The sequence below is a fragment of the Pseudomonas sp. GM49 genome (genome assembly GCF_000282355.1).
Taxonomy (GTDB): domain Bacteria; phylum Pseudomonadota; class Gammaproteobacteria; order Pseudomonadales; family Pseudomonadaceae; genus Aquipseudomonas.
Genome location: NZ_AKJL01000235.1, coordinates 1 through 57,671, shown reverse-complemented (window position 1 = coordinate 57,671; position 57,671 = coordinate 1). Strand labels below are relative to the sequence as shown.

The window sequence follows — 57,671 nt, the reverse complement described above, 5'->3', positions numbered from 1 at the left end:
GCCAGCACCTGACGCTGATCCTGGAAGCCGCCAAGGCTCACGCCGACTGATTACCAGCCGAACACTGCGCAGCTGTTGGCGGTGCTGGCCGCCGCCAGTTGTTCCGGGCTGATCGCCATCCGTTGCGCCAGTGCCCCGCAAATCGCCGGCAAGTGTGCCGGGCTGTTGCGCTGGCCTGGAAACATGGCCGGGGCCATGTCCGGCGAGTCGGTTTCCAGCACCACCGAATCCAGCGGCAGTTCGCCGAGCACGCGGTGCATGCGCAGCGCCTGCGGCCAAGTCGGGGCGCCACCAAGGCCGAGCTTGAAACCGAGCTTGATGTATTCCCGTGCCTCTTCCTTGCTACCGGCGAAGGCGTGGATGATGCCGGCCCGCTTCAGGCGAAACCGTTTGAGCGTGGCAATCACCGCCGCATGGCTACGTCGCACATGGATCAATGCCGGAAGATCGAAATCCGCCGCCAGTTTTAATTGCGCTTCGAACAATGCCTGCTGGCGGTCGCGGTCCAGAGTCTCGATGAAGTAATCCAGGCCGATCTCGCCCACCGCACACAATTGCCGATGACCGGCCAGACGAGTCAGCCAGTCACCGAGTTCGCTCAGGTGTTGCGGGCGATGATCGTCCAGGTACACCGGATGCAAACCGAAGGCGGCGTGCAGGTCGGGATCACTCTGCACCAGCTCCCAGACCCGTTGCCAATTGGCCTGACAAACCCCCAGCACCACGATCCGCCGCACCCCGAGGGCGCGGCTGTCGGCCAGCAGCGTCTGGCGGTCGTTGTCGAAGTCTGGAAAATCCAGATGGGTGTGGGTGTCGATCAGCTCCACGGTTCAATCCTGGAGAATACGTTGCTTGAACGTCCGCGCGATGGCTTGCACGCCGGGCCGGTAATCCGACTGCTCGATGGCCGCCAGGGCCAGTGCGAGGGCCTTGTCGGCGATCAACTGGTGTTGCTGGGCCATGGCGTTGACCGGTAGCGGCAGGAAGTCCAGCAACTGGGTGTCACCGAATGTGCCGAGGCGCAACGGGCGGTTTTTCAGCGGGAAGTCGTGCAGCGCATCGAACACGCCCTGAAGCAGCACGTAGGAGGTGGTCACCAGGGCATCAGGCAAATGGCCCAGACGCAGCAGCAACTCTTCCATCAGTTGTTTGCCGCATTCGCGGCTGAAGGATTCGCCTTCTTCGATCAGTACTTCGCCGTTGAACCCGGTGAGGGCCTCTTTGAAACCAGCGGCACGTTCCCGGCTGATGCTCAGCTCCGGGCGGGCGCCGATCAACGCGATCTGCCTGGGCAACGGCTCCAGCAGGCTGCGGGTCAGTTGCAGGCTGGCCTCGCGGTCGTCGCTGATCACCGAACAGAAATGCTCGGGTTCCATGACCCGGTCGATGGCGATGATCGGAATGCCCTTGGCCTGCAATTGGCGATAACTTTCGTCGCCGGCTGGCAGGCAACTGGCAACGATCAGTGCGTCGCAGCGCCGGGCGCGGAACAGTTGCAGCAATTGCCGTTCGCTGTCCGGTGCATCGTCGGAACTGGCGATCAACAACTGATAACCCCGGGCCCGCGCGCCTTGCTCCAGCAATTTGGCGATTCGCGCGTAACTGGGGTTTTCCAGATCCGGCAGAATGAACCCCAACGTGCGCGTGTGTCGGCTGCGCAAACCGGCGGCCTGTGGGTTAGGCGTGAAGCCATGTTGTTCGACGACCGCACGCACGCGTTCGACGGTGGCGCTGCTGATGCGCTGCTGTTCGGCCTTGCCATTGATGACATAGCTGGCGGTGGTGACGGACACACCGGCCAACTGGGCGATATCACTGAGTTTCAACCCGCTGTTTCCTTGTTTTTTCGAGGTTGCCTCGACATTTTCGTCAATCCTAACCGATTCAGGCAGGCGACCATTGTCGTAACGCATCCGACAAGTTGGGCTTCAAGGATGGGACATTATCGAGTAACGTGCCATTGATTCTAGATTAAACGTTTCAGCAAGCGTATTTTCTACGTTAAAGGCGCCTTTGGCCGGTTCTGCCGTGAAACCGCCAAATGCTATGACCAAGCGCCTGAGCTGATTCATTCAAAACAATACCTGGTGCCCCTAGGCGCCAAAAAGGAGAAAGCATGCTCGAGCTCACTGTAGAGCAGATTTCCATGGGCCAGTCGGCTGTGGACAAGTCCGCAGCGCTGCAATTGCTGGCCCGGCACCTTGTCGTCGACGGCCTGGTTGCCGAGGGTTATCTCGCCGGGTTGCAGGCGCGGGAAGCCCAGGGCTCGACCTTTCTCGGTCAAGGTATTGCCATCCCCCACGGTACGCCCGAAACCCGCGACCAGGTGTTCACTACCGGTGTGCGCCTGATGCAGTTCCCTGACGGCGTGGACTGGGGCGACGGTCATATCGTTTACCTGGCGATCGGTATCGCCGCCAAATCCGATGAACACCTGCGCCTGTTGCAATTGCTCACCCGCGCCCTCGGCGAGACTGACCTGGGCCAGGCCCTGCGTCGCGCCGGGTCCGCCGAAGCCTTGCTGAAGTTGCTGCAAGGCGCGCCGCAGGAACTGGCGCTGGATGCGCAGATGATAGGCCTCGGTGTGGCGGCCGAAGATTTCGAAGAGCTGGTCTGGCGCGGCGCACGTCTGTTGCGGCAGGCCGACTGCGTGAGCAACGGTTTCTCCGCCGTGCTGCAACAGGTTGAAGCGCTGCCCCTGGGCGATGGCCTGTGGTGGCTGCACAGCGAGCAGACGGTGAAGCGTCCGGGCCTGGCCTTCGTCACCCCGGACAAACCGCTGCGTTACCTCGGCCAGCCACTCAATGGCCTTTTTTGCCTGGCCAGCCTCGGTGAGGCCCATCAAGCCCTGCTCGAACGTCTGTGCGCGTTATTGATCGAAGGGCGTGGCCATGAATTGGGGCGTGCCACCAGCAGCCGCAAAGTCCTCGAAGTGCTCGGTGGTGAAGTGCCCGCCGACTGGCCCAGCGCGCGAATTGCATTGGCCAACGCCCACGGTTTGCATGCGCGCCCGGCGAAAATCCTCGCGCAACTGGCAAAAAGTTTTGAAGGCGAAATTCGTGTGCGCATTGTCGATGGCCATGACAGCGCCGTGTCGGTAAAGAGCTTGAGCAAGTTGCTCAGCCTCGGCGCCCGTCGGGGACAGGTACTGGAAATCATCGCCGAACCGGACATTGCGGCTGATGCGTTGCCGGCCTTGCTGGCCGCCATCGAAGAAGGCCTCGGTGAAGAGGTCGAACCGCTGCCGCCGGCAAGCCAGGCACGTGAAGTCGTTGCCGATATGGCCGAAGTGGTCGTCGCCCCGGTATCGGGCAGCGTGGTTCAGGCGATTGCCGCAGCTCCCGGGATCGCCATCGGGCCGGCCCATATTCAAGTGCTGCAAGCCATCGATTACCCGTTGCGCGGCGAGTCCGCCGCCATCGAGCGTGAACGTCTCAAGCATGCCCTGGCGCAGGTACGCCGTGACATCCATGGCTTGATCGAGCGCAGCAAAAGCAAAGCCATTCGCGAAATCTTCATCACCCACCAGGAGATGCTCGACGACCCGGAACTGACCGATGAGGTCGACACGCGCCTCAAGCAGGGCGAAAGCGCCGAGGCAGCGTGGATGGCCGTGATTGAAGCGGCGGCCCGGCAGCAGGAAGCGTTGCAGGATGCCTTGCTCGCCGAACGCGCAGCCGACTTGCGCGACATCGGCCGTCGGGTGTTAATGCAGCTCAGTGGCATCGAAACCCCGAGCGAACCGGACCAACCGTACATTCTGGTGATGGACGAGGTCGGCCCGTCTGACGTCGCGCGTCTCGATCCGGCTCGCGTGGCGGGGATTCTCACCGCCCGTGGTGGCGCTACGGCGCACAGTGCGATTGTCGCCCGGGCCCTGGGCATCCCGGCACTGGTCGGCGCCGGTGCCGGTGTTTTGCTGCTGGCGCCGGGTACGCCGTTGCTGCTTGATGGCCAGCGTGGTCGTCTGCATGTGGACGCTGACGCGGCGACCTTGCAACGCGCCACGGCCGAACGCGATACCCGCGAGCAACGCTTGAAGGCGGCTGCTGAACTGCGACATCAGCCGGCACTGACCACCGATGGCCACGCCGTCGAAGTGTTCGCCAACATCGGTGAAAGCGTCGGTGTGGCTGGGGCGGTGGAGCAGGGTGCCGAAGGCATTGGCCTGTTGCGCACCGAACTGATTTTCATGGCCCACCCGCAAGCGCCCGACGAGGCGACCCAGGAAGTCGAGTACCGCCGCGTCCTCGATGGTCTGGCCGGGCGGCCGCTGGTGGTGCGCACCCTCGATGTCGGTGGCGACAAACCGCTGCCGTACTGGCCGATTGCGAAGGAAGAAAACCCCTTCCTCGGGGTGCGTGGTATTCGCCTGACCTTGCAGCGCCCGCAGATCATGGAAGCGCAATTGCGCGCCTTGCTGCGGGCCGCCGACAACCGGCCCCTGCGGATCATGTTCCCGATGGTGGGTAGCGTTGACGAGTGGCGCCAGGCCCGTGACATGACCGAGCGCCTGCGCCAGGAGATCCCGGTTGCCGACCTGCAACTGGGGATCATGATCGAAGTGCCGTCGGCGGCATTGCTGGCGCCGGTGCTGGCCAAAGAGGTCGACTTTTTCAGCGTCGGTACCAACGACCTGACGCAATACACCCTGGCCATCGACCGTGGCCATCCGACGCTGTCGGCCCAGGCCGATGGCTTGCATCCGGCGGTGCTGCAACTGATCGACATCACCGTGCGCGCGGCCCATGCTCATGGCAAATGGGTCGGTGTGTGCGGTGAACTGGCGGCCGACCCGCTGGCGGTGCCGGTGCTGGTCGGCCTCGGGGTGGATGAACTCAGCGTCGGGGCGCGCAGCATTGCCGAGGTCAAGGCGCGGATTCGCGAACTGGGCTTCACTCAGACTCAAACCCTTGCCCGACAGGCCCTGGCCGTGGGCAGCGCCAATGAAGTGCGCGCACTAGTGGAGGCTCTGTAATGGCCCGGATTCTCACTCTGACCCTCAATCCGGCGCTGGACCTGACCGTCCAGTTGCCGCGCCTTGAAACCGGCCAGGTCAACCGCAGCGATGTGATGCACACCCACGCCGCCGGCAAAGGCGTGAACGTGGCACAAGTGCTGGCGGACCTCGGGCATCAGTTGACCGTCAGTGGATTTCTTGGCGAAGACAACCTGCAAGCGTTCGAAACTCTGTTCGCCAAACGCGGTTTTGTCGACGCTTTCATCCGCGTTCCCGGGGAAACCCGCAGCAACATCAAACTGGCGGAAAGCGACGGCCGCATCACCGACATCAACGGGCCTGGGCCGCAGGTCAGCGAAGCGGCGCAGCAGGCCTTGCTGGATCGACTGGAGCAGATTGCCCCGGGGCACGATGCGGTGGTGGTCGCCGGGAGCTTGCCGTTGGGCGTCAGCGCGCAGTGGTTGCAGGCGTTGATTTTGCGCTTGAAACAACTGGGTCTGAACGTCGTCCTCGACACCAGCGGCGATGCGTTACGTGCAGCGCTCAAAGCGGGGCCGTGGCTGATCAAACCCAACACTGAAGAGCTGGCCGAGGTGCTGGACTGCGAGGTCGTGTCGGTCAGTGCCCAGGCCGCAGCGGCGGAGCGATTGCACGCCCAAGGTATCGAGCATGTGGTGATCTCCCACGGTGCCGATGGCGTGAACTGGTTCAGCGTCGGCTCGGCGCTGCATGCAACGCCACCCAAAGTCAGCGTCGCCAGCACGGTGGGCGCGGGTGATTCGTTGCTGGCGGGGATGCTCCACGGTTTGCTCAGCGCCGATACGCCGGAGCAGACCTTGCGCACCGCCACGGCGATTGCCGCGATGGCAGTGACCCAGATCGGATTCGGCATTGGCGATGCGGCGCAACTGGCGCTGCTCGAACAGGGTGTGCGCGTGCGTCCCCTGACAGAACAATAAGAGGGTTTGTCATGAAGTTAGCCATCATTACGGCCTGCCCGAACGGCATGGTCACCAGTGTGCTGTGTGCCCGGCTGCTCGATGCCGCGGCCCAGCGTCAGGGCTGGAGCACCAGTGTCGAAGTCACCGATGCCGCGCATCCCGAAAAACAACTGTCGGCGACCACCCTCGAAGCGGCCGAGTGGGTACTGCTGGTGACCAGCGCGCCGGTGGACATGTCACGGTTTGTCGGCAAGCGGGTGTTCCAGAGCACTCCGGCCCAGGCCCTGCAGGACGTGGAAGCCGTGCTGCGGCGAGGAGCGCAGGACGCTCAGGTCTACGTCGCTACCGAAGCCGTCGTCGAACCTGTGGCGGTTGCCCAAAACACGCCTCGACTTGTGGCAGTCACTGCGTGCCCAACAGGCGTAGCACACACGTTCATGGCTGCCGAAGCCTTGCAGCAAGCGGCCAAGCGCCTGGGCTACGATCTGCAGGTGGAAACCCAGGGCTCGGTCGGCGCACGCAATCCATTGAGCGCGCAAGCGATCGCCGAGGCCGATGTGGTGCTGCTGGCGGCCGATATCGAAGTCGCCACCGAGCGTTTCGCCGGCAAGAAAATCTATCGTTGTGGCACCGGCATTGCCCTCAAGCAAGCCGAAGCGACCTTGAACAAAGCCTTGGCCGAAGGCCAGCAGGAAAGCGCATCGAGCGCTGCCAAAACAACGGCCAAACAGGAGAAGACGGGCGTCTATAAACACTTGCTGACCGGTGTGTCGTTCATGTTGCCGATGGTGGTCGCCGGTGGCTTGATGATCGCCTTGTCGTTCGTGTTCGGCATCACCGCATTCAAGGAAGAGGGCACGCTGGCGGCGGCGTTGATGCAGATTGGCGGCGACAGCGCATTCAAGCTGATGGTGCCGCTGCTGGCGGGCTACATCGCCTACTCCATCGCCGACCGTCCTGGCCTCGCGCCGGGGATGATCGGCGGGTTGCTGGCGAGCACCTTGGGCGCCGGTTTCATCGGCGGGATCATTGCCGGTTTCCTCGCCGGTTATACGGCCCGGGCGATCAATAAATATGCGCGTTTACCACAGAGCCTGGAGGCGCTTAAACCGATCCTGATCATCCCGTTGCTGGCGAGTCTGTTCACCGGTCTGGTAATGATTTACGTAGTGGGCAAACCGGTGGCTGGCATGCTCGCCGGCCTCACGCATTTCCTCGACAGCATGGGCACCACCAACGCGATTCTACTGGGTGTGTTGCTGGGTGGAATGATGTGCGTCGACCTCGGCGGACCGATCAACAAAGCGGCCTATGCGTTCTCTGTCGGGTTGTTGGCATCGCAGAGTTACGCGCCGATGGCGGCGACCATGGCCGCCGGCATGGTGCCGCCGATTGGCCTGGGCATCGCCACGTTCATTGCCCGACGCAAGTTCGCCCAGACCGAACGCGAAGCCGGTAAAGCAGCGCTGGTGCTGGGGCTGTGTTTCATCTCCGAAGGGGCCATTCCGTTTGCGGCGAAAGATCCGTTGCGGGTGATTCCGGCGAGCATCGCCGGCGGTGCGCTGACCGGTGCGTTGTCGATGTACTTCGGCTGCAAGTTGATGGCACCCCACGGCGGGTTATTCGTGCTGGCGATCCCGAATGCGATCAACCATGCGCTGTTGTATCTGCTGGCGATTGTCGCGGGGAGTCTGTTGACGGCAGTGGTGTATGCGCTGGTGAAACGGCCGGAGGTGGTGGAATTGGCGGTGGAACCTGTAACCGCCTGACACCTGCCCCCTTGCCCTCTGTGGGAGCGAGCTTGCTCGCGATAGCGGTCGTTCAGCCAACAAATGTATTGAGTGCGAATCCGTCATCGCGAGCAAGCTCGCTCCCACAAGGGATCTGTGGTGTTGGGAAGATTTGTGTCATGCCAGGGTCATAGGGCCATGCTTTAGTTTTCCATTTCAGGGAGAACTCCATGAGCGATTTTAACCTCGGGCGCCGTCGTGTCATGCAAGCGGTCGGCGCCGGATTGCTGCTGCCGGGGCTGGCGCCGGCGGTGATCGCTTCGGTCAAGGATCGGCCGCAACTCACCGACGGTGTGCAGTCCGGCGACCTGCTGGGCGACCGGGCGATCATCTGGAGCCGCTGCGATCGCCCCGCGCGGATGGTGGTGGAGTGGGACACCCGCAGCCTGTTTCCCAACCCCCGGCGATTCGTCTCACCCATGGTCGATACGCGTACCGATTTCACTGCCCGGGTCGAACTCACCGGGCTGCCTGCCGACCAGGCGATTTTCTATCGCGTGCAGTTTGAAGACGCCCAGAGCGGCGTCGCCAGCGAGCCCTGGTTCGGTCACTTGCGCAGCGTGCCGCAAACTCGCCGTGACATCCGTTTTGTCTGGAGCGGCGACACCGTCGGCCAGGGCTTCGGCATCAACCCGGACATTGGTGGCATGCGCATTTACGAAGCAATGCGCCTGCGTTTGCCGGACTTTTTTATCCACAGTGGCGACACCATTTACGCCGACGGCCCGATCCCGGCGCAGCTCACCACCGAAGGTGGCCGGGTGTGGCGCAACATCACCACCGAGGCCAAGAGCAAAGTCGCCGAGACCCTCGATGAGTATCGCGGTAATTACCGCTACAACCTGATGGACGAAAACATCCGTCGCTTCAACGCCGAGGTCCCGCAGATCTGGCAGTGGGACGACCACGAAGTGGTGAACAACTGGTCGCCGGGCAAGCAGCTGGATGCGCGTTACCAGGACAAAGATATCCACAGCCTGGTGGGCCGCGCACGCCAGGCCTGGCTCGAATACGCGCCGATGCGCTTGCAGAGCGGTGATGGCGGCGGGCGGATCTATCGCAAGCTGGGTTACGGGCCGCTGCTCGATGTTTTCGTGCTGGACATGCGCAGTTATCGCGCAGCCAACGATGACAATCTGGGCGCTGAAAAACCGTTCCTCGGGCGTGAGCAACTGGACTGGCTCAAGCGGGAAATGCAGGCCTCGAACGCACAGTGGAAAGTGATCGCCGCCGACATGCCCATTGGCCTCGGCGTGCCCGACGGCGAGGTCAGCCCCGGTGTCGCGCGCTGGGAAGCGGTGGCCAACGGTGACCCTGGTCCGGCCCAGGGGCGCGAACTGGAAATCGCCGAACTGCTCGGTTTTCTGCGGGCGCAGCAGGTGCGCAATTTCCTGTTCCTGACCGCGGATGTGCATTACTGCGCGGCCCATCATTACCACCCGGATCGGGCGGCGTTTCAGGATTTCGAACCGTTCTGGGAGTTCGTCGCCGGGCCATTGAATGCCGGGAGTTTCGGGCCCAATCCACTGGACAAGACCTTCGGCCCCGAAGTGGTGTTCGAAAAGGCGCCACCGGCGCAGAACGTCTCGCCGTTTGCCGGGTTTCAGTTTTTTGGCGAGGTGAATATCGATGGGCAAACGGGGGAGTTGAGCGTGGTGTTGCGCGATCTGGACGGGGTGTCTGTATTCGAACAGAAGTTGCAGCCGGTTTGATCGCTGGACTCAAAGCCCCTGTGGGAGCGAGCTTGCTCGCGATGGCGTCATCACTTTCAACCGTGATGTCACCTGACACTCCGCTATCGCGAGCAAGTCGGATCGCCGCACCGTCACTCCTACAAGGAACCTAGTGAATCAGTACACGTCGCGGCGGTAGCGGCCCTGTTCGATCAGGTGTTCCACTTCGGCGGCGCCCAGCACTTCGTTGAGCACCTGGTCCACGCCCGAAGCCATGCCTTGAAGACTGCCGCAGATGTAGATCACCGCACCGTCCGCCAGCCACTTCTTGAGCTCGGCCGCCGATTCACGCAGGCGATCCTGAACATAAATCTTTTGTTCCTGATCCCGTGAAAACGCCAGGTCCAGTCGCGCCAGATCACCATTGATCAACCATTCCTCCAGCTCCTTTCGGCACAGGTAATCGTGCTCGCGATTGCGCTCGCCAAACAGCAGCCAGTGACGTTGCTGACCGTCGGCAATCCGTGCCTTGAGCAGGCTGCGCAACCCGGCCAGCCCTGTACCATTGCCCAGCAGGATCATCGGAACCGGTCGGGCCGGCAGATGGAAACCACTGTTGCGCCGCACGCGCAGGCTGATCGAACTGCCCACAGGCGCGTGTTCGGTCAACCAGCCGGAACCGACGCCAAGGTTGCCATCGGCATGCACTTCCTGGCGCACGATCAATTCCAGCACACCATCGGCCGGGATCGATGCAATGGAATATTCGCGCATGGCCAACGGCACGAGGGCCTCTGCCAGCGCTTGGGCGTGCAGGCCGACCAGATGGGCGCGGTTCTCCGGCAACTGGCGGCTGGCCAGGGCCTGTTCGAGGGTTTCCTCCAGACCGTTGAGTTGCACCTTGGTTTCGCCGTGGATGCCCAGACCATCGAGGAAGTGCTCGATGGCCCATGGGCAATTGCGCGGCAACACTTCCACCAGGTCGCCGGCCAGCCAACTGCTGGTGGTTGGCGCGCTGAGGCCCAGCAAGTACACAGGGGATCCGCTGCTGTCCGGGTTGAGCAGTTCACGACGGGCCAGAGTCCAGTTGTCGTAGCTGGGCGCTTGCCAGGTATCGACGGGCGCGTGGCCGGTCAGCAGGCCCAGTTGCTGTTGCCAGTGGCGCAACGCGTAAGGATCGCCGCTGTCGACTTCCACTGGAGCGAACAAGGTCTTGCCGCCGTGCTCACCGAGCCAGGTGTGCAGGCGTTTGGCGAATCCGCAGAAGTGTTGATACTGCCGGTCACCAAGACCTAGGACCGCGTAGTTCAGGCGCTCCAGGCTTGGCGTGCGGCCCAGCACCTTGCGTTCGAAACCCCTGGCGCTGTCCGGCGCTTCGCCGTCACCGAAGGTGCTGACGACGAACAAGGCATTGTTCGATTCATGCAAATCCTGCTCGCTGAGGTCCGCCAACGGCTGCACTTTTACCGGCAACCCTGCGGCCTGTAATTGCCCGGCGGTTTGCCACGCCAACTGCTCGGCAAAACCACTTTGACTGGCGAAGCCGATCAACCACGCCGGCGCATCGCTGGCGGGTTGCACGAGACCTTTGCGCGCATCTTTGATCTGACGTTTCTTGCGTCGGCGATCCAGGTACAGCATCCAGCCGGTGACGAAGAATAGCGGCATGGTCAGCGCGGTGAGGGTCAGGATGATGCGCCCGACGATGCCGAAGTAACTGCCGACGTGCAGCGCATAAATGCTGGTCAGCAGTTGCGCCTTGAGGCTCTTGTCGCTGTAGCGGTCAACCCGTTTGACCACGCCGGTAGCCGGGTCGAGGGTGATCTGGTTGAGGGCGCGGTCGTGGGGCGAAGTTTTCAGCAGGAAGTAAACGGTCGCCGGTTGGCCGGCCACTGGCGGCATGCGCACGTTATAGGAACTGAGTTGTGCACCGGCCGCGCTGTAGATGCTGCTCCACATCGCCGCGTAATCGGCCGTCGGTGCCGGACCCTGCGGCGCAGGGCCACGTCCGCCACGAACGCGTTCGTTCTGCGGTGAGTCGGAGAGCAATCGGGTCAGGCCCTTGTTGTACCACTCGTAGGACCAGGACAACCCGGTCAGCGCCGCCAGGAGGTAAAACACCAGGCACCAGGTTCCGGCCACCGAGTGCAGGTCCCAGTTGAAGCTGCGGCCCTTTTTCTTCCAGTCCAGGGTCAGCCAGGCACGCCAGCTTCTCCACTGGCGAGGCCAGCGCAGGTACAGGCCGGACAGACAGAAAAACACCAGAATCAATGTGCACGCGCCGGTGATCTGCCGACCCGTGTCGCCCATGGCGAGGAAGCGGTGCAGTTGCAGCATCAGGCCGAAAAAGTCCTGGCCGGTGGCGTCGCCGAGGAATTCGGCAGTGTACGGATCGAAGTAGCGCATCTCGCCACGGCGTTCACCCGGTGGCGGGGTGAACCACACTTTGGCGGCGTTGCCACTGTCGGTTTCCACCGTGAGCATCGAGACTTTTTTGCCCGACACGGCTTCGATTCGTTCCACCAGTTCGGCGGGCGGCAGCACACCGGCGAGCTGTTTCTCGACCTGCAACACAGAAGGGTTGAGTGCGCTCAGGATTTCATCCTGAAACGATACCGTCGCCCCGGTGATGCCCATCAGGGCCAGAACCAGCCCGGCGCTGATGCCGAAAAACCAGTGCAACTGGAACAGGGTTTTCTTCAACACGTCGCTCGCCTTGTTCGTTCAAATTGATTCATCACGCCGCGCATTATGCCGTGGCGTTGTCGAGAAGCATTCTTTTTTACGCACAAAGGCCCCGTTCATGTGAATGAACGGGGCCGGGTCTGATTTCAGCTTTCACCCTCTCCTGTGGGAGCGAGCTTGCTCGCGATAGCGGTGTGTCGGCCAACATAAATGTTGAATGTGGCGACGTCATCGCGAGCAAGCTCGCTCCCACAGGGATTGCAGTGTGAGTGGCAATCAGAAGTGGAAGTTGGTGCTCAGCAAGGCGGTACGACCGGCCGCCTGGTTGGCGAAGTGAGTCGAGAATGCCTTGTCGTAGTAGGTTTCGTCGGTCAGGTTCTGCACGTTCAGTTGCAGGTCGACGTTTTTGCTCAGCTTGTAGGCCGCCATCGCGTCGTAACGAACGTAGGAATCAACCATGGTGGTGTTGGCGGCACTGCCGAACACGTCATCGACATAGAACGCTCCGCCACCGATGGTCAGCTTCGGCGTGACCTGATAGGTCGTCCACAGGCTGGCGCTGTTTTTCGGCGTGTTAGGCAGTTCGTTGCCGTTGTTGGCTTTGTTTGCCGGCAGGTCACCGCCGTCGACTTGTTCGCTGTCCATGTAGGCGTAACCGGCGAACACTTGCCATTTGTCGGTGAGCTTGCCGCTGGCCGACAGTTCGATACCCTGAACGCGGGTTTTGCCGACGTTTTCAAACGTGATGGTGTTGGATTGCACACGAGCGTTGTCTTTCTCGGTGCGGAAGATATCGGCGGTCAGGGACAGACGATCGTTCAACAGGTCCCATTTGGTACCGATTTCGTAGTTCTTGGTGGTTTCCGGCTCCAGGTCGCTATTGAGCAGGTTGCCGTTGCGATCCGGCGTGCCAGCCAACGGATTGCCTTCCGAACCTTCGCCCAGGGAGTTGCCCGGTGGCGTGGCAGACGTCGCGTAGGACGCATAGATGCTGCCGTTTTCGGCTGGTTTGTACACCACGCCGAACTGACCGGTAACGAATTCGCTGGTGTCCTTGCCTTTGACTGCGTTGCCTTTGGTCACGACAGTGGCGCCGGAACCGTCAAAGGTGCGGTACTTGGTATCGAAATGGTCGTAGCGCAGGCCCATGTTCACCAGCCACTGCTCGGACAACGTCAGGGTGTCGAACACGTACAGCGCGTAGGTGTCGGCCTTGGTGTCGGTGCCGGCGTAGTTGCGCGAGATGGCACCGCTCCATGGATCATTCGGGGTCGGATTGGACAGCGAGGTGCAGTTGTAACCGCTTGGCGCGCCGATCAGTGCCGGCGAGCAGTTGGTGGTCACCGCTGCTGTTCCCGGGGTGGTGTCCGTGTTGACGTTGTACGAGGATTTTTCACTTTCCTCGTGGGTGTACTCGACACCCGTGGAGAAGCTGTTCTTGAACCCGGCGATGTAGACATCACCAAACAGGTCGGTCTGGTTGGTGGTCGTCTCGGTGTTGCTCACGCGGGTATTCGCGCGGCGCCAGACGCTGCCGTTGTTGACGTTGCCTTTGCTGTCGTCCGGTTGGGTCAGGATGTAATCCTGCATGCTGGTGCCGTGACGCAGGGTGTTCTTGATGGTCAGCGCGTCGCTCAGGTCGTGCTCGATGGCGAAGGTCGCGGTGTCGGTGCGCCCCTTGCGGAAGTCGCGGTCGGTCAGACCATAGAAATTGCTGCTGTTGCCGCCGTCATTCGGCTTGTCCGGGTTGGCCTTGGTACGGGCAGTCGAACCGGCGGTCGGGATGGAGTAAGGAATGCCCGAATCCGGTGTGTCGTTGTTTTCGAGGTGGTAGTAGTCGAGATTGACACGAGTGTCCGTACCCAGGCCGAAAGCCAGGGAGGGGGCGATACCCCAACGGTCGTTATCGACGCTGTCACGCCCGGCGACGTTGCTTTCGTGGCTCAGCAGGTTCAGACGGCCAGCGGCGGTGTCGGTGAACTGGTAGTTGCCATCGAAGGTGTAGCGCTGGGTCTGGTCGGAGCCCCAGGTGAAACCACCGTCGAGCGAATCGCCCAGGTGCGCTTTCTTGCTGACCAGGTTGATGCTGCCGCCGGCTGCGCCACGGCCGCCGATCGCGGAGTTCGGGCCTTTGCTGACTTCAATCGATTCAACGGCGAAGATCTCGCGGCTCTGTGAACCGGTATCGCGCACGCCGTCCAGGTAGGTGTCGCCCTGGGCGTCGAAGCCGCGGATGAACGGACGGTCGCCTTGCGGGTTACCGCCTTCACCGGCACCGAAGGTGATGCCTGGAACGGTGCGCAGCGCGTCCTGCAGGTTGAGCGAACCGGTGTCCTTCAAGACCTGTTGCGGAACAACGGTCACCGAGCGCGGCGTGTCGATCAGCGGCGCGGTGTACTTGGGCGAGGAGGCTTTTTCTACGTTGTAGGTTGTCTCGTCCTGGGCTTCGCCGGTGATGGCGGTGGCGCCCAGCGAAATCACTTTGTCCGGTGCTTTTTCGTCGGTTTTTTCCGCCGCGAAAACCATGTGGCCCGCAGAGCCGGCAGTAATTGCCATGCCAATGGCGGATGCGAGCAGACGTGGTGAACTGACCGGTACTTGTGGTTGTTGACGCGACATTTGAATTCCCCTCCCCAAGGATTTGAGGCCGCGGAATATAGGGTAAACAGGTATTTGTAACAATTGCGAAACATTACTATTCGCACTTAATTTACAATCTTTACAATTTAACCTTACGGTTTTTGCTGACTCATCCGTCAGATGTGTTTTACACAGGCAATAAGAATCAATACCATTGGCGCCCCTTTGCTTTCAGGTGTCTTTGTCATGTTGCTGCACATTCCCGGCCTGTTCGAAAAAGACGAGGTGCAGCACATTCGCGAGGCTCTGGAACACACTGATTGGGCCGACGGCAAGATCACCGCCGGCTACCAGTCGGCGAAGGCCAAGCACAATTTGCAGTTGCCGGAGGGCCACCCGCTGGCCAAGGAGATCGGCACGGCGATGCTGGAGCGGCTGTGGAAAAATCCGCTGTTCATGTCGGCTGCGCTACCGCACAAAGTCTTTCCTCCGTTGGTGAACTGTTACACCGCCGGTGGCAGTTTCGATTTTCATATCGACAATGCGGTGCGACAGCCCAAAGGCAGCATCGAGCGGGTGCGCACGGATTTGTCCGCCACGCTGTTCTTCAGCGAGCCCGAGGATTACGACGGCGGCGAGCTGGAAATCCAGGACACCTTCGGCACCCAGCGAGTGAAACTGCCCGCCGGCGACATGGTGTTGTACCCTGGCACCAGCCTGCACAAGGTCAACGCGGTGACGCGCGGAACGCGACTCGCCTCGTTTTTCTGGACTCAAAGCCTGGTGCGCGAGGACAGCCAGCGCGCCCTGTTGTTCGAGATGGACGGGGCAATCCAGCAACTGACCCGCGATGTGCCTGATCATCCATCGCTGATCCGCCTGACCGGCACCTATCACAACCTGTTGCGTCGCTGGGTCGAGGTGTAAGTGGCGGATTTTCGTTTACGCCGCGAAGAAATGCTCGACGGTGAGCGCCTGCGCTCCATGCTTGACGAAAGTCCGGCCCGCGCAGCCCAGGCCATCCTGATCGCCGCACGTGAAGGTGAAGTCGAGGCCCAGGCCTTGCTTGGGCAGATTCTGCTCGACGGCCAGGGAATCGCGCAGGACCAGCCGCTGGCGTTGCGCTGGTTCGGTATCGCTGCGCGCCAGGGACACCTGATGGCGCGCAACATGCTCGGCCGTTGTCATGAACACGGTTGGGGGTGCAAGGCTAATGCCGCCGCTGCCGCCGAACACTACCTTCAGGCCGCTGAAGCCGGTCTGGATTGGGCGATGTACAACTACGCCAATCTACTGGCGACCGGTCGTGGCGTCGCTCAGGACCCGCCGCACGCGCTGAGGCTCTATCAACGCGCCGCTGAGCTCGGCCACGCCAAATCCATGAACCTGGTGGGGCGATACCTCGAGGAAGGCCAACATTGCCCGGCGGATTACGCTGCCGCCTTTGATTGGTATCGACGCTCTGCCGAAGGTGGGGATTTTCGTGGGCAATTCAGTTTTGCTGCCGTTTTGGTCGATCAAGGGAAAATCGATGAGGCGGTCACATGGCTGCACAAGGCTCTGGCCGGCGGTAATCTCAACTTTCTGCAAGTGGCGCATCGAACCTTGAGCAGTGCCGCACATCCTGAAGTACGAAAGTTGGCCGACGCATTCTTTCAGCGAGCGGCTGAGTTGAGTAATACTGAATCAGCGGTTATTGCCTAACCCCATAATTGGGGTGTCGAATTCTTTTCTTATAAATTAACTGTCAGTGTTGTTTGACAGTGAATAAACTATTGCTTTAGCTTTTCAATGACGCGTCGATTCGTGGCGTTACTGTCGAGTTTTAGATGGATCAATAGTTTTTATTTTATAATTAATGGAATAATTATGAATAATCATCAGTTGTGGGAGGCCAGTTTAGAAGGGGCCAGTTACGAACGGATTGCAGAGCTTGCTGCTAATGCTCCGAGAGTTTTGAATGAAGCTTCAATGGGAGAGTTGGATGGGGGAACACGCGATCAGGGTTTGATATTAACCAAAAAACAGATCATCGATCTGAGGAAATATGAAGCAGCAGGATTGGCGCTTCCCCACCGACTTGATGATGTTGTCCATTACTTGAATTTTGGTACGGGGCAGGATGGTGGCGCGGGATTGAGAGCCGATGATTTTCTGCAGACGTTCGTCCAGACCCGTGAGCATGCCAAGCGCTGGTCGCCGTTGCGTGAGCGAATCATGCTCACCGGGACAGAGCTGAAGCTATTTGGTGCCACCATGGAAATTTACGGCAAAGGTATAGAAGAGATCTATAAGGAGGTCAAAGCCAGTAACTTGCTTGACAAGTATGACGTCAAAACACTTGCAGATCTAAAAAAAATCGAGCTGGAGTTGGGAGAGAAATTCCCAGGACTGGAACTTGAGTCGGATACCATTCCCGACCTGAAAGCTTATCTTGGTAGTATATTCAGTAAAGTTAACTCCAATCTGGCAATTGTTAACGGTATCAAGTTGGATCTGGATGCGTTTGACAAGGATTTGCGCCAGACGATTTTACCCGGTATCAAGTTTAAAGTTGAATTGATCAAGAGAAATCCGTATTCCGATGAAATCAAGGTGCTTGATGAGGTGATTTCTCGACGTGCAGAGCAAATTGCGGAAAAGAATAAGCAGTATCGGGCTCTTGTCGAAAAATCCCTGGGTGCCGCTGCCGGCCTGAATCTGTTTGGTCTGGGCATGGCGATTTATTATGGTGTTGAAGCGGAAAATATCAGAGCCGAGCGCAACGAGCTGACACAAGCACAAGATAGGGATATAGAAATACTCAAGAACAAGAATCAGACGCTGGGTTCTTTGAAACGTGTCGAACAGGATCTTCTGCAACTCGATTTTGTCGCCATTCAAGCGGAAGTTGCCACGAAAAATCTCGTGTTTGTCTGGAATACCGTCTATCGATATATCCAGGAGTCTGCTACGAGCGTTCAGGAAATCAATGATGCGATATCTTTACGTCAATTCCAGCGTAATTTCGAGAAAGTTGTTTCTCCCTGGAAGAAAATCCGAAGCGATGCCGATGCGCTTGTTCAGTTGTTCAAGGAGGCAGACGAGGAGTATGACAAGAGTTCAATTGGAAGATTAAGGATGATGCCGATGATGTTAAGTAGCTCCGTTTACCCCCCATTGAATAAACAGCTGCTGCAGAAATCCGAGCAGGCAATGCGGGATAAGTGTATTGCAGCTGAAGCGTTGTTCGTCAAACTTAAATATCTACCTGGCTTGTTCGATCAGTTTCAGCGGTTGGTCCAGGATGTTGACGCTTGTTCCACAACTTTGCGTTACGGCAGCCTCGATAGCCAAGTGGAGCTGGAAGCCAAGGTCTGCCAGCTGCTCGAGCTTCAGCGGGAACTGGAAGATGCCGGGACAGACCCGCAAGATATCGAAGAGATCAAGGCTGATCTGGAAGGCGCGCTCAAGAAGGGTCCTGCCAATACTCTTAAATCAGCCGCGTTTATCAGGAATCGTCTGACGAATATCAGTGGTCATTTGGATCGCGATGCAACGCTTGGATATATTTCCGGGCTTGAATTGGAACAGAAAGACGCCGAAGGTTCAAAGGAACGGCTGAATGTTAAGCTGGTTGAGCGTCAAAAGGCTTTGAAGGTGATTGCAGATGCGATCAGCTTGATAGAAAAGACAGCTGTCGAGGATCTCGGGAAAGACGTCAATCTGACCATCGACAAGTTGCAAAAGCTTGGTATGACGCCACCAGAAGTCCAGATTGTAATGTTTGCCATTGAGCAGATAAAAAAATCAATCGGAGATATTGCTTCGGGTGTGACTTTCATTCTCATGATTCATGAAAGTAAAAAACTACAGGCGGAGGTCGATAGTATCTATGCCAAGATGGCGGAAGAGGATAAAAGAATCAAAATCGCAATTGGCAAGATTGATTTCATTCAGGTCATTCATGCTGTGGAGGACCAACGCATCATATATAGCGCTGAATATAAGAATGCAAGCACGGCATTCAGTCGTTTTGTTGCTTTTACACAGCGCGAGACTGTAACGGATGTCAGTGAGCGCTGCGCTCAGTTCATAGGTGAGGCGAACGAGTTTATCGAATTTTTGACAGACGCTGCCAAGCCTTAATCGTAATATCTCTGAATAGCACGGCCAGCAGATTTTCATGTGAAAGCACTGGCCGGGCTTAGGATCAAGGGAATGATCTATGTATGAGTTTTTGCTTGAGCGGCGGCATTTCGATTATTTGAAAGACTACTTTGATTTTCTTGGCGATCTTCCAGAAGCGCTGGAAAAATTTGTGCGCTTGATCTCACTCTATGTAGGTGATGGAAATGTCATGACGACGTCTGATATTAATAAACTGAGGGCTTTGTTGTCATCGAGTCGTGATTATATTCAGAAGTTTGATGGTGATATATCAGTCTTGGATACCGGGCTTTTGGACACTTTGAGTATTTTTTCGACGTTTACTGATGAGTGCGAAGCAATTGCCAGTATTTCCCCGGAAAAGCGGTATCTACAGATAAAATATCTTGATCTTAAACAATTTTGTTTGCCTGTATCTCAAGGGTGGAAGTGCCATTTTCCCTCAGGTGCGGTATGTGCGTTGACTGATGGATTTTCCACGCGCCTATATTTATTTGGAATCAAGGTTTCAGATCTCAAATTTTCCATAAAGAAGCTTCATGAAGGCATTCATAGTATCTTTGTTCGGTTTGTTCGTTGTTTACATAGGAGGATGAGTTGCTGCAATAATTTTTCTTATCTTGAAAGATGCTATCTCTTTGGCTGGGGGGGTTTTCGTGGAGCATTTGCATTTATCCCTTACGAATCCCGGGATGCCCGTGCTGCTCAAGCAAGGCAGCACTTGCGTGAGATATCTTTGATATATACAGCCGCCAGTTCAGCCATCAATAATCTCAATGACTTTTTCTTTGCCATGCTTCGTTTTATCGAGATGGCACAGCAGGAGTTGGTCAGCATAAGAGAAACGATGAAACTGTCGCAATTGCTGTTAATACTGTCAGAGGTCTCTGACAGATTGCAGGAGGTCCATGGGATGATAAGGACGCTGCAGCAGTGGTCTCGGAAATAAAAAAAAGCCCATGATAGGTCATGGGCTTTTACTTAATCTTGCCGCTTGAAACTTGCAGCAGCCCTTATACGTAGAACGACTTCAGCGGCGGGAAACCATTGAACTCAACAGCGCTGTAGCTGGTGGTGTACGCACCGGTCGACAGCCAGTACAGGCGATCACCGATGGCCAGGTTCAGCGGCAGGCCGTACTTGTAGTTCTCGTACATGATATCGGCGCTGTCGCAGGTCGGGCCGGCGATGACCACTTCTTCCATCTCGCCCTTCTTCTCGGTCCAGATCGGGAACTTGATGGCTTCGTCCATGGTTTCGATCAGGCCGGAGAACTTGCCCACATCCGTGTACACCCAGCGCTCGACCGCGGTGCGGGATTTGCGCGCGACCAGCACCACTTCGCTGACCAGGATGCCGGCGTTGGCGATCAGTGAACGGCCTGGCTCGAGGATGATTTCCGGCAGGTCATCACCGAAGTCTTCCTTGAGGAAGCGGATGATTTCTTCCGCGTAGGTTTCCAGGCTGTTGGTGCGGGTGATGTAGTTGGCAGGGAAGCCGCCGCCCATGTTGATCAGCTTCAGGTGAATGCCGTCTTCTTCCTTCAGGCGCTCGAAGATCACTTTGACCTTGGCGATCGCCGCGTCCCAGACGCTGATGTCGCGCTGCTGCGAGCCGACGTGGAACGAGATGCCGTAAGGCACCAGGCCCAGGTCGCGGGCGAGGATCAGCAGGTCCATGGCCATGTCGGTCTGGCAGCCGAATTTGCGCGACAACGGCCAGTCGGCGGTGGTCGAGCCTTCGGTCAGGATGCGTACGTATACTTTTGCCCCTGGTGCCGCCTTGGCGATGTTGCGCAGGTCGGCTTCGGAGTCGGTGGCAAACAGGCGCACGCCTTTCTCGTAGAAGTAGCGGATGTCCTTGGACTTCTTGATGGTGTTGCCGTAGCTGATGTGGTCGGCGCTGACGCCGCGATCGAGTACTTTGTCCAGCTCATAGATCGAGGCGATGTCGAAGCTCGAGCCTTTCTCTTTGAGCAGGTCGATGATTTCGACGGCCGGGTTGGCCTTGACCGCGTAGTAGACCTTGGCGAATTCGAAACCGGCGCGCAGGTCGTCATAGGCCTGGGCGATCATCGCGGTGTCGATCACCACGAACGGGGTTTCCTGCTTGTCGGCGAACGCCTTCATTTTCTGAAAGGTTTCGCGCGCGAAATAGTCTTCGACCTGGATCGACATACCTGGGAGCTCCTAAAGGCAAACGTTGTTAATCAATGGGTGCAAATGAACGTCCTCCGTATCCCCACTTTGGTTCGCCTACTTCCCAAGGCATGTCGCCGAAAGCAAAAAGGCCATGGGAAGTGGTGCTTTCCCTTGGCCTTGCTGTCTCGTCGTCAGTACTTGAGCCGGATGGATCGTTTCCAGCATGGACGTTCGGCGCGAACTTTAGGGCGTGAGAGGCTTGAGATCAACAAAAAATGTCGCGTTTTTGCACTCTTCTGACGCGCGTTGCGGGCATCACTCTTTGTAACCGACTCAGATGACAGGCGGATGTTCCCGAAGAATTGTGCAGTGTTAAAAATACCTGCACGTTCGCTGCTTTTGTGCGCTAGATCGCTAGGAAGTGCGATAGCGTCAACATCGGCGACGTTGGCTGCGAAAAGGTAGGCTGAGAGGGGGATTGACTATTTCGGAGCGTGTTACCGGATAGATTTTACAGTCGCTACTGTTGATATTTTTTTCCGGCCTGCGAATCGCTGGAAAATAGCACAGTACCTGTGGGAGCGAGCTGGCTCGCGATGACATTTTCACAGCCGGCATCGTAGTTGCCTGAAATGGCGCCATCGCGAGCCAGCTCGCTCCCACAGGTTTTGTATTTTTACCGGGTAATGTGGGCTGTCAGGCAACCACTGCCTCGGCCGGCGACACGATGCTGGTCTTCATTCCCCGCGAACGTCCCGAACTCAGGTAGGCCGCAATCGACTCCTGCGTCACCTCACCCAAAAACACCCGCTCGGCATCCATCACCGGCAACCACGCCCGATTGAACTCGTACATGCGCGACAACAGGATGCGCAGATGTTCGTCGTACGCCGCCGTGGCGTTGAACTCGCGTTGGTACTGCGCGCAGGTGCCAGTCTGACGGTGCAGGTCGCGACGGCACACGTAACCCAGGGCTTTGTTCTCGGCACAAGTAACCACCATGTATCGACGGTCATGCTCGTCCATCAACTCCAGCGCCTCGGCCACCGGGGTTTGCGGGCTGACGGAGGGCGCGTTGTCCGCCGCGTCTTCGGCTTTCACCAGCAACAGACGCTTGAGTGTGCTGTCCTGGCCGACGAAGTTGCTGACAAACTCATCCGCCGGATGCGCTAGCAGCGTGTCCGGGTGATCGATCTGCAGCAGCTTGCCGGCGCGGAAGATCGCGATTTTGTCGCCGAGCTTGATCGCCTCGTCGATGTCATGGCTGACCATGATCACGGTCTTGTTCAGCGCCCGCTGCATCTCGAAGAATTCGTTCTGGATCATTTCGCGGTTGATCGGGTCGACCGCGCCGAACGGTTCGTCCATCAACAGCAACGGTGCATCTGCGGCCAATGCGCGGATTACGCCGATCCGCTGCTGCTGACCACCGGACAACTCCCGCGGATAGCGATGCAGGTATTGCTTGGGTTCGAGCTTGATCATGTTCATCAACTCGCGGGCGCGGTCGTGACATTTCTGTTTGTCCCAGCCGAGCAGCTTCGGCACCACCACAATGTTCTCTTCGATGGTCATGTTCGGGAACAGACCGATCTGCTGGATCACGTAGCCGATGTTGCGACGCAGGGTAACTTCGTCGAGGCCTGTGGTGTCTTCGCCGTTGATCAGGATCTTGCCCGAGGTCGGCGTGATCAGGCGGTTGATCATTTTCAACGTGGTGCTTTTGCCGCAACCCGATGGCCCGAGGAACACGCAGATTTCGCCTTCATTGACGGTCAGGCTCACCGAGTCCACGGCTTTCACATCTTTGCCGTTGCTTTGGAAGGTCTTGCTGAGGTTTTGAAGTTCGATCATTTCAGGAGTCCTTTTGGAGTCAACGAGCGTTGCAGCACTTGCAGAAAGAGGTCGGCGATGATCGCCAGTACACTGACCAGCACAGCGCCGACAATCAGCATCGACATGTCGCTGCGGCTGATGGAAGCGAGGATGAGTACGCCGAGGCCGCCGGCGCCGATGGTGGCGGCGATGGTCATGACACCGATGTTCATGACCACGGCGGTGCGCACACCGGCGAGGATCACCGGCACGGCGATGGGCAACTCGACCATGCGCAGGCGCTGGCCGAAGGTCATGCCGATGCCGCGCGCGGCTTCGCGGATGCCCGGTTCGACGCTGGTCAGGGCGAGGTAGGTGTTACGCATGATTGGCAGCAGCGAGTAGAGAAACACCGCGGTGATCGCCGGCATCGGCCCCAGGCCCTGGCCGAATGTCGAGTACACCGGCAACAACAAACCGAACAGCGCAATCGACGGGATGGTCAACAGCACCGTGGCGCTGGCTTGTAGGGGGCCGGCCAGGGTCGGGAACCGCGCCATCAGAATGCCCAGCGGCACGCCGACCAGAATCGCCAGGCTCACGGCAATGCCGACCAGGGTGATGTGTTGCCAGGTCAGGTGCAGCACTTGCGACCAGTCGAGATGGGAAAAGGCGTTGAGAAAATCCATATCGTCTCCTCCTCAGTTCAAGGGATGCTGGCGCAGGAAATCTGCGGCAACGGATGCAGGGCTTTGATGATCGACATCGACCCGGGCGTTGAGCAGGCGCATGGTTTCGTCATCGAACAGGTCAGCCAGTGGCTTGAGCAGGGCGGCCAGTTGCGGATGCGCAGCGAGGTATGCCTGGCGCACGACCGGTGCGGCGGTGTAGTCGGGGAAGTAGTGCTTGTCGTCTTCCAGCAACTTGAGTTTGAACGCGCTCAAGCGTCCGTCGGTGGTGTAGACCAGACCGGCAAACACCTGGCCGTTGCGCAGGGCGGTGTAGACCAGGCCTGCGTCCATTTGCCGGATGTTTTTGCGGGTCAGGTCCATGCCGTAGAGCTCGACCATGCCGGCCAGGCCGTCGGAGCGGTTGGCAAACTCGGTGTCCAGCGCCACCAGCGGATTGTCCTTGGCCTCGGCGCGCAATGTGCGGTCGAGGTCACTGATGGTGTGAACTTGCGGGTACTCGGCGGCGATGTTTGCCGGTAGCGCCAGCGCATAGGTGTTGCTGAATTTCGACGGCGAGAGCCAGGTCAGGCCTTTCTTCGCGTCCAGTTCAGTGACCCGTGCCAATGACTGCTGGCTGTCGAGTTTTTCCGTCACATGGTTGTAGGACACCAGGGACACGCCGGTGTATTCCCAGACCATGTCCAGTTGGCCGCTTTCCTGGGCACTGCGGGCCAGGTTGCTACCGAGGCCGCCGGTGACCTGGGCGTCATAACCTTTGCTGCGCAGGTATTGAGCAGTGATTTCCGCGAGCAGGGTCTGTTCGGTGAACACCCGGGCGCCGATGCGGATAAGCGGTTTTTCCGTAGCCTGGGCAAATCCTGCGCACAGCAGAACGCAGCCTAGTAAAAAGCTTGATGTTTTCATGACGATTCCTTTGCCGAGGCTTAAGACGGGCGCAAGCCGCGTTCGAGCCAGAGGCGACTGCTGAGTGTGACCACTCCGTCCAGCAACAAGGCCAGCAACGCGGTGCAGGCGGCACCGAGCAGCAGCTGCGGCTGATTGTTCAGGGCAATTGCGGGGAATATCAGGCTGCCAAGACTGTTCGCGCCGATCAGGAACGCCAGCGGCGCAGTCCCGACGTTGATCGCCAAAGCCACGCGCACGCCACCGATGATGATCGGCACCGCGTTGGGCAACTCGACTCTGCGCAGTACCTGGAGCGGAGTCATGCCGATGCCGACGGCGGCTTCCTTGAGCGAGCCCTGAACGTTTTTCAGGCCTTCGTAGGTGTTGCGCACGATGGGCAAGAGCGAGGCGAGGAACAGGGCGAAGATGGCCGGACCGCTGCCGATGCCGAGGATGCCGAGGGCGATGGCCAGGACGGCCAAGGGGGGAACGGTGTTGCCGATATTGAAGAACTGCATGAAGCGTTCGGCGCGGCCGACCATGGACGGGCGGCTGAGGAGGATGCCGGCAGGAATGCCCACGACAAGGGCGGCCAGCATGGAAGCGAGGACAAGAATCAGATGAGCTTGCAGGTAAAACAACAAATCGTCGCGGTAATGTTCGATCGTATTGATGCCGATCCAATGGATCAGCAGGGCCAGAAGGGCGATTACCAGCGCGCCTCCTATCAGCCCTTTGCCATAGTGGATAGCCACAGGCGGACTCCTTTTTTCAGTCGGCGAACACTGGCAATGCCTTACTTGGCTGCCGAAGAAATGTTCGCGAAAAGCAGCTCGTTCAGGCCGGCATTGCGGCGTGAAAGCGAGCCATGAGCACAGCCTCGTCAGGCTGAATTGCAGGTGTTTCAGGCCCCCGACGAGTGGTCGTAACGGGGAATGGACGTCTTCATTGTCTGAAAGGTTCCCCCAATCCAACATTATTTGGCCACCTGTCGTCGCACCTCGACTCACGTAGCAGCTGCCTCGCGGGCTTGGCAGCTGCTACGGGCGAACGGTGGTCCGGAGGTCGCGATTTGGGCTATACTCGCCGCCCTTTTTTGAATCACCTGCCAGGCGATTTCCCATGACCAAACAGGCCGCCGAAGTCGCGAAACGCCGCACTTTCGCCATTATTTCCCACCCCGATGCCGGTAAAACCACCATCACCGAGAAGCTCTTGCTGATGGGCAAGGCGATTGCGGTAGCCGGTACGGTGAAATCTCGTAAATCCGATCGCCATGCCACCTCCGACTGGATGGAAATGGAAAAGCAGCGGGGTATTTCCATTACCACGTCGGTCATGCAGTTCCCGTATCGCGAGCACATGATCAACCTGCTCGACACCCCGGGCCACGAAGACTTCTCCGAAGATACCTACCGCACCTTGACGGCGGTGGACTCGGCCCTGATGGTTCTCGACGGCGGTAAAGGTGTAGAGCCACGGACCATCGCCCTGATGGATGTCTGCCGTCTGCGTGACACGCCGATCGTCAGCTTCATCAACAAACTTGACCGTGACATCCGCGACCCGATCGAACTGCTCGACGAAATCGAAGCCGTCCTCAAGATCAAGGCTGCGCCGATCACCTGGCCGATCGGTTGCTACCGTGACTTCAAAGGCGTGTATCACCTCGCCGATGACTACATCATCGTGTACACCGCCGGTCACGGCCACGAGCGCACCGAAACCAAGATCATCGAAAAGCTCGACTCCGACGAGGCGCGTGCGCATCTGGGTGACGAGTACGAGCGTTTCCTCGAACAGCTTGAGCTGGTGCAGGGCGCCTGCCACGAGTTCAACCAGCAGGAGTTCCTCGACGGTCAACTGACCCCGGTGTTCTTCGGTACGGCGCTGGGCAACTTCGGTGTCGACCACGTCCTCGACGCCGTGGTCGATTGGGCACCGCGCCCTCTGGCGCGCGTGGCCAACGAGCGCACGGTGGAGCCGGTGGAAGAGAAGTTCTCGGGCTTCATCTTCAAGATCCAGGCAAACATGGACCCGAAACACCGCGACCGCATCGCCTTCATGCGTATCTGCTCGGGCAAGTACGAAAAAGGCATGAAGATGCGCCACGTGCGCACCGGCAAGGACGTGCGGATCGGCGACGCGCTGACCTTCTTCTCCTCCGAACGTGAGCAACTGGAAGAAGCTTTTGCCGGCGACATCATCGGCCTGCACAACCACGGCACCATCCAGATCGGCGACACCTTCAGCGAAGGCGAAGTCCTGGGCTTCACCGGCATCCCGCACTTCGCCCCGGAACTGTTCCGTCGCGTACGCCTGAAAGATCCGCTGAAGTCCAAGCAGCTGCGCCAAGGCCTGCAACAACTGGCCGAAGAAGGCGCGACCCAGGTGTTCTTCCCGGAACGCAGCAACGACATCATCCTCGGCGCCGTCGGTGTGCTGCAGTTCGATGTGGTCGCCAGCCGTTTGAAAGAGGAATACAAGGTCGAATGCTCCTACGAGCCGATCACCGTTTATTCCGCACGCTGGATCGAGTGCAGCGACAAGAAGAAGCTTGAGGAATTCTCCAACAAGGCTGTGGAAAACCTGGCACTGGATGGCGGCGGTCATCTGACTTACCTCGCACCGACCCGGGTCAACCTGGCGCTGATGGAAGAGCGCTGGCCGGATGTGAAATTCCGTGCGACGCGTGAGCATCATTAAGCGCTGAGTTGCAAAATCAAAAAGCCCCGCGCGAATGCCTCGGGGCTTTTTAATGTCTGGCAAATCTCCCTGTGGGAGCGAGCTTGCTCGCGATGATCTCAAGTGCGCCGCGTTTATTCAGAGTGCGCGTCATCGTTAACGGCCATCGCGAGCAAGCTCGCTCCTACAGGGTGCTTCGGTGTTAGTGGAATTGTGAATAACCCTTATTCAAAACCAGTCTCCAAACCCACGGCATTTTCCCCTGATCAACAGCGTCCAATCTGGAGAACCCGGCTGATCGGAACTAGATTTCACTCAGCACCAGACAGGCACTCTACGAAAGGAAGGAATCGGCTATGAACAGGTTGTTTCGCGTTTTACTGCTGTTGAAGGTGTTGGTGATGCTCTCGCTCGGAACTTCGATGGCGTGGGCCGAGTGCATCGATCATGGAGAGCAGGCTTCAAGCGGGCAAGCGGGTTACGCGGGGTTGATGCTCGCCAAATCCGAATCGGAACCGGGCGATAAGGGGCAGGGTGGTGCTGACAACGACGATGATTCGACCACCGACGAGCCGGACTCCGATGAAGAAGAAGGCGACAGCCAGACGTAAGCCGCAGACAAAAGAAAACCCCCTCTACCAGACCGATGCGCAATCGAAGTAGAAGGGGTTTGGTTAACGCGTTACCTGTGGGAGCAAGCCCGCCCCCACATTTTTATGCCGCGCCGTCGAGGAATTGCTCGGCGTAGTGGCAGGCCACCTGGCGGCCGTCGAGCAGGCGCAGGGCCGGCTCTTCAGTGCTGCAACGCTCGGTGGCGTACGGGCAGCGCTTGTGGAAGGCGCAGCCGGATGGTGGGTTCAGCGGGTTGGGCAATTCGCCGACGATCTTGATTTTCGGCTTGTCCGGATCCGGGTGGATGGCCGGCGTCGCCGACAACAGCGCCTGGGTGTAGGGGTGCAGGGGACGGGAGTAAATGTCCTCTTTCGCACCCATTTCCACCGGGCGACCGAGGTACATCACCATCACATGGTCGGCAACGTGGCGTACCACTGCCAGGTTGTGGGAGATGAACACGTAGGCGGTGTTGAACTCTTGCTGCAAATCCATGAACAGGTTGAGCACCTGCGCCTGAATCGATACGTCCAGCGCCGAGGTCGGTTCGTCCGCCACCAGCACTTTCGGTTGCAGCATCATCGCCCGGGCCAGGGCGATCCGCTGGCGCTGACCGCCGGAGAACATGTGCGGATAACGCTGGTAGTGCTCGGGACGCAAGCCCACCTGCTTCATCATCGCCTGGACTTTCTCGCGACGTTCGGCGGCGCTCAGGTTGGTGTTGATCAATAATGGCTCTGCAAGCTGATCACCGACTTTCTGTCGTGGGTTCAACGAGGCGTACGGGCTCTGGAACACCATCTGCACGTCTTTGCGCAGTTGCTTGCGCTGGGCCTTGTCGGCACCGGCGACTTCCTGGCCGGCGATTTTCAAGGAGCCGGAGGACGGCTCTTCGATCAGGGTCAGGGCACGGGCCAGGGTGGATTTGCCGCAGCCCGACTCGCCGACGACCGCGAGGGTCTTGCCGGCTTCCAGTTCGAACGACACACCGTTGAGGGCGCGCACGGTGGCGTGACCCTTGAACAGGCCTCGGGACACCTCGTAGTGACGGGTCAGGTCGCGGGCGGTAAGAACGACGGCCATTACGCCACCTCCTGGTTCAGCGGGTAGAAGCAGCGAGCGAGGCTGTTGCTTTTCTGGTCAAGGGCCGGACGTTGCTGGCGGCAGTTGTCTTTCACGTACGGGCAGCGCGGCGACAGCAGGCAGCCCTGAGGACGGTCGTAGCGACCGGGAACGATGCCAGGCAGGGTCGACAGGCGGGTGGCACCCAGGCTGTGTTCCGGAATCGCCTTGAGCAGTGCTTCGCTGTACGGGTGTGCCGGGATGTCGAACAGTTGCGGCACCTGGCCCACTTCGACCGCTTGGCCGGCGTACATCACGCACACGCGCTGGGCGGTTTCGGCCACTACGGCGAGGTCGTGGGTGATCAGCACCAGGCCCATGTTCTGCTCTTTCTGCAACGCCAGCAGCAGGTCCATGATCTGCGCCTGAATGGTCACGTCCAGCGCCGTGGTCGGTTCGTCGGCGATCAGCAGTTTCGGCTCGCCGGCAATCGCCATGGCAATCGCGACACGCTGGCTCATGCCGCCGGACAGTTGATGCGGGTAGGCGTCCATACGGCTGGCGGCACCCGGGATTTCAACTTTTTCCAGCAGTTCGATGGCGCGCTTGCGGGCAGCCTTGCCGGACATTTTCAGGTGCAGGCGCAGCACTTCTTCAATCTGGAAGCCGACGGTGTAGCTCGGGTTCAGCGCGGTCATCGGATCCTGGAAGACCATGGACAGGTCTTTACCGACGATCTGTCGACGCTGGCGATTGTTGAGCTTGAGCATGTTCTTGCCGTCGAAATTCAGGGCGTCAGCGGTGACGATCCCCGGATGCTCGATCAGGCCCATCAGCGCCATCATGGTCACGGACTTGCCGGAACCCGACTCGCCAACGATGGCCAGCACTTCGCCCTTGTCCACTGTCAGGTCGAGGCCGTCGACTACTGGCGTGGCGTTTTTGTCGCCGAAGCGAACGTTGAGATTCTTGATTTCTAGCAATGACATGGGAATCTCCTCAGGCGGCGTTCTTGAGTTTCGGGTCCAGCGCGTCGCGCAGGCCGTCACCCATCAAGTTGATTGCCAGCACGCTGAGCAAAATGGTCAAGCCAGGCAGGCTCACGACCCACCAGGCGCGTTCGATGTAGTCGCGGGCCGAAGCCAGCATGGTGCCCCACTCAGGGGTTGGCGGTTGTACGCCAAGGCCGAGGAAGCCCAGTGCGGCGGCATCGAGGATCGCCGAAGAGAAGCTCAGGGTGGCCTGAACGATCAGCGGCGCCATGCAGTTGGGCAGCACGGTAACGAACATCAGGCGCGGCAGGCCGGCACCGGCCAGGCGCGCAGCGGTCACGTAGTCGCGGTTCAGCTCGCCCATCACCGCGGCGCGGGTCAGGCGAACATAGGACGGCAGGGATACCACGGCGATGGCGATCACGGTGTTGATCAGGCCAGGGCCGAGGATGGCGACGATCGCCACGGCCAGCAGCAGGGACGGCAGGGCCAGCATGATGTCCATCAGGCGCATGATGGTCGGGCCGAGCACGCGCGGGAAGAACCCGGCGAACAGACCCATCAGGATGCCCGGAATCAGCGACATGACTACCGACGACAGGCCGATCATCAAGGACAGGCGCGAACCGTGGATCAGACGCGACAGCAGGTCGCGACCGAGTTCATCGGTCCCCAGCAGAAACTGGATTTGCCCGCTTTCCAGCCAGGCCGGCGGGGTCAGCAGGAAGTCGCGGTACTGCTCGCTCGGGTTATGCGGCGCGACCCAAGGGGCGAAGATTGCGCAGAAAATCACCAGCAGCATGAACATCAGGCCGGCGACGGCACCTTTGTTCTTGGAGAACGCTTGCCAGAATTCTTTGTACGGAGACGGGTACAGCAGGCTTTGATCGACTGCTACCGGTGGAATTGGAGTGGTCATGGTCATGATCTCAGCGCTGATGACGGATGCGTGGGTTGGCAAAGCCGTAGAGGATGTCCACTACGAAGTTGACCAGAATCACCAGGCAGGCGATTAACAGGATGCCGTTTTGCACGACGGGATAGTCCCGGGCGCCAATGGCTTCGATCAGCCATTTGCCGATGCCGGGCCACGAGAAGATGGTTTCGGTCAGGACCGCACCGGCCAGCAGGGTGCCGACTTGCAGGCCGACCACCGTCAGTACCGGGATCAGCGCGTTACGCAGGCCGTGTACGAACACCACGCGTGCCGGCGACAGGCCTTTGGCCTTGGCGGTGCGGATGTAGTCTTCACGCAACACTTCGAGCATCGACGAGCGGGTCATCCGCGCGATCACTGCCAGCGGAATGGTGCCGAGCACGATGGCCGGCAGGATCAGATGGTGCAGGGCGTCGAAGAAGGCGTCCGGCTCGTCGGCCAGCAGGGTGTCGATCAGCATGAAACCGGTGCGTGGCTCGATGTCGTAGAGCAGGTCGATACGCCCGGAAACCGGGGTCCAGCCCAGGCTCACCGAGAAGAACATGATCAGGATCAGACCCCACCAGAAGATCGGCATCGAGTATCCCGCTAGGGAGACTCCCATCACCCCATGGTCGAACAGGGACCCTCGCTTGAGTGCCGCGATCACTCCGGCCAGAAGGCCCAGGACACCGGCGAACAACAGCGCGGCCGAGGACAGTTCCAGGGTCGCGGGGAATAGAGAGGTGAATTCGGTCCAGACGCTTTCACGGGTTCGCAGTGATTCACCGAGATCGCCGTGGGCCAGTTTGCCGATGTAATCCAGGTACTGGGCATACAGGGGTTTGTTCAGACCTAGGCGTTCCATTGCCTGAGCGTGCATTTCCGGGTCGACTCTGCGTTCGCCCATCATGACTTCCACGGGGTCGCCAGGGATCATGCGAATCAACGCGAATGTCAGCAAGGTGATGCCGAAAAACGTGGGGATCAGTAACCCCAGTCGGCGGGCAATAAAACTAAACATCGTAAGGTGTACCTCATCAGCCGGTTAGGCGTGCCCGGCATGCCTGGGGTCAGGCATGCCGGGAGTTTTCTTATCTACTTCACCTGGGTGGTGGCGAAGTTATTAGTGGTGAGGGGGCTAATTTGATAGCCCTCTACGTTGTTGCGCATTGCAGTAAACATTCTAGTGTGCGCCATGCTGATCCATGGCTGGTCCTGGTTGAAAATAACCTGGGCCTGTTCGTAGAGCGCTGCACGCTCGGCCGGATCGGTTTTTTCACGGGCCTGATCGATCAGCGCCTGGAACTTGTCATTGCACCAGCGGGCGTAGTTTTCTCCGTTCTTGGCCGCTTCACAACTGAGCATAGGCGTCAGGAAGTTATCCGGGTCGCCGTTATCGCCCGCCCATCCGGCGGAAACCATGTCGTGCTCGCCGTTTTTGGCGCGTTTGAGCATTTCGCCCCATTCCATCACGCGGATGTCGATCTTGATCCCGACCTTGGCCAGGTCGGCTTGCATCATCTGCGCGCCGAGCATTGGGTTCGGGTTGGTCGGACCGCCACCGTTGCGGGTGAACAGGGTGAAGGTGGTGCCTTCCGGTACGCCAGCTTCCTTGAGCAGGGCGCGAGCCTTGTCCAGGTCATGGGCCGGGTTCTTCAGGCTGTGGTTGTAGCCCAGCAGGGTGTCCGGGTACGGGTTGACCCCGGCGGTTGCATTGCCCTTGCCGAACAACGCATTGACATACGCCTCTTTGTCGAAGGCGATGTCGATGGCTTTGCGCACCCGCACGTCACTCATGTACTTGTGCGTGGTGTTCATGGCGACGTAGGAAACGGTCATCGCGTTCAGCTCATCGACCTTCAACTTGTCGTCTTTCCTGATGCTCGGGATGTCATCCGGCTTCGGATACAGCGCGACCTGGCACTCGTTGGCCTTGAGCTTCTGCAGACGTACGTTGTTGTCGGTGGCGATGGCCAGGATCAGCGCATCAGCAGGTGGCTTGCCACGGAAGTACTCCGGGTTGGCCTTGAAGCGAACCTGGGCGTCCTTGTTGTAACGCTGGAACACGAACGGACCGGTGCCGACTGGCTTGTTGTTCAGGTCGCCGGTCTTGTTGGCCTTGAGCAACTGGTCGGCGTACTCGGCGGAGTAGATCGAAGAGAAGGCCATGGCAATGTCGGCCAGGAACGGCGCTTCGCGACGGGTCAGGGTGAACTTGACCGTGTTGTCGTCGACTTTCTCGACGCTCTTGAGCAGCTCCTTGAAGCCCATGCTTTCAAAGTACGGGAAGCCTACGCTCGATAGCTTGTGCCACGGATGATTCGGGTCCAGCTGACGCTGGAAGCTCCAGACCACGTCGTCGGCATTCAGGTCGCGGGTCGGCTTGAAGTATTCGGTGGTGTGGAACTTGACGCCTTTACGCAGATGGAACGTGTAGCTCAGGCCGTCTTCGCTGATGTCCCAGGATTCGGCCAGTGCCGGAATCACATCAGTGGTGCCGGGCTTGAAGTCTGCCAGGCGATTGAAGATGGTTTCGGCCACGGCATCGGCAGTGACTGCAGTCGTGTACTGGACCATGTCGAAGCCTTCAGGGCTGGCTTCCGTGCAAACCACCAGGGGTTTGGCCGAAACGCCGACAGCGACACTGAGCAACGCGGCCGCGATGGCCGCACGTAGGGGAAGCATTTTCATCAAGAACCCTCTGCAATCAGTTAAAGGACAAAAGCCGAACGGTCGATTCGTCATTGAATCAGCCGTTCGGCACGTGCATTACAGGATGTTGAACGGAACCGTGGTCACGAGACGGAACTCGTTGATGCTGCCGTCAGCCTGGTTTTCGCTGGCACGGTGAGCGGTGTAGGTACCGCGGATCGTGGTGGCCTTGAGCGGGCCGCTCTGCACGGCGTAGGTCGCGCCGATGCCGTATTCATAGTGGTGTTCGCCATCCTGGGACTGGATGCCGTCGTAACCCTTGCCTGCCACGCCGTCGTTGCCGGTGTAGTGAGTACCGTCGATGCCCCAGCCGCGAGCCTGGTAGATGTTGAACTTCAGGCCTGGCACGCCGTATTCGGCCATGTTCAGACCGTAGGCAACCTGGAACGATTTTTCGTTCGGGCCGTTGAAGTCCGACAGCAGGGAGTTGGCCAGGTAGATGCCGTTGGTTTCGTGCAGGTAGTCGAAGTACTCGTTACCGTTCACTTCCTGGTACGAGAAGGTCAGGGTGTGAGCCTGGTGGGTCAGACCGAACGACAGCGAGTAGGTGTCGTTGTCGATGTCGCCGATCAGGGCTTTACCGGTTTCCTTGGTTTTGTAGTAGTTCAGGCCGGTGGTCAGGCTCAGTACCTGGCTGTCGCCCAGTACGTGAGAGGCGCCGAAGTAGTACTGGTTCCAGATGTCTTCAGCCTGGGTCGCCCAGAGGCTGGTGGTCAGGCTGGCGAGCGGGTTGTAGGTGATACCGCCGGTGTAGACGTGGTCGGTTTCGACGATGCCGTTGGCGTATTCAGTGCGGAATTTGCGCTGGCTTTCTTCGGTACGCGGTGAGTTGCGGTCGAAGGTGGCCAGGTCGAAGGCCAGGTTGTTCAGCTCTTCGCTGTGGATGGCCACACCTTCGAAGCTCGAAGGCAGTGCACGGTTACCGATCACGTCGACCATCGGGCTGCTGAAGTTCATGCGGCCGGCGGTCAGGGTGGTGTTGGAGACACGGGCCTTGACGTTGGCCAGGCCCACTTTGCTCCACTGGCCTTGAGCGTCGCCGCCTTCTTTGGTCAGGGTACGGTTGTTGCCCGCGCCTGGACGAGAGCCCGGTGCGCCACCGTTGTTGGACGCCAGGTCTTTGCGGTCACGGTCCAGGGCAATGGCGTTGTAGGCGGCGACTTCAGTGCTGAAACCGACAGTGCCTTCGGTGAAGCCCGAGTTGTACTTGAGGATGGTGCCCTGGACCCAGTTGATCCGGCGATCGGTCGGGGTCGAAACGCCGTCTTTCTTGTAGGCGAACTTGGCGCCGCGTTGCAGTTGCTCGTTGGCGTACCAGTTACGAGTGGTGCCGGTGATCGACTGGCCTTCGACAAAGCCGGTGGCTTCGCTTTGGGCGCTTTTCTCGTTCACGGTAACCGGGGTGAAAGCCTGGCTTTGGGTTTCTGCGTAAGCCGTGGCGGTTACGCTGCTGATGGCCAAGGCCAATAACGCGGTGCTGCTCAGTTTCATGGGTAAAGCTCCTTACTTTCTTTTTTTATACCGGTCTTATTTTTTGATCCGGCTATTGGTTTAGAACTCGTTCACGGCGTCGCAAACGTTTGCTGTCGGCCAAATTGGCGAAAGACGGCAAAGCGTCTGCGTGAGGGCGGAAAATCCGCCCCCGGGCATTTCTGGCTAATCGGTTATTTTTCTATGCTGACACCCGAGAAAACATTGCGGCCGAACGGGCTCACCTTGAACCCTTCGATTTTGGCGCTCAGCGGCTGGTTGACCGTTGAGTGGGCGACTGGCGTGATCGGCACTTGCTGCTTGAGCAACTGCTGCGCCTGTTTGTAGAGCTGGGTGCGCTGGTTGCGGTCGGTGACGACCTTGGCCTGCTTGATCAGCTTGTCGTAAGCCGGATCACACCACATCGAGTAGTTGTTGCCGCCAATGGCGTCGCAGCTGTAGAGCGTGCCCAACCAGTTGTCCGGATCACCGTTGTCACCGGTCCAGCCGATCAGGCTGATGTCGTGCTCGCCATTCTTGGTGCGCTTGATGTACTCGCCCCACTCGTAGCTGACGATCTTGACCTTGAGGCCGATCTTCGCCCAGTCAGCCTGGAGCATCTCGGCCATCAATTTGGCGTTGGGGTTGTACGGACGCTGGACCGGCATGGCCCAGAGGGTGATTTCAGTGCCTTCCTTGACGCCGGCAGCCTTGAGCAATTCCCTGGCTTTTTCCGGGTTATAGGCGGCGTCCTTGATGGTCTCGTCGTAGGACCATTGGGTCGGCGGCATGGCGTTGACCGCCAGTTGCCCCGCGCCTTGGTAAACGGCATTGAGAATGCCTTGCTTGTTCACCGCCATGTCCAGCGCCTGGCGCACTTCGAGCTGGTCGAACGGCTTGTGGCGCACGTTGTAGGCGATGTAGCCGAGGTTGAAACCTGGCTTCTCGATCAGTTGCAGCGCGGGGTCGTTCTTCAGCGCGGTCACATCGGCAGGGCGCGGGTGCAGGGTGATCTGGCACTCGCCGGCCTTGAGTTTCTGCACCCGCACCGAGGCGTCAGTGTTGATGGCGAAAATCAGGTTGTCGAGCTTGACGCGGCTTGGGTCCCAGTAATGCTTGTTGCCGGTGTAACGGATGTTCGAGTCTTTCTGGTAGCTCTTGAACACGAACGGCCCGGTGCCGACCGGCTTCTGGTTGATGTCGCTCGGCTTGCCTTCGGCCAGCAGCTTGTCGGCGTACTCGGCCGAAAGGATGGCGGCGAAGCTCATGGCGATGTTCTGGATGAACGCGGCGTCCACGCTATTGAGCGTAAAGACCACGGTCAGCGGCCCGGTCTTTTCGACCTTGGCTATGTTCTTGTTCAGGCTCATGCCGTTGAAGTACGGAAACTCTGTCGGATAAGCCTTACGGAAAGGTTGTTGCGGATCGAGCATGCGATTGAACGTGAACAGCACGTCATCGGCGTTGAAATCGCGGGTCGGCGTGAAGTATTTGGTGGTATGAAACTCCACCCCTTCACGTAGGTGAAAGGTATATTTGAGGCCGTCCTCGGAAACATCCCAGCTCGTGGCCAGGCCCGGTACGACGTTGGTCGCGCCTTTTTCAAACTCTGCCAGTCGGTTGTACAGCGGTTCGGCGGCGTCGTTGTCGGTCGCAGTGGTGTACTGCGCCGTATCGAAACCGGCGGGGCTGCCCTCGGAGCAGAACACCAGGCTGTTGTTGGCGGCCTGGCTGATGGAGGTGGCGGCCAACAGGCCGGTGCCCAGCAATGCGGATAAAACCAAGGTATGGCGCATAACGCTCCCTTTTCTCTCAAAGTGTTGTCAATGAGCCGCAGTCCCGTTCGCGGACGTAGAGGCATCACTGATTTCAAGCCATGCACGCAGCAGTAACCGATGACCCACGCGCGCACTGGTCGGATCCCGACGGTATGAGCCATGGGTCCGGCAGTAAATGCGTAGAGTCCTAAAGACTCGTAGGAAATGGCAACGCGTCCTCACCCGATGCTGTAGTCAGCTGCGGATTTGGATGTAGGCAAATTCCTGCTTTCTCGGTAGATAAAGCAACGGCGACGTCAGAAACGTCGCCGTTGCAAAACCTTATTTGCTGACGCTGACGCCGTAGAAGGAGTTCAAGCCAAATGGGCTGATCTTGAAGTCCTGCACGTTGGCGCGCATGGGTTGGAACACCGTCGAGTGAGCGATAGGTGTCATTGGTACAGCATCTTTGAGGAGGTGTTGCGCCTGCTTGTACAGTTCGGTGCGCTTGGCCTGGTCCGAGGTGCGCTTGGCTTGCTTGACGGTGTCGTCAAACTTCTTGTCGCACCACTTGGAGAAGTTGTTGCCTTCCAGCGAGTCGCAGCCGAACAACACGTTCAGCCAGTTGTCCGGATCACCATTGTCGCCGCTCCAGCCAATCAGCATCGCCTGGTTTTCGCCGCCTTTGGAGCGCTTGATGTACTCGCCCCACTCGTAGCTCTGGATCTTGACCTTGAGGCCGATCTTGGACCAGTCGGACTGCAGCATTTCTGCCATCAGTTTGGCGTTCGGGTTGTATGGACGCTGTACCGGCATCGCCCAGAGAACGATTTCGGTGCCATCTTTCACGCCCGCTTCCTTGAGCAGCTCTTTGGCTTTCTCAGGGTTGTACGGTGCATCCTTGATGGTGGTGTCGTAGGACCACTGGGTCGGCGGCATGGCGTTGACGGCCAGTTGGCCGGCGCCCTGGTACACGGAGTCGATGATCTGTTGCTTGTTGACCGCCATGTCCAGTGCCTGGCGAACTTTCAGTTCGGCCAGCGGGTTGGCGTCCGTTTGCCCCTTGACCTTGGGCATCACGTTGTAGGCGATGTAACCCAGGTTGAAACCGGCCTGGTCAGGCAGTTTCAGGTCCTTGTCTTCCTTGAGCGCCTTCAGGTCGGCCGGACGAGGGAACAGGGTGACCTGGCACTCGTTTTTCTTCAGCTTCTGGATACGTACCGACGGGTCGGTGGTGATGGCGAAGATCAGGTTGTCGATCTTCACGTCATCAGGCTTCCAGTAGTCCTTGTTCCCGGTGTAGCGGATGTTGGAGTCTTTCTGGTAGCTCTTGAACACGAACGGACCAGTGCCAACCGGCTTCTGGTTGATGTCGGCGGCCTTGCCTTCCTTGAGCAGCTGGGCAGCGTACTCGGCGGACTGGATCGAGGCGAAGCTCATGGCCATGTTCTGGATGAACGCGGCATCGACGTCTTTGAGGGTGAACTTGACAGTGTGGTCGTCGACTTTATCGATCTTGGTGATGTTGGTATCCATCCCCATGTCGGTGAAGTACGGGAATTCGGTCGGGTACGCTTTGCGGAACGGGTCATCCTTGTTAATCATGCGATTAAAGGTGAACAGCACGTCGTCGGCGTTGAACTCACGAGTTGGCTTGAAATACGGGGTGGTGTGGAACTTGACGCCTTCACGCAGGTGGAAGGTGTAGCTCAGGCCGTCATCGGAGATGTCCCACTTGGTCGCCAGCCCAGGAATAACGGCGGTGCCGCCGCGCTCGAACTGGGTGAGGCGGTTGAACATGGTTTCAGCAGAGGCGTCGAAGTCGGTTCCGGTGGTGTATTGACCTGGATCGAAACCGGCCGGGCTCCCTTCGGAGCAGAACACCAGGTTAGTCGCTGCTTGGGCGAACGGTGCGCTGGCTAGCAAGCTTGCGCCAACTAAAAACGGAATGACCGCTTGTTTAAGCATGGTGGCCTCATGATTTGTTGTCATTTTTGGAATTAGAGGACGACCTCGTGAGTCGTGCCTGCGGATACTTATGCAGGGGCCATACCCAATGCAAGATCCAGAGTGACTACAAGCCTTAAACGGTGGCACGAACGTACCTTAATGTCGCATTTGTATAAGTCCTGACGCATTTGACCGTTTGCGCGGCATTTTCAGGGTGCAAACTACGCACTTTTACGGTGCGCGATGAACGCTACATGCTCCCGATCAGGGCGGGGTGTTACTTATTTATACCCCCGTTTTGTGGGGTGGGTATGGCGTGAATAAGAGTGGTTATTGTTGCACCGATAGTGGCCAATCGATCTCAGTTGCACCCGGTGCAACTGCCGGCTTTTCCCGGCGGACTCTCCAGTTATAGCTCATGTCTGAAAACTGCCTGAAAAAAAACGGCGATCATGTGAGTGATCGCCGTTTTTTATTTACGGGCTATCGAGTCAAGGCATCAGCACTTCAATCGAGCCATCGGCGGTCATGCTGACCTGGCTGGTGCCGGCTTCGACATCCGGTGTCACCGGTGCGGCGTCCATGGCGGCGGCTTTCATCATCATCGGCGCGCGCAGGTAAGGCTGTGGATAACCGTTGCTGTTGAGGTTCAGGTTGACGATTTTGTAGCTCTTGCCGCCAAGAGCGTCGGTGGCCAGTTGGGCGCGGGCCTTGAAGGCGGTCACGGCGTCCTTGAGCAAGGCGTCTTCGCTGGCCTTGCGGGTCGGGGTGGCGATGGCGAAGTCCATGCCGCCCATTTTCAGGTCGGTGAGCAGTTCGCCGGTCAGCTTCGACAGTGCGGCGAAGTCCGGGCTTTCCAGGCGCAATTCGGCGCGCTCGCGCCAGCCGGTGATTTTCTGGCCCTTGGTGTCGTAGATCGGGTAGCTGTTGCGACTGCCCTGGCGCAGGGTGATGTCCTTGACCTGCTTGGCCTGGGCCAGCGCCTTGTTCATGGTAGTGCTGACATTGGCGGCGAGTTTGGCCGGGTCGCTGTTCTGTTCTTCCGTGTAGAGGGTCACGATCATCAGGTCGCGGGCCACTTCCTGACTGACTTCGGCGCGCAGGGAAATCTGGTTGTAATGAAGCTCGTCGGCGGCCAGGGCCGGGAGGCTGGCGACGGTGCCAAGGCTCAGGGCGAGGAGGGCGGCGCTGCGGCGGAATGTGTGCATGAAGGCTCCTTGAGAGGTGCGCAGGGATATGGTCCGGGCCTGCGTGAAACCATCAGACTCTAGCTTTTATGCTCCGGTTCGCACAGTTACAACTTCTATACAGATCGACGCGATTCCCTGTAGCAGCTGCCGAACGCAGGCTTCGCCAGCTGCTACAAGGGAAGTGTGCCGGCCAATAGGCTGTGGCCGTTTGCCGCACTTTTGCCTGTCAGCCCCCGCGCTTGGTTATACTCCCTGCGATCCGCCTGGAGCGCTCATCAGGAGAGCTCATGCTCGCCCCCGTTCAAATCACTTCCGCCACTCGCCAGAACCTCTGGCGGCTGACGTTCATTCGCACGTTGGTGCTGGCCGCCCAGGCCGGTTCCGTGGGCCTGGCCTACTGGCTCGAATTGTTGCCGCTGCCCTGGTTTCAACTGGCCGCGACCCTCGGTTGCTCGATGCTGTTGTGTGTGTTCACTGCGATTCGCCTGCGCACCTCGTGGCCGGTGACCGAGCTCGAATACGCCGTGCAATTGGCCTGCGACCTGTTTATCCACAGTGCGCTGCTGTATTTCTCCGGTGGTTCGACCAACCCCTTTGTTTCTTATTACCTGGTGCCGCTGACCATTGCTGCGGTGACGTTGCCATGGCGTTATTCGGTGATTCTGTCGGGTATCGCGCTGACGATGTACACGCTGTTGCTGGCGCAGTTCTACCCGTTGCAAACCTTCCCGATCGCCAGGGAAAACCTGCAGGTGTACGGGATGTGGCTGAGCTTCGCCCTTGCCGCTGCTGTGATCACGTTCTTCGCCGCGCGCATGGCTGAAGAGCTGCGCCGTCAGGAAGAACTGCGCGCCATTCGTCGCGAAGAAGGCCTGCGTGATCAGCAATTGCTGGCCGTCGCCACCCAGGCTGCCGGTGCGGCCCATGAGTTGGGAACGCCGCTGGCGACCATGAGTGTGCTGCTCAAGGAAATGCGTCAGGATCACCATGACCCGATGTTGCAGGATGACCTGAGCGTGCTGCAGGATCAGGTCAAGCTGTGCAAACAGACCTTGCAACAGCTCGTTCGGGCGGCTGAGGCCAATCGCCGCCTGGCGGTGGAGATGCAGGACGTCACCGACTGGCTCGATGAAGCCCTCAATCGCTGGCACCTGATGCGTCCGGAGGCCAGTTATCGCTTCCAGCGCCTCGGCCAGGGCGCGGTACCGCGCATGGCGCCGCCGCCAGACTTGACCCAGGCGTTGCTGAATCTGCTGAACAACGCCGCCGATGCCTGCCCCGAGGGGTTGCAAGTGACACTGGACTGGGACGCCGAGGACCTGACCATCAGCATTCGTGACCATGGCGCCGGTGTGCCGCTGGCCATCGCCGAACAAATCGGCAAACCGTTTTTTACCACCAAGGGCAAAGGCTTCGGCCTGGGCCTGTTTTTGAGCAAAGCCAGCGTGACACGCGCCGGCGGCTCAGTGAAACTCTACAGTCATGAGGAAGGTGGCACGCTCACCGAGCTGCGCCTGCCCCGTGTCGCCCGAGGAGACGAACATGAGTGACGAGATCCAAGTCGAAGGCGAAGAACTGCCGCATTTGTTGCTGGTCGATGACGACGCCACGTTCACCCGCGTCATGGCCCGCGCCATGGCCCGCCGCGGTTTTCGCGTCAGCACTGCCAGCTCCGCCGAGGAAGGCCTGGAACTGGCCAAGGCCGATCTGCCGGATTATGCCGCCCTGGACCTGAAGATGGACGGCGATTCGGGCCTGGTGCTGCTGCCAAAATTGCTGGAAATGGATCCGGAAATGCGCGTGGTGATTCTCACCGGTTATTCGAGCATTGCCACCGCCGTCGAAGCGATCAAGCGCGGTGCCTGCAACTACCTGTGCAAACCGGCGGACGCTGACGACGTGCTGGCGGCGCTGCTGTCCGAACACGCCGACCTCGACAGCCTGGTGCCGGAGAACCCGATGTCCGTGGACCGCCTGCAGTGGGAACACATCCAGCGCGTGCTGACCGAGCACGAAGGCAACATCTCCGCCACTGCCCGTGCCTTGGGCATGCACCGCCGCACCCTGCAGCGCAAACTGCAGAAGCGCCCCGTTCGCCGCTGAACCTGCGCTGAACGAATGCGGGCCGTATCTCACGACAAACCGGACCGATCATCTATGATCGGTTCGTGCGTGTTCTTTTCTCTATCGAGCCTTACCCATGAATCAGAACGCTGAGTATTCCGCGGTCAACGACGCCGTGCGCGGGCAGTTTTTTCGCAAAGTGTGGGCGATGATCACGCCCTACTGGCGCAGTGAAGAGAAGGTCAAGGCCTGGACGCTGCTGATCGCGGTGATTGCGCTGTCGCTGATCAGCGTGGGGATCTCGGTGTGGTTCAACACCTGGTACAAGGACTTCTACAACGCCCTGCAAAAGAAGGACGAGGCAGCGTTCTGGCAACTGATCCTGTACTTCTGCGCGATTGCGGCGGTGGCGATCGTCGGCGCGGTGTATCGGCTCTACCTGACTCAGATGCTGACCATTCGCTGGCGGGCCTGGCTCACCGAAAAGCATTTCGCTCGCTGGCTCGCCGACAAGAATTACTACCAGCTGGAGCAGGGCGGTTACACCGATAACCCGGACCAGCGGATCTCCGAGGACCTCAATAACTTCACCTCAAACACCCTTGAATTGGGTATCGGGCTGCTGCGCAATATCGTCAGCCTGGTGTCGTTCTCGATCATTCTGTGGGGCGTATCGGGCAGCATTGAAGTCCTCGGCATCACCATTCCTGGCTACATGTTCTGGTGCGTACTGGTTTACGCCGTGGTGGGCAGTTGGCTGACGCATTTGATCGGTCGTCGCCTGATCGGTCTGAACAACCAACAACAACGCTTCGAAGCCGACCTGCGTTTCTCCATGGTGCGGATTCGCGAGAATGCCGAAAGCATCGCGTTGTACAACGGCGAGCCGAACGAAAATCGTCGGTTGAGTGGCCGCTTCGGGATGGTCTGGCACAACTTCTGGGACATCATGAAGGTGTCCAAGCGCCTGACGTTCTTCACCGCCGGTTACAGCCAGGCTGCCATCATCTTCCCCTTCATGGTTGCCGCGCCGCGTTACCTCTCCGGCAAGATCGAACTGGGCGAGCTGATGCAAATCAGCTCGGCATTCGGCAATGTGCAGGAAAGCTTCAGCTGGTTTATCAGTGCGTACCAGAGCCTCGCTTCCTGGCGCGCCACCTGCGATCGTCTGCTCAGCTTCCACCAGGCCATGCGTGACAACGAAGAGCGTGCGCCGGCCATCGACGTACAGAATTCGGGCTCGGTGCTGAAGGTGCACAACCTCGGCCTTGACCTGGCTGAAGGTCGTCACCTGCTGACCAACGCCGACATGACCGTGAAGGAGGGCGAGCGTGTGATGCTCAGCGGTCGTTCCGGCAGCGGCAAGTCGACCCTGCTGCGGGCGATGGGACACCTGTGGCCGACTGGCCACGGCAGTATTCGCCTGCCAACTGCACGTTACCTGTTCCTGCCGCAAAAACCGTATTTGCCGATCGGCACCCTGCGTGATGTCCTCAGTTATCCACAGCCCGGCGATACCTATCCGAACGAACGCTACGTGCAGGTGCTGGAAACCTGTCGCTTGCCGCACCTGATTGCCCGTCTCGACGAAGCCAACCACTGGCAGCGCATGCTGTCGCCGGGTGAGCAACAGCGCCTGGCCTTTGCCCGTGCGCTGCTTTATGCGCCGCAATGGCTGTACATGGACGAAGCGACCTCGGCGATGGACGAGGAGGATGAAGCATCGCTGTATCAGGCGCTGATCGATGAGTTGCCGGGGCTGAGCATCGTCAGCGTCGGCCATCGCAGCAGCCTGAAACGCTTCCATCCGCGGCACATTCGTATCGAGAATGGCCATTTGGTGGACCAGGCCGTGACCGCATAAACACCACAAATCCCCTTGTGGGAGCGGGCTTGGTGGTCATCTTGACGGTGATCGTACAACCGCGTTGCGCTATGATGCGGTTTCAGCCGATTTTTTCGAGACAGATGTTCACCATGGAAACCCCGAACGACGCACCACGCCTCCCACGCAAGCGCCGCAGCCTCGCTCAGGAACTGGTGACGGTGCTGTCCGAGCAGATCCGCGACGGTCATCTCAAGCGTGGCGACAAGTTGCCCACCGAGTCGGCCATCATGGATGCCCATGGTGTCAGCCGCACGGTGGTGCGCGAGGCGATTTCACGTTTGCAGGCGGCCGGCCAGGTGGAAACCCGGCACGGTATCGGCACCTTCGTGCTCGACACGCCGAGCCCGAGCGGTTTCCGTATCGACCCGGCGACCGTGGTGACCTTGCGAGATGTACTGGCGATCCTGGAACTGCGCATCAGTCTGGAAGTGGAGTCTGCCGGGCTGGCGGCGCAACGCCGCAGTCCGGAACAACTGGCCAACATGCGCGCCGCCCTCGATGCGTTGAATGAAGGCGCCGCCCACGCCAGTGACGCCGTGGCTTCGGACTTCGCCTTTCACCTCGAAATCGCACTGTCCACCGGCAACCGCTACTTCACCGACATCATGACCCACCTGGGCACCAGCATTATTCCACGCACACGGCTGAACTCCGCGCGCCTGGCCCATGACGACCAGCAGCACTACATGAGTCGCCTGAGCCGTGAGCACGAAGAAATCTACGACGCCATTGCCCGCCAGGATTCCGATGCGGCGCGGGCCGCGATGCGCCTGCACCTGACCAATAGCCGTGAGCGGTTGCGTCATGCCCATGAAGAGGCTGAGGCACAGCGGGGCTGAGTGCCTTGATTCAAGTCTTTTTTTGCCTGAACAATAGCCATCGCGAGCAAGCTCGCTCCCACAGTGTCTTGTGTCGATTACAAAATCGAGATCATGCACCGTTCCTTGTGGGAGCGAGCTTGCTCGCGATAGGGCCGTAAGCCATGAAACAAGCCTGAAGTTATCCTCGAAAACAGCCGCGCCATATTTTCTTGATCCAAACTCTTCCGACAACGTATCTCTGAAACGCTTGTTTATCGCGGCGTTCGCATCCGTGCTCCCTCCGCTGAAAGCCCTACCCACAGTCTTTTTTGTCGAACATGTTTCACCCCCGGCGATGAAATGCAGTTGACGGTTGTATTTTAAGTTGTACGATGACCTACAACTTCGGCGCGAGCTGAACGGTTTTCTCACACAACGTCGCTATCCAGGGTGTTCGAATAATGAATCCACAAGAACTGAAGTCCATCCTCTCTGCCGGTCTGCTGTCTTTCCCGGTCACCGATTTCAACGCTCAGGGCGACTTCAATCGTGCGGGCTACATCAAGCGTCTCGAGTGGCTGGCCCCATACGGCGCCTCGGCACTGTTCGCCGCGGGCGGCACCGGTGAGTTTTTCTCTCTGGCGGCCAGCGAGTACTCGGAAATCATCAAGACCGCCGTCGACACCTGCGCCACCAGCGTGCCGATCCTGGCTGGCGTAGGCGGTTCCACTCGCCAGGCCATCGAATACGCGCAGGAAGCCGAGCGTCTGGGCGCCAAGGGCCTGTTGCTGCTGCCGCACTACCTGACCGAAGCCAGCCAGGACGGTGTTGCCGCCCACGTTGAAGCCGTGTGCAAATCGGTCAACATCGGCGTGGTGGTCTACAACCGTAACGTCTGCCGCCTGACCGCGCCGCTGCTGGAGCGTCTGGCCGAGCGCTGCCCAAACCTGATCGGCTACAAGGATGGCCTGGGTGATATCGAGTTGATGGTGTCGATCCGTCGCCGCCTCGGTGATCGCTTCAGCTACCTGGGTGGTCTGCCGACCGCCGAAGTCTACGCCGCGGCCTACAAGGCACTGGGGGTGCCGGTCTACTCTTCGGCGGTGTTCAACTTCATCCCGAAAACCGCGATGGACTTCTACCACGCAATCGCTCGCGAAGATCACGCCACCGTCGGCAAGATCATCGACGACTTCTTCCTGCCGTACCTGGACATCCGTAACCGCAAGGCTGGTTACGCGGTGAGCATCGTCAAGGCCGGGGCAAAAATTGCCGGCTACGACGCAGGTCCTGTGCGTGCACCGCTGACCGATCTGACTGGTGAAGAGTACGAAATGCTCGCCGCGCTGATCGACAAGCAGGGCGCGCAGTAACACTCGACAAAACCAGGGCCGCTGAGCAATCAGCGGTTTTTTGCGTGAGGAGATGATTCAGTGGCTGATTCAAAACGTTTTGATAACTACATCAACGGCGAATGGGTTGCCGGCGGCGATTATTCGACCAACATCAACCCGTCCGAACTGACCGATGCCATCGGCGACTACGCCAAGGCTGACCTGGCTCAGGTCCACGCCGCCATCGACGCCGCCCGTGCCGCATTCCCAGCGTGGTCGGTTTCGGGCATTCAGGCTCGTCACGATTCCCTGGATAAAGTCGGTACTGAAATCCTCGCCCGTCGCGAAGAACTCGGCACCCTGCTGGCCCGGGAAGAGGGCAAGACCCTGCCTGAAGCCATCGGTGAAGTGACCCGCGCCGGCAATATCTTCAAATTCTTCGCCGGCGAGTGCCTGCGTCTGTCCGGCGACTACCTGCCGTCGGTGCGTCCGGGCGTCAACGTCGAAGTCACGCGCGAAGCCTTGGGCGTGGTCGGTCTGATCACGCCGTGGAACTTCCCGATTGCCATTCCTGCGTGGAAAATCGCTCCGGCCCTGGCCTACGGCAACTGCGTCGTGCTCAAGCCTGCTGACCAGGTTCCGGGTTGCGCCTGGGCCCTGGCCGAAATCATCTCCCGTGCCGGTTTCCCGGCCGGCGTGTTCAACCTGGTGATGGGCAGCGGTCGTGTGGTTGGCGATGCACTGGTCAACAGCCCGAAAGTCGACGGCATCAGCTTCACCGGTTCTGTGGGCGTGGGTCGTCAGATCGCGGTCAACTGCGTGTCTCGCCAGGCCAAGGTTCAGCTGGAAATGGGCGGCAAGAACCCGCAGATCATTCTCGACGACGCGGACCTCAAGCAAGCGGTCGAGCTGTCGGTACAGAGCGCGTTCTACTCCACCGGCCAGCGTTGCACAGCCTCGAGCCGCTTCATCGTCACCGCCGGCATCCACGACCGGTTCGTCGAAGCCATGGCCGAGCGCATGAAGTCGATCAAGGTCGGCCACGCGTTGAAGGCTGGCACCGACATCGGTCCGGTGGTTTCGCAAGCCCAGCTTGAACAGGACATGAAGTACATCGACATCGGCCAGTCCGAAGGTGCGCGTCTGGTCAGCGGCGGTGGCCTGGTGACCTGCGATACCGAAGGCTACTTCCTCGCGCCGACCCTGTTTGCCGACAGCACAGCGGGAATGCGCATCAGCCGCGAAGAGATCTTCGGCCCGGTGGCCAACGTGGTGCGCGTGGCCGACTACGAAGCTGCGCTGGCCATGGCTAACGACACCGAGTTCGGGCTGTCGGCGGGCATCGCCACCACCTCGCTGAAGTACGCCAACCACTTCAAGCGCCACTCCCAGGCCGGGATGGTGATGGTCAACCTGCCGACCGCCGGTGTGGATTACCACGTTCCGTTCGGTGGGCGTAAAGGTTCATCCTATGGATCACGTGAGCAAGGTCGCTATGCGCAAGAGTTCTACACGGTTGTAAAAACCTCTTACATCGGTTCGTAACGCAACATCCCTGTTGTAGGAGCGAGCTTGCTCGCGATGGTCGTGAGGTCACGGCGGTAAACCTGATGCCCCGCGTCATCGTTGACCACCATCGCGAGCAGAGCTCGCTCCTACAGGGGAAACAAAGATTCACCCGCGCATAAAAATAATCAGTGGGAGTACATCTACATGCAATCGACCAAGCCGACTCACGTCCGCTATATGATCCTGCTCATGCTGTTTCTGGTGACCACGATCAACTACGCCGACCGCGCTACCATCGCAATCGCTGGATCCAGCCTGCAAAAAGACCTCGGCATCGACGCCGTTACCCTGGGCTACATCTTCTCCGCGTTCGGTTGGGCCTACGTGGCCGGGCAAATCCCCGGTGGCTGGTTGCTCGACCGCTTTGGCTCGAAAAAAGTCTACGCATTGAGCATCTTCACCTGGTCGCTGTTCACCGTGTTGCAGGGCTACGTCGGCTCGTTCGGCATGTCCACGGCGGTGGTGGCGTTGTTCATGTTGCGCTTCCTGGTGGGACTGGCCGAGGCGCCATCCTTCCCTGGCAATGCACGCATCGTGGCTGCCTGGTTCCCGACGGCTGAACGCGGCACCGCGTCGGCGATTTTCAACTCGGCGCAATACTTCGCCACCGTGCTCTTCGCCCCGTTGATGGGCTGGATCGTGTTCACGTTCGGCTGGCAGCACGTGTTCATCGTCATGGGGGTGATCGGCATTGTGTTCTCGTTGATCTGGCTGAAGGTTATCCACAGCCCGCGCCAACATCCGCTGATCAATGAGGTCGAGTTCAAGCACATCGCCGATAACGGCGGCATGGTCGACATGGACCAGGACAAAGCCAAGGGCCAGGAAGCAGGCAAACGTGTCGAAGGCCCGAAATGGGACTACGTCCGCCAGTTGCTGACCAACCGCATGATGCTCGGCGTGTACCTGAGCCAGTACTGCATCAACGCCATCACTTATTTTTTCCTGACCTGGTTCCCGGTGTACCTGGTGCAGGAGCGCGGCATGACCATCCTCAAGGCTGGTTTTATTGCTTCATTGCCGGCGATCTGCGGCTTCATCGGCGGTGTGCTCGGCGGGGTGATTTCCGACTACCTGCTGCGCAAGGGCCATTCCCTGACCTTTGCCCGCAAGGCGCCGATCATTGCCGGTCTTTTGGTTTCCAGCAGCATCGTTGCCTGCAACTATGTCGACATCGAGTGGATGGTCGTGGGCTTCATGGCCCTGGCGTTCTTCGGCAAAGGTGTGGGCGCGCTCGGCTGGGCGGTGGTGTCCGACACTTCGCCGAAGCAGATCGCCGGTTTGAGTGGCGGCCTGTTCAACATGTTCGGCAACATTGCCTCGATCACCACGCCGATCGTCATCGGCTACATCATCAGCTCCACCGGCTCGTTCAAATGGGCGCTGGTGTTCGTCGGCTGCAACGCACTGGTGGCGGTGTTCAGCTATCTGGTGATCGTCGGTCCGATCAAGCGTGTGGTGCTCAAAGAGCCACCGGTGGGCGGTGCTGAAACCAACAATAAATTGTCTCAAGCGCATTCCTGAGGAGCGGCGTCATGCAGTTGATTGAACATTCCGACTCGCCGCGCTATATCCGCCTGCACGAGCGGGACAACGTAGTGATCGTGGTCAACGATCAAGGCGTTCCGGCCGGCACCGAGTTTGCGGACGGCCTGGTCACCGTGGACTTCGTGCCACAGAGCCACAAAGTCACCCTGGAGGACATTCCCGAAGGTGGCCAGGTGATTCGTTACGGCCAGGTCATTGGCTACGCCTTGCAGCCGATTCCCCGCGGCAGCTGGGTCAAGGAAGATCAACTGCGCATGCCGACCGCGCCACCGCTGGACAGCCTGCCGCTGTCCACCGACGTGCCGGCCGCGCAAGCACCGCTGGAAGGCTTCACCTTCGAGGGCTATCGCAATGCCGACGGCACCGTCGGTACGCGCAACATTCTCGGCATCACCACCACCGTGCAATGCGTGACCGGCGTGCTCGATCATGCGGTCAAGCGCATCAAGGCCGAGTTGCTGCCCAAGTACCCGCACGTCGATGACGTGGTGGCGCTGACCCACAGCTACGGCTGCGGCGTGGCCATTACCGCTACCGACGCGTACATCCCGATACGCACCGTGCGCAACCTGGCGCGCAATCCGAACCTGGGCGGCGAAGCCCTGGTGATCAGCCTAGGCTGCGAGAAATTGCAGGCCGGGCAGGTGATGCACGACAACGACAGCTCGGTGGATCTCAGCGAGCCATGGCTGTACCGCTTGCAGGATTCCAGCCACGGCTTCACCGAGATGATCGAGCAGATCATGGAACTGGCCGAGACGCGCTTGAAGAAGCTTGATCAACGCCGCCGGGAGACCGTGCCGGCGTCCGAGCTGATCCTCGGCATGCAATGCGGCGGCAGTGATGCGTTCTCCGGCATTACCGCCAACCCGGCGCTCGGTTATGCCTCGGACCTGCTGCTACGGGCCGGTGCGACGGTGATGTTCTCCGAAGTCACCGAAGTACGCGATGCCATTTACCTGCTGACCTCCCGCGCGGAAAACCAGGACGTCGCCCAGGAACTGGTGCGGGAAATGGACTGGTACGACCGCTACCTGGCCAAGGGCGAAGCAGATCGCAGTGCCAACACCACGCCAGGCAACAAAAAGGGCGGGTTGTCGAACATTGTCGAGAAGTCCTTGGGCTCGATCGTCAAATCCGGCAGCAGCGCAATCAATGGCGTGCTCGGTCCTGGCGAGCGTTTCAAGCGCAAAGGCCTGATCTTCTGTGCGACCCCGGCCAGCGATTTTGTCTGCGGGACGTTGCAGTTGGCGGCGGGGATGAACCTGCATGTATTCACTACCGGTCGCGGCACGCCTTACGGGCTGGCCATGGCGCCGGTCGTGAAGGTATCGACCCGGACCGAACTGGCGCAACGCTGGCCGGACCTGATCGACATCGATGCCGGGCGCATTGCCACTGGCCGCGCATCAATCGAGGAACTGGGTTGGGAGCTGTTCCACTACTACCTGGACGTGGCCAGCGGCAAGAAACAGACGTGGGCCGAGCAGCACAAGCTGCACAACGACATCACCCTGTTCAACCCGGCGCCGATCACCTGAGACTGAGTCGCCTGCATCGCGAGCAAGCTCGCTCCCACAGTGGATTTTCGCCGTGCACAGATTTTGTGTTCGGCACTGGAAAAATGTGGGAGCGACGGTGCGGCGATCCGACTTGCTCGCGATAGCGGTCTAACAGACGCCAGGGGGCTTGGTGGCTTATCATTAGCCCCCTAACGACGCCCACCCCAAGGTCCTCCCGGCATGCTGGCAATTTTCCTCGAAACCCTGAACATCACCGCACCGGTGTTCGCCATGCTGTTTCTTGGGGTGTTGCTCAAGCGCATCGACTGGATCAACGACAACTTTATCCACACCGCGTCGGCACTGGTGTTCAACGTCACCATGCCGGCGCTGCTGTTTCTGGGCATCCTGCATGCCGACCTGCACGCGGCGTTGCAGCCGGCGTTGCTGATTTACTTCTCCGTGGCGACGCTGGTGTGCTTTGCCATTGCCTGGGGCTGGGCGATCTGGAAGTGCCCGCGGGAAGATCGCGGGATCTACACCCAGGGTGCCTTTCGCGGTAACAACGGAGTGATCGGCCTGGCGCTGGCGGCAAGCATGTACGGCGACTACGGGATTTCCCTCGGGGCGATCCTCGCGGCGCTGGTGATCCTGTTTTACAACACGCTCTCGACCATCGTGCTGGCGGTCTACAGCCCGGTGATCAAGTCTGATCCATGGAGCATCTGCAAAAGCGTGTTCAGCAATCCGCTGATCATCAGCGTGATTGCGGCCGCGCCGTTCGCCTATTTCAAGATCGGCTTGCCGGGTTGGCTGGAAACCTCCGGCCAGTATCTGGCGCAAACCACCTTGCCGCTGGCGCTGATCTGCATCGGCGGCACGCTGTCCCTGGCGGCGCTGCGCAAAAGCGGCAACATGGCGCTGAGTTCAAGCCTGGTGAAGATGATCGGCTTGCCGGTGCTGGCGACGCTGGGGGCGTGGTTGTGGGGCTTTCGTGGTGCGGAGCTGGGGATTCTTTTTCTGTACTTCGGCAGCCCGACCGCAGCTGCCAGTTTTGTGATGGCGCGGGCGGCGGATGGCAATCACGAGTTGGCGGCGGCGATTATCGTGATCACCACGTTGATGGCGGCGGTCACCACTAACATCGGGATCTTCTTTTTGCAGTGGGGTGGGTGGATTTAGCGCCTCTGTTCATCGGCCAGGGTTTTGCACACCGGTTCGATCACCGGAGGCGCCTGGGTCGGATAGTGCGTCGGTATGACCTGCACCGGCGTCGTCACGACGAAGCCATCTGCAAAAGTCGTTTCGACAAAGGTCGCTTTCCAGCCATTTTCCGGTGTGTCGATCTGCACGTCGGCGTTGAGCGAGTCCGTGAGTTTTACGTCTTCAGGCGCGTACTGGATGCCACAGGGGTGACGAAAGTCCCGGGCGGCCGGATTTACCGCCGTCCACTGAACCACTCGCACCGGTGCCTCGGAAAAGTGCAGCCCCATCCCGTGTGTTGAAACGTGCGGGTTCGAGCGTATGGAAATGACCGGCAAAGGCTTGCCCTGTTGCCAGCGATTGATGACCGGTATCAGCGAGTTCTCGACGAACCGGCTGATGCCGTAGTGGCTCGCATTGGGGGCGACTCGCAAGGCTTTCGGGCCTGGCAACTGATCGAAGAAAAACTGCGAATTGTCTGGCAGGAAAAAATCGTCGCTGCTGGCATTGACGATGTATTTCGGGATCGCCAGGCGATCGGCATAGCGGGTTTGCAAGTAGCTTAGCGGGTCTTCGATTTTCATCAGGTGTGCGAAGTTTTCAGTCTTGATTCGTTGAGTGATGCCCTCGTGATGGTAGTCAAAGAATGCCAGTGGCCAGTTCTTTCCATAGGCCTGCCAGGTATGTTCAAGCACGCTGTCCGTGCCCAGTACGTCGATCACAAATGGCACGATGGCCTTGATCCGTTCATCGGCAATCGCTGCCAGCCAGCTGGTCCAGCCACGTTTTGATGCGCCGCTGGCAATGAAACGGTCTATTCCCCAGGGTTGCAGCTCCTTTTGCGCGAGGTCCATGGCCTTGACCATCGACACCACCATGGGCAGGCGCACCGACATGTACGGGCGCTGGTGCGGGTCATCGAGAAAGAGTTTCCAGCTGTGGGCGACGCTGGCATCTTCCGTGCGTGCAATGTCATCGTCGGAATAGGTCAGGTACTGGTTCGGAACGTTGCTGACTGAAATGACAATCGTGCGTGTTTTAAGCGCCACTTCAAGTGCCATTGCTTCGGTAAAGTCCGTCGGCTCGGCGGCGTTGTTTTGCCCTGCGTTGGGGGTTCCGTTATTGGCCACCAGCAGTGACTGACCGTGCAGGGCATTGTCCGGGATGTAGATGTCCACGGTGTGTTTCCACTGTGCGGGGCTAACCAATCCCTGCGGCGACCATTGCTGGGAGGACAGGTTGAAACTACGCTTTTCCACACCTGGAAATGACGTGTTGCCTTTGGCGGTGTAAACCAGTGGATTGGCGTCTTCGGCTTTCTTGTAGCAGGCAAGCACTTCGCTGAAATCTTGATTGCTGGCCTCGAAACACGCCTGGGCAGAGGCCTGTATCGAAGTGCTCACGAGCAGACTGGATAACATCAATTTCGACAATACGTACCGGGTGGTCAATCGCATGGGAACCTTCCTTGTAAAGCCGGGAGAGGTTCGAGGCCTGGGTACAGCGACGCTGCTCCGACCCTCCCCCTTGCGGTTTTTTGTCGGCGCAGTGTGTCGAAAAGATGTGTGGGCGAACAGATTTGGCTGGGCGCCTTTTATTGTCGAAATATGTGGTTGAGCCGCTCAACCATAAACGTTACCGAGGGCTGTGATCCACTTTGGCGATGGTGATCACTCCGGTTTCTGATAGCTGTCGATCACTTCCTGCGCCGCCCGAAACGCATCGATCGCCGCCGGCACACCGGCATACACCGCGCAATGCAGCAGCGCCTCGCGAATCTCTTCCACGGTGCAGCCGTTGTTCAGCGCACCACGTACGTGGCCTTTCAATTCCTGGGGGCACTTCAGTGCGGTCAGCGCCGCCAGGGTGATCAGGCTGCGGGTCTTCAGCGGCAGGCCTTCGCGATTCCACACTCCGCCCCAGGCGTGTTCATTGACGAAATCCTGCAGCGGCTGGGTGAACTCGGTGGCGTTGCCCAGTGCGCGGTCGACGAAGGCGTCGCCCATCACTTGGCGGCGGACTTCAACGCCGGTTTTTTTATTCTCGGTCATGGGATTTCCCTCTTATGGTGTTGGCGACGCCAGGCACGCAGCGACGTGAACAGCAAGAACGCCACCAGCGCCGGCAGGACGAAAAACAGCATCAAGTGTTCGAGCTTGCCGGCCAGTGGCATGCCGGTGGTGAACGACACCACGTGCAGCCCATACGCCAGGTACAAACCCAGAAACAGCAGGCCTTCGGCGCGGGTCACCCGGTAGCCGGAGTAGAACACCGGCAGGCACAGCGCTGCGACGCCGAGCATTACCGGCAGGTCGAAATCCAGGGCGTTGGGCGACACCGACAGCGGTGACGGCGCCACCAGCGCGGTAAAGCCGAGCACGCCCAGGAGGTTGAACAGGTTGCTGCCGATCACGTTGCCCACGGCAATATCGCGCTCGCCGCGCATTGCCGCGATCAACGATGTGGCGAGCTCAGGCAGTGAGGTGCTGACGGCGACAATGGTCAGGCCGATGATCCGCTCCGACAACCCAAGATCGGTGGCGACCGCAACGGCGGCCCCCAGCAGCAAGTGCCCGGCGTACACCAGCATCGCCAGCCCGGCGACGATCATCAGCAGGTTGCTCAACCATGGCGCTTGCGCATGATGGTCATGGCTCGATACCGGGCGTGCCGAGTGTCGCGACTGGCGTAGCAACAACCCCAGGTAAATCGCCAGTGCCGTCAGCAACATCACGCCGTCGGCACGGGTCAGTTCTTCATTCCAGGCGAGTACGAACACCAACAGGCTGGCGCCGATCATCAACGGAATATCCAGGCGCACCAGTTGCCGGGAAACCCGCAAAGGAATGATCAGCGCGGACAACCCGAGGGTGACGAGGATGTTGAAGATGCTGCTGCCGATCACACTGCCGACGGCGATGTCGGCATTGTGTGCCAGGGTCGCTTGCAGGCTGACCGCCATCTGCGGTGCGCTGCTGCCGAGGGCGACGATGGTCAAGCCGATGATCAGTGGTCGTATGTGCAACCGCGCGGCAATGCGTACGGCGGCGCGCACCATCAATTCGGCACCGACAATCAGCAGGAGCAGTCCGCTGAGCAATTCGATCACGCTGATCAGGGGTAAATCGGCTAGTCCGAAAATGGTCGGGGCTCCATCGGTCAGTCGTCGAGAGCCTGGACGCGCACCCGCGCGGTGCCGCTGCGCAGCATGCCCAAGCGCTCGGCGGCTTCCTGGGACAGGTCGATCAGGCGTCCACGGGTGTGCGGGCCGCGATCATTGATACGGACCACGCAGGATTTGTCGTTATTCAGATTGGTGACCTTCACCCGTGTACCGAAGGGTAGCTGGCGATGGGCGGCGGTCATGGAATTCCGGTCGAAACGCTCGCCACTGGCGGTGCGTTTGCCTTGGTGTTTGGCCCCGTAGTACGAAGCCACGCCGGTTTTGTCGTAGCCGTGCGGATCGACGGTGTCGGTGCTGGCGCAACCGGCCAAGAGCGAGAGGAGGGCGCATAGTCCAAGTAGACGCTTCATTTGAAAGCTTCCGAAAACAAATGTGGGAGCGAGCTCGCTCGCGATTGGCATTCTGACAGTCAACTTTGTGTTGAGTGCCGGACCGCTATCGTCGGAACGCCGCCCGGAGCAAGCTCGCTCCCACAGGAGATGGAGCCAGATTTAAGAGCTGGCTCCATCCTCATCAGCCTTCGAGCTTGCTTTTGAGCAATTCGTTGACCTGTTGCGGGTTAGCCTTGCCTTTGGAGGCTTTCATGGCCTGACCGACGAAGAAGCCGAACATCTTGCCGCGCTTGGCTTCGTCTGCTGCGCGGTATTGTTCGACCTGCTCGGCGTTGGCCGCGAGCATTTCGTCCAGCACCGCCGAGATGGCGCCGGTGTCGGTCACCTGTTTGAGGCCGCGCTTGTCGATGATCTCGTCCGCGCTGCCTTCGCCGTTGGCCATCGCTTCGAACACCACCTTGGCGATTTTGCCGGAGATGGTGTTGTCCTTGATGCGCAACAGCATGCCGCCCAGTTGCTCTGCGGAAACCGGCGACTCTTCGATGTCCAGGCCTTGCTTGTTGAGCAGGCTGCCCAACTCGACCATCACCCAGTTCGCCGCCAGCTTGGCGTCGCCGCTGATGCTCGCGACCTTCTCGAAGTAATCCGCCTGCTCGCGGCTGGTGGCCAGCACGTTGGCGTCGTAGACCGACAGGCCGAACTGCTCCTGGAAACGCTCGCGTTTTTGCGGTGGCAGCTCCGGCAGGGTGGCGCGTACGTCGTCGAGGAACGAGTTTTCGATAACGACAGGCAGCAGGTCCGGATCGGGGAAGTAACGGTAGTCGTTGGCTTCCTCCTTGCTGCGCATCGGACGGGTCTCGTCCTTGTTCGGATCGTACAGGCGGGTCTGCTGGATCACTTTGCCGCCGTCTTCGATCAGTTCGATCTGGCGCTGGATTTCACTGTTGATCGCCTTCTCGATGAAACGGAACGAGTTGACGTTCTTGATCTCGCAGCGGGTACCGAACTCGACCTGGCCTTTCGGACGGATCGACACGTTGCAGTCGCAACGCAGCGAACCTTCGGCCATGTTGCCGTCGCAGATGCCCAGGTAACGCACCAGTGCGTGGATCGCCTTGACGTAGGCCACGGCTTCCTTGGCGCTGCGCATGTCCGGCTCGGAGACGATTTCCAGCAGCGGGGTGCCGGCACGGTTCAGGTCGATGCCGCTGGCGCCGCTGAATTCTTCGTGCAGGCTCTTGCCGGCGTCTTCTTCGAGGTGCGCGCGGGTGATGCCGACACGTTTGACCGTGCCGTCTTCCAGAGCGATGTCCAGGTGGCCCTTGCCAACGATCGGCAATTCCATCTGGCTGATCTGGTAGCCCTTGGGCAGGTCCGGGTAGAAATAGTTTTTACGGGCGAACACGTTGTGCTGGCCGATCTCGGCGTCAATCGCCAGACCGAACATCACTGCCATGCGCACCGCTTCCTGGTTCAGCACCGGCAGCACGCCGGGCATGCCCAGGTCTACCAGGCTGGCCTGGGTGTTCGGCTCGGAGCCGAAGGTGGTGGAACTACCGGAAAAGATTTTCGACCGGGTGGTGAGCTGGGTGTGAATCTCCAGCCCGATCACGACTTCCCATTGCATGTGTGTCTCCTCAGAAGCCGGTTGGGGTGCGGGTGTGCCAGTCAGTGTGTAGCTGATACTGGTGGGCAACGTTCAACAGGCGGCCTTCCTGGAAATACGGAGCGAGCAACTGCACGCCGACCGGCAGACCGTCGACGAAACCTGCTGGCATGGACAAGCCCGGCAGACCCGCGAGGTTGGCGGTAATGGTGTAGACGTCTTCCAGGTACGCAGCGACCGGGTCGCTGTTCTTGGCGCCGAGCTTCCAGGCCGGGTTCGGCGTGGTTGGGCCGAGGATGATGTCGACCTCATTGAAGGCGGCCATGAAGTCGTTCTTGATCAAGCGACGGATCTTCTGCGCCTTCAGGTAATAGGCGTCGTAGTAACCGGCCGACAGCGCGTAGGCACCGACCATGATCCGGCGCTGCACTTCCGCGCCGAAGCCTTCGCCACGGGATCGCTTGTACAGGTCTTCCAGGTTTTTCGGGTCTTCGCAGCGATAGCCGAAGCGCACGCCGTCGAAACGCGACAGGTTGGAAGAGGCTTCCGCCGGGGCGATCACGTAGTACGCAGGAATCGCGTGCTGCATGTTCGGCAGGCTGATTTCCTTGATCACGGCGCCGAGCTTTTGCAGCTCCTTGACGCTGTTGTGGATCAGTTCGGCGATGCGCGGGTCGAGACCGGCGCTGAAATACTCTTTCGGCACGCCGATGCGCAGGCCTTGCAGCGAACCGTTGAGGCTGGCGCTGTAGTCCGGCACGGGCTCATCGATGCTGGTGGAGTCGTTTGGATCGAAGCCGGCCATACCTTGCAACAAAATCGCGCAGTCTTCGGCGGTGCGTGCCATCGGGCCGCCCTGGTCGAGGCTGGACGCGTAGGCAATCATGCCCCAGCGCGAAACGCGACCGTAGGTCGGTTTGAGGCCGGTGAGGTTGGTCAGGGCTGCTGGCTGACGGATCGAACCGCCGGTGTCGGTGCCGG

General features: G+C 59.5%; 44 protein-coding genes (1 of these 44 running past the window's edge). 20 read left to right on the top strand and 24 right to left on the bottom strand.

The annotated features are described in order from the left end of the window. Positions 1-50, top strand: partial view of a hypothetical protein gene (locus PMI29_RS08670; RefSeq protein ID WP_008001005.1) — the final stretch only. The gene continues 340 nt to the left of window position 1, outside the view; only the last 50 of its 390 coding nucleotides appear in the window; the start codon falls outside the window, past its left edge; it ends in the stop codon at positions 48-50. Here PMI29_RS08670 and PMI29_RS08675 read toward each other — a convergent pair whose 3' ends face one another. Both PMI29_RS08675 and cra read right to left on the bottom strand, forming a co-directional pair. Then, the gene (locus PMI29_RS08675) at positions 51-827 is read right to left on the bottom strand and encodes a TatD family hydrolase (protein ID WP_008001002.1); all 777 of its coding nucleotides are present in this window, start codon (positions 825-827) and stop codon (positions 51-53) included. A gap of 3 nt (positions 828-830) precedes the next feature. Next, positions 831-1,826 (bottom strand): catabolite repressor/activator, encoded by a 996-nt coding sequence (gene cra / locus PMI29_RS08680; protein ID WP_033052572.1) that lies wholly within the window; start codon positions 1,824-1,826, stop codon positions 831-833. Between the two features lie 290 nt (positions 1,827-2,116). Between cra and ptsP the strand changes: the two genes are divergently transcribed. The 4 genes from ptsP (at position 2,117) to PMI29_RS08700 (ending at position 9,403) form a co-directional block, all read left to right on the top strand. After that, on the top strand, positions 2,117-4,978 hold the full coding sequence (ptsP, locus tag PMI29_RS08685) for a phosphoenolpyruvate--protein phosphotransferase (RefSeq protein ID WP_008000999.1): 2,862 nt from the start codon (positions 2,117-2,119) through the stop codon (positions 4,976-4,978). Beyond that, positions 4,978-5,919: a 1-phosphofructokinase gene (gene pfkB / locus PMI29_RS08690; protein WP_008000997.1), complete on the top strand. Its 942-nt coding sequence runs from the start codon at positions 4,978-4,980 to the stop codon at positions 5,917-5,919. Before ptsP ends, pfkB begins: the two co-directional genes overlap by 1 nt. An 11-nt stretch (positions 5,920-5,930) precedes the next feature. After that, positions 5,931-7,670 (top strand): PTS fructose-like transporter subunit IIB, encoded by a 1,740-nt coding sequence (locus tag PMI29_RS08695; protein WP_008000995.1) that lies wholly within the window; start codon positions 5,931-5,933, stop codon positions 7,668-7,670. 191 nt (positions 7,671-7,861) lie between these two features. Continuing rightward, positions 7,862-9,403, top strand: a complete 1,542-nt coding sequence (locus PMI29_RS08700) for an alkaline phosphatase D family protein (RefSeq protein ID WP_008000993.1) — start codon at positions 7,862-7,864, stop codon at positions 9,401-9,403. 138 nt (positions 9,404-9,541) lie between these two features. On the opposite strand, the gene PMI29_RS08705 is transcribed toward PMI29_RS08700, so the two are convergent. Next, on the bottom strand, positions 9,542-12,070 hold the full coding sequence (locus PMI29_RS08705) for a PepSY domain-containing protein (protein WP_008000991.1): 2,529 nt from the start codon (positions 12,068-12,070) through the stop codon (positions 9,542-9,544). Positions 12,071-12,325: 255 nt separating this feature from the next. After that, a complete protein-coding gene (locus PMI29_RS08710; RefSeq protein ID WP_008000990.1) occupies positions 12,326-14,668 on the bottom strand; it encodes a TonB-dependent receptor in 2,343 nt (780 codons plus the stop codon). A 207-nt stretch (positions 14,669-14,875) separates the two neighbouring features. Between PMI29_RS08710 and PMI29_RS08715 the strand changes: the two genes are divergently transcribed. From PMI29_RS08715 to PMI29_RS08730, 4 genes are all read left to right on the top strand, one after another. Next, positions 14,876-15,556 (top strand): Fe2+-dependent dioxygenase, encoded by a 681-nt coding sequence (locus PMI29_RS08715; protein ID WP_008000988.1) that lies wholly within the window; start codon positions 14,876-14,878, stop codon positions 15,554-15,556. Then, positions 15,557-16,333, top strand: a complete 777-nt coding sequence (locus PMI29_RS08720; RefSeq protein ID WP_008000980.1) for a tetratricopeptide repeat protein — start codon at positions 15,557-15,559, stop codon at positions 16,331-16,333. 165 nt (positions 16,334-16,498) lie between these two features. Continuing rightward, positions 16,499-18,757 (top strand): alpha-xenorhabdolysin family binary toxin subunit A, encoded by a 2,259-nt coding sequence (locus tag PMI29_RS08725; protein WP_008000978.1) that lies wholly within the window; start codon positions 16,499-16,501, stop codon positions 18,755-18,757. Positions 18,758-18,836: 79 nt separating this feature from the next. Continuing rightward, on the top strand, positions 18,837-19,727 hold the full coding sequence (locus tag PMI29_RS08730; protein WP_008000976.1) for a hypothetical protein: 891 nt from the start codon (positions 18,837-18,839) through the stop codon (positions 19,725-19,727). A gap of 64 nt (positions 19,728-19,791) precedes the next feature. On the opposite strand, the gene PMI29_RS08735 is transcribed toward PMI29_RS08730, so the two are convergent. The 5 genes from PMI29_RS08735 to PMI29_RS08755 form a co-directional block, all read right to left on the bottom strand. Beyond that, positions 19,792-20,955 (bottom strand): type III PLP-dependent enzyme, encoded by a 1,164-nt coding sequence (locus PMI29_RS08735; protein WP_008000974.1) that lies wholly within the window; start codon positions 20,953-20,955, stop codon positions 19,792-19,794. A gap of 660 nt (positions 20,956-21,615) precedes the next feature. Continuing rightward, entirely contained in the window at positions 21,616-22,773 is a 1,158-nt protein-coding gene (locus tag PMI29_RS08740; RefSeq protein ID WP_008000972.1) for an osmoprotectant ABC transporter ATP-binding protein OsmV, read from the bottom strand. Then, positions 22,770-23,423: an ABC transporter permease gene (locus tag PMI29_RS08745; RefSeq protein WP_008000971.1), complete on the bottom strand. Its 654-nt coding sequence runs from the start codon at positions 23,421-23,423 to the stop codon at positions 22,770-22,772. Before PMI29_RS08745 ends, PMI29_RS08740 begins: the two co-directional genes overlap by 4 nt. 12 nt (positions 23,424-23,435) lie before the next feature. After that, positions 23,436-24,329 (bottom strand): glycine betaine ABC transporter substrate-binding protein, encoded by an 894-nt coding sequence (locus PMI29_RS08750; RefSeq protein WP_008000970.1) that lies wholly within the window; start codon positions 24,327-24,329, stop codon positions 23,436-23,438. Between the two features lie 20 nt (positions 24,330-24,349). After that, on the bottom strand, positions 24,350-25,066 hold the full coding sequence (locus tag PMI29_RS08755; protein ID WP_008000969.1) for an ABC transporter permease: 717 nt from the start codon (positions 25,064-25,066) through the stop codon (positions 24,350-24,352). Positions 25,067-25,433: 367 nt separating this feature from the next. Between PMI29_RS08755 and PMI29_RS08760 the strand changes: the two genes are divergently transcribed. Next, positions 25,434-27,017 carry a peptide chain release factor 3 gene (locus tag PMI29_RS08760; protein WP_007973058.1) on the top strand — a complete coding sequence of 528 codons (1,584 nt, stop codon included), beginning with the start codon at positions 25,434-25,436 and terminating at the stop codon, positions 27,015-27,017. 335 nt (positions 27,018-27,352) lie between these two features. Continuing rightward, positions 27,353-27,607 (top strand): hypothetical protein, encoded by a 255-nt coding sequence (locus PMI29_RS08765; RefSeq protein WP_008000968.1) that lies wholly within the window; start codon positions 27,353-27,355, stop codon positions 27,605-27,607. 103 nt (positions 27,608-27,710) lie between these two features. On the opposite strand, the gene PMI29_RS08770 is transcribed toward PMI29_RS08765, so the two are convergent. From PMI29_RS08770 to PMI29_RS08810, 9 genes are all read right to left on the bottom strand, one after another. Further along, positions 27,711-28,691, bottom strand: coding sequence for a peptide ABC transporter ATP-binding protein (locus PMI29_RS08770; RefSeq protein ID WP_008000967.1), 981 nt, complete (start codon positions 28,689-28,691; stop codon positions 27,711-27,713). Continuing rightward, on the bottom strand, positions 28,691-29,659 hold the full coding sequence (locus tag PMI29_RS08775; RefSeq protein WP_008000966.1) for an ABC transporter ATP-binding protein: 969 nt from the start codon (positions 29,657-29,659) through the stop codon (positions 28,691-28,693). Before PMI29_RS08775 ends, PMI29_RS08770 begins: the two co-directional genes overlap by 1 nt. A gap of 10 nt (positions 29,660-29,669) precedes the next feature. Further along, entirely contained in the window at positions 29,670-30,581 is a 912-nt protein-coding gene (locus PMI29_RS08780) for an ABC transporter permease subunit (RefSeq protein WP_008000963.1), read from the bottom strand. Positions 30,582-30,591: 10 nt separating this feature from the next. Continuing rightward, on the bottom strand, positions 30,592-31,602 hold the full coding sequence (locus PMI29_RS08785; protein ID WP_008000961.1) for an ABC transporter permease subunit: 1,011 nt from the start codon (positions 31,600-31,602) through the stop codon (positions 30,592-30,594). Positions 31,603-31,676: 74 nt separating this feature from the next. Next, positions 31,677-33,272 (bottom strand): ABC transporter substrate-binding protein, encoded by a 1,596-nt coding sequence (locus PMI29_RS08790; RefSeq protein ID WP_008000959.1) that lies wholly within the window; start codon positions 33,270-33,272, stop codon positions 31,677-31,679. Between the two features lie 78 nt (positions 33,273-33,350). Further along, positions 33,351-34,784, bottom strand: coding sequence for an OprD family porin (locus PMI29_RS08795; RefSeq protein ID WP_008000957.1), 1,434 nt, complete (start codon positions 34,782-34,784; stop codon positions 33,351-33,353). A gap of 173 nt (positions 34,785-34,957) precedes the next feature. Continuing rightward, positions 34,958-36,559: an ABC transporter substrate-binding protein gene (locus PMI29_RS08800; RefSeq protein ID WP_008000954.1), complete on the bottom strand. Its 1,602-nt coding sequence runs from the start codon at positions 36,557-36,559 to the stop codon at positions 34,958-34,960. Positions 36,560-36,862: 303 nt separating this feature from the next. Beyond that, entirely contained in the window at positions 36,863-38,488 is a 1,626-nt protein-coding gene (locus PMI29_RS08805) for an ABC transporter substrate-binding protein (protein WP_007981472.1), read from the bottom strand. A gap of 473 nt (positions 38,489-38,961) precedes the next feature. Beyond that, positions 38,962-39,678 carry an SIMPL domain-containing protein gene (locus PMI29_RS08810; RefSeq protein ID WP_008000952.1) on the bottom strand — a complete coding sequence of 239 codons (717 nt, stop codon included), beginning with the start codon at positions 39,676-39,678 and terminating at the stop codon, positions 38,962-38,964. A 269-nt stretch (positions 39,679-39,947) separates the two neighbouring features. On the opposite strand from PMI29_RS08810, the gene PMI29_RS08815 reads away from it, so the two are divergent. The 9 genes from PMI29_RS08815 (at position 39,948) to PMI29_RS08855 (ending at position 51,547) form a co-directional block, all read left to right on the top strand. Further along, entirely contained in the window at positions 39,948-41,210 is a 1,263-nt protein-coding gene (locus PMI29_RS08815) for an ATP-binding protein (RefSeq protein WP_008000951.1), read from the top strand. Beyond that, positions 41,203-41,763 carry a response regulator transcription factor gene (locus PMI29_RS08820; RefSeq protein ID WP_008000948.1) on the top strand — a complete coding sequence of 187 codons (561 nt, stop codon included), beginning with the start codon at positions 41,203-41,205 and terminating at the stop codon, positions 41,761-41,763. Before PMI29_RS08815 ends, PMI29_RS08820 begins: the two co-directional genes overlap by 8 nt. 97 nt (positions 41,764-41,860) lie before the next feature. Beyond that, positions 41,861-43,588 carry an ABC transporter ATP-binding protein/permease gene (locus PMI29_RS08825; RefSeq protein WP_008000946.1) on the top strand — a complete coding sequence of 576 codons (1,728 nt, stop codon included), beginning with the start codon at positions 41,861-41,863 and terminating at the stop codon, positions 43,586-43,588. Positions 43,589-43,701: 113 nt separating this feature from the next. Beyond that, a complete protein-coding gene (locus tag PMI29_RS08830) occupies positions 43,702-44,451 on the top strand; it encodes a FadR/GntR family transcriptional regulator (RefSeq protein WP_177323282.1) in 750 nt (249 codons plus the stop codon). A gap of 422 nt (positions 44,452-44,873) precedes the next feature. After that, entirely contained in the window at positions 44,874-45,785 is a 912-nt protein-coding gene (gene kdgD, locus PMI29_RS08835; RefSeq protein WP_007981458.1) for a 5-dehydro-4-deoxyglucarate dehydratase, read from the top strand. 60 nt (positions 45,786-45,845) lie between these two features. Further along, positions 45,846-47,291 carry an aldehyde dehydrogenase family protein gene (locus PMI29_RS08840; protein WP_008000943.1) on the top strand — a complete coding sequence of 482 codons (1,446 nt, stop codon included), beginning with the start codon at positions 45,846-45,848 and terminating at the stop codon, positions 47,289-47,291. 168 nt (positions 47,292-47,459) lie between these two features. Beyond that, complete coding sequence (locus tag PMI29_RS08845) at positions 47,460-48,839, top strand: MFS transporter (protein ID WP_008000941.1); 1,380 nt, start codon at positions 47,460-47,462, stop codon at positions 48,837-48,839. 11 nt (positions 48,840-48,850) lie between these two features. Continuing rightward, positions 48,851-50,404 (top strand): galactarate dehydratase, encoded by a 1,554-nt coding sequence (garD, locus tag PMI29_RS08850; RefSeq protein ID WP_008000939.1) that lies wholly within the window; start codon positions 48,851-48,853, stop codon positions 50,402-50,404. 201 nt (positions 50,405-50,605) lie between these two features. After that, a complete protein-coding gene (locus PMI29_RS08855; RefSeq protein ID WP_008000933.1) occupies positions 50,606-51,547 on the top strand; it encodes an AEC family transporter in 942 nt (313 codons plus the stop codon). Here PMI29_RS08855 and PMI29_RS08860 read toward each other — a convergent pair. From PMI29_RS08860 to PMI29_RS08885, 6 genes are all read right to left on the bottom strand, one after another. Next, complete coding sequence (locus PMI29_RS08860; RefSeq protein ID WP_008000931.1) at positions 51,544-53,025, bottom strand: PhoPQ-activated pathogenicity-related family protein; 1,482 nt, start codon at positions 53,023-53,025, stop codon at positions 51,544-51,546. The genes PMI29_RS08855 and PMI29_RS08860 overlap by 4 nt on opposite strands. 213 nt (positions 53,026-53,238) lie before the next feature. After that, on the bottom strand, positions 53,239-53,619 hold the full coding sequence (locus tag PMI29_RS08865; protein ID WP_007976475.1) for a carboxymuconolactone decarboxylase family protein: 381 nt from the start codon (positions 53,617-53,619) through the stop codon (positions 53,239-53,241). Continuing rightward, positions 53,616-54,677, bottom strand: a complete 1,062-nt coding sequence (locus PMI29_RS08870) for a calcium/sodium antiporter (RefSeq protein ID WP_008000928.1) — start codon at positions 54,675-54,677, stop codon at positions 53,616-53,618. The genes PMI29_RS08865 and PMI29_RS08870 overlap by 4 nt, the downstream gene beginning before the upstream one ends. Positions 54,678-54,727: 50 nt before the next feature. Continuing rightward, positions 54,728-55,102, bottom strand: coding sequence for a septal ring lytic transglycosylase RlpA family protein (locus PMI29_RS08875; protein WP_008000926.1), 375 nt, complete (start codon positions 55,100-55,102; stop codon positions 54,728-54,730). Positions 55,103-55,265: 163 nt separating this feature from the next. After that, positions 55,266-56,711, bottom strand: a complete 1,446-nt coding sequence (gatB, locus tag PMI29_RS08880; RefSeq protein ID WP_008000924.1) for an Asp-tRNA(Asn)/Glu-tRNA(Gln) amidotransferase subunit GatB — start codon at positions 56,709-56,711, stop codon at positions 55,266-55,268. Positions 56,712-56,721: 10 nt separating this feature from the next. Next, positions 56,722-57,671: amidase family protein (locus PMI29_RS08885; protein ID WP_008000922.1), on the bottom strand; the 950-nt coding region annotated here is incomplete at its 5' end.

Coding starts and splice junctions, on each gene's coding strand:
- ptsP (WP_008000999.1), top strand. CDS start 2,117: ATGCTCGAGCTCACTGTAGAGCAGATTTCCATGGGCCAGTCGGCTGTG.
- pfkB (WP_008000997.1), top strand. CDS start 4,978: ATGGCCCGGATTCTCACTCTGACCCTCAATCCGGCGCTGGACCTGACC.
- PMI29_RS08695 (WP_008000995.1), top strand. CDS start 5,931: ATGAAGTTAGCCATCATTACGGCCTGCCCGAACGGCATGGTCACCAGT.
- PMI29_RS08700 (WP_008000993.1), top strand. CDS start 7,862: ATGAGCGATTTTAACCTCGGGCGCCGTCGTGTCATGCAAGCGGTCGGC.
- PMI29_RS08710 (WP_008000990.1), bottom strand. CDS start 14,668: ATGTCGCGTCAACAACCACAAGTACCGGTCAGTTCACCACGTCTGCTC.
- PMI29_RS08715 (WP_008000988.1), top strand. CDS start 14,876: ATGTTGCTGCACATTCCCGGCCTGTTCGAAAAAGACGAGGTGCAGCAC.
- PMI29_RS08725 (WP_008000978.1), top strand. CDS start 16,499: ATGAATAATCATCAGTTGTGGGAGGCCAGTTTAGAAGGGGCCAGTTAC.
- PMI29_RS08730 (WP_008000976.1), top strand. CDS start 18,837: ATGTATGAGTTTTTGCTTGAGCGGCGGCATTTCGATTATTTGAAAGAC.
- PMI29_RS08735 (WP_008000974.1), bottom strand. CDS start 20,955: ATGTCGATCCAGGTCGAAGACTATTTCGCGCGCGAAACCTTTCAGAAA.
- PMI29_RS08740 (WP_008000972.1), bottom strand. CDS start 22,773: ATGATCGAACTTCAAAACCTCAGCAAGACCTTCCAAAGCAACGGCAAA.
- PMI29_RS08745 (WP_008000971.1), bottom strand. CDS start 23,423: ATGGATTTTCTCAACGCCTTTTCCCATCTCGACTGGTCGCAAGTGCTG.
- PMI29_RS08750 (WP_008000970.1), bottom strand. CDS start 24,329: ATGAAAACATCAAGCTTTTTACTAGGCTGCGTTCTGCTGTGCGCAGGA.
- PMI29_RS08760 (WP_007973058.1), top strand. CDS start 25,434: ATGACCAAACAGGCCGCCGAAGTCGCGAAACGCCGCACTTTCGCCATT.
- PMI29_RS08765 (WP_008000968.1), top strand. CDS start 27,353: ATGAACAGGTTGTTTCGCGTTTTACTGCTGTTGAAGGTGTTGGTGATG.
- PMI29_RS08770 (WP_008000967.1), bottom strand. CDS start 28,691: ATGGCCGTCGTTCTTACCGCCCGCGACCTGACCCGTCACTACGAGGTG.
- PMI29_RS08775 (WP_008000966.1), bottom strand. CDS start 29,659: ATGTCATTGCTAGAAATCAAGAATCTCAACGTTCGCTTCGGCGACAAA.
- PMI29_RS08780 (WP_008000963.1), bottom strand. CDS start 30,581: ATGACCACTCCAATTCCACCGGTAGCAGTCGATCAAAGCCTGCTGTAC.
- PMI29_RS08785 (WP_008000961.1), bottom strand. CDS start 31,602: ATGTTTAGTTTTATTGCCCGCCGACTGGGGTTACTGATCCCCACGTTT.
- PMI29_RS08790 (WP_008000959.1), bottom strand. CDS start 33,272: ATGAAAATGCTTCCCCTACGTGCGGCCATCGCGGCCGCGTTGCTCAGT.
- PMI29_RS08795 (WP_008000957.1), bottom strand. CDS start 34,784: ATGAAACTGAGCAGCACCGCGTTATTGGCCTTGGCCATCAGCAGCGTA.
- PMI29_RS08800 (WP_008000954.1), bottom strand. CDS start 36,559: ATGCGCCATACCTTGGTTTTATCCGCATTGCTGGGCACCGGCCTGTTG.
- PMI29_RS08805 (WP_007981472.1), bottom strand. CDS start 38,488: ATGCTTAAACAAGCGGTCATTCCGTTTTTAGTTGGCGCAAGCTTGCTA.
- PMI29_RS08810 (WP_008000952.1), bottom strand. CDS start 39,678: ATGCACACATTCCGCCGCAGCGCCGCCCTCCTCGCCCTGAGCCTTGGC.
- PMI29_RS08815 (WP_008000951.1), top strand. CDS start 39,948: ATGCTCGCCCCCGTTCAAATCACTTCCGCCACTCGCCAGAACCTCTGG.
- PMI29_RS08820 (WP_008000948.1), top strand. CDS start 41,203: ATGAGTGACGAGATCCAAGTCGAAGGCGAAGAACTGCCGCATTTGTTG.
- PMI29_RS08825 (WP_008000946.1), top strand. CDS start 41,861: ATGAATCAGAACGCTGAGTATTCCGCGGTCAACGACGCCGTGCGCGGG.
- PMI29_RS08830 (WP_177323282.1), top strand. CDS start 43,702: ATGGAAACCCCGAACGACGCACCACGCCTCCCACGCAAGCGCCGCAGC.
- kdgD (WP_007981458.1), top strand. CDS start 44,874: ATGAATCCACAAGAACTGAAGTCCATCCTCTCTGCCGGTCTGCTGTCT.
- PMI29_RS08845 (WP_008000941.1), top strand. CDS start 47,460: ATGCAATCGACCAAGCCGACTCACGTCCGCTATATGATCCTGCTCATG.
- garD (WP_008000939.1), top strand. CDS start 48,851: ATGCAGTTGATTGAACATTCCGACTCGCCGCGCTATATCCGCCTGCAC.
- PMI29_RS08855 (WP_008000933.1), top strand. CDS start 50,606: ATGCTGGCAATTTTCCTCGAAACCCTGAACATCACCGCACCGGTGTTC.
- PMI29_RS08860 (WP_008000931.1), bottom strand. CDS start 53,025: ATGCGATTGACCACCCGGTACGTATTGTCGAAATTGATGTTATCCAGT.
- PMI29_RS08865 (WP_007976475.1), bottom strand. CDS start 53,619: ATGACCGAGAATAAAAAAACCGGCGTTGAAGTCCGCCGCCAAGTGATG.
- PMI29_RS08875 (WP_008000926.1), bottom strand. CDS start 55,102: ATGAAGCGTCTACTTGGACTATGCGCCCTCCTCTCGCTCTTGGCCGGT.
- gatB (WP_008000924.1), bottom strand. CDS start 56,711: ATGCAATGGGAAGTCGTGATCGGGCTGGAGATTCACACCCAGCTCACC.